We start from the raw sequence: 57,671 nt of genomic DNA, 5'->3' as shown, positions 1-57,671 counted from the left end.
TTCGCGGTTTAACCTGGACGGCAATTTCGTCCTCGGTGACAGCGTATCAGGCACCGGCACGCTCAACATTCATGGCAGCAGTGTGTTGCTGGTCGAACAGGGCAGCATCACTCCTTATGACTCTGGCCAGCTCGCCACTTTGAACAACAAAGGGCTGATCGACATGACCAGTGGCAACGCCCGTGCAGACAATCGACTTACCGTCGAGGGCAACTACATTGGCGACAAGGGCGAACTGCGGCTGCACAGCGTGTTGGCGGGTGATAACGCCGCCAGCGACAAACTGGTTGTGGAGCGAGGCACTTTGCAAGGTTCCACCGCACTGCACATCACCAACCTCACCGGCCCCGGAGACTTGACCCGGGAAAACGGCATCCTGGTGGTGGAAGCACTCAAGGGCGCCACAGGCAGTGACCGGGCATTCACTTACCCCGGGCCCATCTCCGCAGGTGCCTTTGAGTATTACCTGTACAAGGGAGGGGTCATCCCGGGCACTGCGCAGAACTGGTACTTGCGCTCCGCCGTGGTAGCACCTCCTCTGCCCGAACCGGAACACCCACCTGTGCCCTTGCCGGGGCCGGAACATCCACCGGTGCCCCTGCCCGAGCCCGAAAACCCGCCTGTGCCCCTGCCGGGGCCGGAAGATCCACACGTGCCTCTGCCCGAGCCGGAAAATCCGCCTGTACCATTGCCAGAGCCGGAACATCCACCCGTGCCCCTGCCAGGTATTATCGATAGCCCCGAAGACGAGCTTCCGCCGACTCGACCGGAGTTACCGGAAATCGAACCAGGCAAGCCGCCGATCCCGACCTATCGCCCTGAAGTCCCGGTGTATTCGGCGCTGTTACCTGCCATCAATCAGATGCTGCTCAATGCACTCGGTACTTTCCATGAACGCCAAGGCGACCAAAGCCAACAGCATCAGGCCGGCGCCTTCCCGGCAGGCTGGGGCCGGATGTATGCCAGTGACAGTCGCCAAGGTTTTGCCGGCACGGTCAGCCCACGTCTGGACGGCTCGATATCGGGTTACCAGGTCGGCAGTGATTTGTATGGATGGACCCGCGACGATGGACAGACGCAAAAGTTGGGTATCTTCGTCGGTCACAGCCAATCGCAAGGCGATATCGATGGATTCAATCGCGCAATCGAACATCGGGACGCCGGTACAAGCACACTGCGTGGCGATAGCGTGGGCCTGTACTGGACGCTCATCGACCCCTACGGCTGGTACGTCGACACTGTACTGATGTGGACGGGTGTGGATATCAACAGCGAATCCAACCGCGGGATCAAGCTCAACACCCATGGGCATGCCGTTACGTTGTCGCTTGAGGCCGGTTACCCGCTAAAGGTTTCCGGCGACTGGGTCCTGGAGCCGCAAGTACAACTTATCCACCAGCAACGCGCCCTGGATAGCCAGAACGACGGCATCTCCGATGTCACCTTCGATGCCGATAATAGCCTGACAGCCCGTTTCGGTGCCCGACTGCGCGGCACTTATCAGGTTGCCCATATGCCCCTGCAGCCCTACGTGCGCACCCATGTCTGGCATACATTGTCCGGCACCGACCGGGTGACATTCAATGACACCACAGCGATCGACACCCAGCAGAAATCCACGACACTGAACCTGAGCATGGGCATGACGCTGCAAGTGTCAGACGCCTTGAGCCTGTATGGCGAAGCAGGCTACGACACCCAGCTTGACAGTAATGAGTTGAATGGTCGCAAGACGACAATCGGGCTGAGGCTGGATTTTTGATGGGCGACATCCAGGCGGGCCCGCCTCCAGAGTGGATTGATGTCGTGATCAATACCCTGTAGAGGCGAGCCCGCTCTGGAGAGCGATTCGGAGATAGCGCAGGCTGCCTGACTTACCCCGCCGGCCGCAACATCAACACCGCCAGCGGCGGCAGGTTCAGCGCCAGCGACAGGGCCTGGCCATGGCTCGGCGTTTGCTCGGCGGTCACCCCGCCACTGTTGCCATAGTTGGACCCGGCATAGATCGACGAATCGCTGTTGAACATCTCGCTCCACTGCCCGGCAAACGGCACGCCCACCCGATAACCCTCGCGTGGCACCGGCGTGAAGTTGGCAACCACCAGGATCGGCTGGCCGTCCTTGCTCCAGCGCATCCAGGCGTAGACACTGTTGATCGCGTCGTCGCCGATCAGCCACTGGAAGCCTTGGGGCACGTCGTCCTGCTCATGCAGCGCCGGCTCCTCGCGATACAGCCGATTGAGGTCACTCACCAGCTTCTGCACGCCTTTGTGCTCGGAGTATTGCAACAGGTACCAATCGAGCTGCTGGTCGTGGTTCCACTCGCGCCATTGGCCGAACTCGCACCCCATGAACAACAGTTTCTTGCCCGGGTGGGTCCACATGAAACTCAGGTAGGCCCGCAGGTTGGCGAATTTCTGCCAGCGGTCGCCGGGCATCTTGTCGATCAGCGAGTGCTTGCCGTGCACCACTTCATCGTGGGAAATCGGCAGGATGAATCGCTCGGACCAGGCGTACACCAGGCCAAAACTGAGTTCGTTGTGGTGATGGGCGCGGTACACCGGGTCTTGCTGAATGTAGTGCAGCGAATCGTGCATCCAGCCCATGTTCCACTTATAGGCGAAACCCAGGCCACCCTGCTGTGTGCTCTGGCTGACGCCGGGCCAGGCCGTGGACTCTTCGGCGATCACCAGCGCCCCGGGAGCTTCCACTGCCACGACGTCATTGAGGTGACGTAGGAAGTCGATGGCCTCCAGGTTCTCGCGACCGCCATGGCGGTTGGGCACCCACTCGCCGGCCTTGCGCGAGTAATCGCGGTACAGCATCGACGCCACTGCATCGACCCGCAGGCCATCGACGTGGAAATGCTTGAGCCAGTGCAGCGCCGACGCCAGCATGTAGCCGTGCACTTCGGTGCGGCCCAGGTTGTAGATCAGGGTGTCCCAGTCCTGGTGAAAGCCTTCCTGAGGATTACCGTATTCGTACAGCGCAGTGCCGTCGAACTGGGCCAGGCCATGGGTGTCGGTGGGGAAATGCGCCGGCACCCAGTCGAGGATCACGCCGATTCCCGCCACGTGACAATCGTTGACGAAGGCAGCGAACTCGTCGCCCGTTCCGTAGCGGGCGCTGGTGGCGAACTGCGAAAGCAACTGATAGCCCCAGGAGCCGCCGAACGGGTGCTCCATGATCGGCATCAGCTCAATGTGGGTAAAACCCAGCTCCTTGACATACGGAATCAGCCGCTCGGCCAGTTCCGGCCAGGTGTATTGACGGGCCACTTCACCCAGGTCGTCCAGCTCGCACTGCCAGGAACCGGCGTGCAATTCGTAGATCGACAACGGCGCCGTCGGGCGCTGGCGCTCGCCACGCGACTGCATCCAGTCCTGATCCTGCCAGTCGATCCGTAAAGGTGGGGCGACTTTCGAGGCGGTGTCCGGTGGCAGGCTGGTGGCCAGCGCCATGGGGTCTGCCTTGAGCGGCAGGATTCCGTCCTTGCCGAGGATTTCGTATTTGTAGGCCTCCCCCGCTTGCAGGCGTGGAATGAACAGTTCCCAGACACCGGTGGGATGGCGCAGGCGCATGGGGTGGCGACGACCGTCCCAGACGTTGAAGTCACCTACCACCGACACCCGCCTGGCGTTCGGTGCCCATACGGCGAACCGCACGCCATCGACACCGTCCACGGTCTTCAACTGGGCACCCAGGGCGCTGCTCAAGTCGCGGTGATTGCCTTCGGCAAACAGGTACAAATCCATGTCACCCAGTAATGGACCAAAACTGTAGGGATCTTCGGAAATTTGTTCGCCACCGGCCCAGCGGGTTCGCAACAGATACGGCTGTGCCCGCGGGAAATGCCCGACGAACAACCCTGGGGTCTGGGTCGCTTCCAGGTTGCCCAGCTCCTCCCCGGATTCCTTGCCCACCACCTGCACGCTCAAGGCGCCCGGTAGATAAGCGCGGATGAATTGTCCGCCGGCACCATCGCCGTGGGGGCCGAGAATGGCAAAGGGATCGCGATGCTCGGCACGCACCAGCGCATCGATATCCCGCGCCCTGGGTAGCAGCGCTTCACTGTGATGATGACCCTGTTCCTTGTTCGAGAAACTCATGACTACTCTCCACCAAGATCGGAAAAGGGTTTAAGCCCACTCAATAATCCATATAAACCGTGCAACGGCACGGGCAGCCAGCCGGGGCGGTTTTCCGCCTCGTAGGCCACTTCATACGCCGCCTTCTCCAGGCCGAACAATGCCAAGGCGGCATCTTCGCCATCCGGATCTTGCCACGCATGGCCAAGCGTAGCTGCCGCCAGCCGATAAGCGTGGATAAATGCCTGCCTTGCCTCACTCAAATAGCGATCGCCGACCCGCCGGCGAGCGTCCTGGGCATGGGCTGTGTTATCAACGTTATGCACGTTGATGGTCATGGCCGCCGCATAGTCGAAAGAGCGCAGTACACCACTGACATCCTTGTACGGGCTGTGCTTGCCCCGACGCTCCGGCAAAGGCCGCGCCGGTTCGCCTTCGAAGTCGATCAGGTACGCGTCACCCTTGATCACCAGCACCTGGCCGAGGTGCAAATCACCGTGTACACGGATCCGCAGTCCACCCGCGGTCTTTTTGGCCAACTCCTGGACATGGCTGAGAATGGCCTTTTTATGCTCCAGTAAACGGCTGACCAGGGTTTTGTCCGCAGGGTTCAGTTCATGTTGATGCTGCTTGAGCAATTTCAATGCATGCTCGATTTGTGCCACGACATCCTTGCCCGTCGCGGACGCATCCTTTTGCGTAGTGATCTGCGGATCAAAGTCAGGATTTTCACTTGATGCCGCCAGCACTTGGTGCATTTCACCCAGGCGCTGGCCGAGCATGGCGGCGAAATCCTTCAACTCGCCAAGTGCGTTGTAATGCTGTTCCTGCTCGGACATGGCGTCCGCGAGTTCGTCGCGCAACGCTCGCTCCAGATTGTTCTGGGTCCATTCCCAGGCATCGCCCTGATTACTCAAGTAGCCTTGGGCGATCATCAGCAGGTTATCTTCGCCTGCCGCATCCCGACGCACTACCGCGCCCAGCAACGGCGAGATATTGCCGAAGCCGGCAGCGGTCAGATAGGCGCTCATTTCCAGTTCCGGGTGCACGCCCGACGCAACCTTGCGGATCAGTTTCAACACCAGGCTGTTGCCGACCACCACCGAACTGTTGGATTGCTCGGCGGACAGGTAACGCACATCCGACTCTGCCGTCAGGCCCAGTTTGGCGAGCTCGGCGGTGGGTTCGAAACGGATTTCACCGCCATCGGAAGGCAACACCGTGCTGTTCTGCATGCCCTGCAATACCGCGCGAATAAAGTTTTCCAGGCTGAAGGCATCAGTGATCAGGCCAACCTGCGGGCCACGGCGCACCCGTGACAAGGCCAGTTGCTGGGGCAATGCCGTGCCGACCTGGTCTTCGGCAATAAAGCCGAACGGCAGTTGGTAGCGACTGGTCTGGCCGCCACCGGTGACTTCGATTTCACTCAACAACACGGGGTGCTGCGCATCGCCAAATCGCACACCGTAGGCCAGATTGACCTTCTCGATGGCCGCGTCCTTGCCGGCGAACCAGCGGCGGTTCTGCAGCCAGTTCGGCAGGATGCCCTGCTCCAGCGTGGTGCGTGAAGGCGCTTCGAGCAACTCTTCCATGCGCTTTTTCAGCACCAGCGTGGTGAAGTCCGGTAGGCTTTGCGCCGGTTCCACATGCCAGCTCGGCATCTGGTTCTCCGCGGCGAGGCCGAACCAGTAGAACCCATAGGGCGCCAGGGTCAGGAGGAAGCTCAATTGGCCGATGGGTGGAAACGCATTACCGCCAAGCATCTCCACAGGCACCATGCCGACGTATGCCGACAGGTCCAGCTCCACGGCCTGGGCGCTGCGCGAAACGTTGGCCACGCACAGGATGATTTCATGCTTGCCGTCAGGCCCGGTGTATTCGCGGGTATAGGCCAGCACCCGGCGATTGGTCGGCGAGAGCATTTTCAAGGTGCCGCGCCCGAACGCCTTGGACTGCTTGCGCACCGTTAACATGCGCCGGGTCCAGTTCAACAGCGAATGCGGGTCGCCGGCCTGGGTTTCGACATTGACCGACAGGTAGCCATATTGCGGGTCCATGATCGGCGGCAGCACCAGGCTGGCCGGGTCGGCGCGGGAAAACCCGCCGTTGCGGTCGATCGACCACTGCATCGGCGTGCGCACACCGTCGCGATCGCCGAGGTAGATGTTGTCGCCCATGCCGATCTCGTCACCGTAGTACAAGGTCGGCGTGCCGGGCATCGACAGCAACAGGCTGTTGAGCAACTCTACGCGCCGGCGATCACGCTCCATCAACGGCGCCAGGCGCCGGCGAATCCCCAGGTTGATCCGCGCCCGTCGATCGGCCGCGTAGTAATTCCACAGGTAGTCACGCTCCTTGTCGGTGACCATCTCCAAGGTGAGCTCATCGTGGTTGCGCAGGAAAATCGCCCATTGGCAATTGGCCGGGATCTCCGGGGTCTGGCGCAAGATGTCGGTGATCGGAAAACGGTCTTCCTGGGCCAGCGCCATGTACATGCGCGGCATCAACGGGAAGTGAAACGCCATGTGGCATTCGTCGCCGTTCAGGCCCTTTTTATCGGTGTCGCCGAAATACAGCTGCGTGTCCTCCGGCCATTGGTTGGCCTCGGCCAGCAGCATGCGGTCGGGGTAATTGGCGTCGATTTCGGCACGGATCTTTTTGAGAACGTCGTGGGTTTCCGGCAGGTTCTCGTTGTTGGTGCCGTCGCGCTCGATCAGGTACGGGATCGCGTCGAGGCGCAACCCGTCGATGCCCATGTCCAGCCAGTAGCGCATGACCGACAGCACCGCTTTCATCACCTGCGGGTTATCGAAATTCAGATCGGGCTGGTGTGAATAGAAGCGGTGCCAAAAGTATTGGCCGGCCACCGGGTCCCAGGTCCAGTTGGATTTTTCAGTGTCGAGAAAGATGATGCGGGTGCCGTCGTACTTTTGATCGTCATCGGACCACACGTAGAAATCCCGCGCGGCCGAACCTTTCTTGGCCTTGCGTGCGCGCTGGAACCAGGCGTGCTGGTCCGAGGTGTGGTTGATGACCAGTTCGGTGATCACCCGCAGACCACGTTTATGCGCCTCGGCGATGAAGCGCTTGGCGTCGGCCATGGTGCCGTAGTCGCTGTGCACGCCACGATATTCGGCGATGTCATAACCATCGTCGCGACGCGGCGAAGGATAGAACGGCAACAGCCAGATAGTATTGACGCCCAGGTCGGCAATGTAGTCGAGCTTGGCGATCAGGCCCGGAAAATCGCCGATCCCGTCGTTATTGGAGTCGAAATAGGATTTGACGTGAACTTGATAGATGACCGCGTCCTTGTACCAGAGCGGGTCCTTGATAAAGGTGGCTGCCTTGGGTTTCTTCGCCATTTGAAACTCCTGTTGAATACGAAAGAACGCCCTGACGCGGATCGTTCCCACGCTCTGCGTGGGAATGCCTCAAGGGACGCTCTGCGTCCAGTGACGCGGAGCGTCACGGGCTGCATTCCCACGCAGAGCGTGGGAACGATCTTGGGCTAGGGGGTAATTCGCCAGATCCCGAACGGCTGATACGCCGGATCGATGCGCATGAACTGGTACTTGCCGTGCCAGGTCCAGCGATGGCCGTTCATCAAGTCTTCGCCCTGGGTGCTGGCATCGTCCGGCAAACCCATCTCCCACAGCGGCAACTCGAAATTCGCCTCCTGCACGTTGTGCGGATCGAGGTTGACCGCCACCAGGATGAAATTGCTGCCATCGGCGCTACGCTTGCCGAAGTAGAGGATGTTGTCGTTCCAGGCGTTGTAGACCTTCAGTCCCAGGTGCGTGTGCAGCGCCGGGTTTTGCCGGCGGATACGATTGAGCTGGGCGATCTCGGCAATGATGTTGCCGGGGGCGTTGAAGTCCCTGGGTCGGATCTCGTACTTCTCGGAGTCGAGGTATTCCTCCTTGCCTGGAATCGCCGCCGACTCACACAATTCAAAGCCGGAGTACATGCCCCACAACCCCGAACCCATGGTTGCCAGGGCGGCGCGAATCAGAAAACCGGGACGGCCGGAATCATGCAGGAACGCCGGGTTGATGTCCGGCGTATTGACGAAGAAATTCGGCCGGTAGCACTCGCGCCATGGCGACTCGTTGAGTTCGGTGAAATAGGTGGCCAGCTCCTGCTTGGTGTTGCGCCAGGTGAAGTAGGTGTAGCTCTGCGAATAACCGACCTTGCCCAGCCGCGCCATCATCGCCGGAGTGGTAAACGCTTCGGCAAGGAAGATCACGTCAGGGTACAGCGCCCGCACATCGGCGATCAGCCATTGCCAGAACGGCAACGGTTTGGTGTGCGGATTGTCCACGCGAAACAACTTCACGCCCTCCAGCACCCAACCCACGACGATATCGCGCAACTCGATCCAGAGGCTGGGAATCGCCTCGACGGCATAAAAATCGACATTGACGATGTCCTGGTATTTTTTCGGCGGGTTCTCCGCGTACTTGATCGTGCCGTCCGGCCGCCAATTGAACCAGCCCGGATGTTGCTGCAGCCATGGGTGGTCCTGGGAACATTGAATGGCAAAATCGAGGGCAATTTCCACACCATGCTCAGCCGCGGCTGCGACCAGGCGGCGGAAGTCTTCGCGGGTGCCCAACTGCGAGTGAATCGCCTCGTGCCCGCCCTCTTCACTGCCGATGGCATAGGGGCTGCCGGGATCGTCGGGACCGGCGGTCAGGGAGTTGTTCGGGCCTTTGCGATAACTGCGACCGATGGGGTGGATCGGCGGGAAGTACAACACGTTGAAGCCCATGTCCTGGATCATCGCCAGCCGCGAATGCACGTCATTGAAAGTACCGTGGCGCGCGGGATCGTCGGTGATCGAGCGCGGGAACAGTTCATACCAGCTGGCGAACTGCGCCAGCTCACGTTCCACATCGACCGGGTACTCCGGGCTCAGGCTCAGGTAGGCACGATGATTGGCCTGGGCCATCAAATCGGCGCTACGAGGGTGCAGAAACAGTGCAACCTGCTCGGTTTCGAGCAGCCCCGACAGTTCGTGATGCAAGGCTGCCAATTGCTCACTCAATTGACCTTCGGTGCGTTCGGCGGCTTGCTGAACGTGAAGGCGACCTTCTTGCAGTTCCAGGCTGACAGGCACGCCCGCAGTGTGCTTTTTCTCCAGTTCATAGCAAAAGCTGGCGAACTGATCGATCCAGGCCTCGATACAGAAAACATGACGCCCCTGCGCCTGCACGCGAAACTGCCCCTGCCAGCCATTATTACCCAGCTCGCTCATGACCTCGCTATGCCAGGCCTCATCGCCATCGGCCTGCCAGCGTATCCGCACGGCCAGTTTGTCGTGACCGTCGGCAAAAACCTTGCTGGTCACCACCACATCCTGGCCTTCCACGGCCTTGACGGCGAACTGCCCGCCATCCAGGGTCGGCATGGTGTTTTCGATTACGATTCGCGGCAATAACAACGCTTGTGACAGTGGAATGTGCGGGTTGTAGCTCAACTCACCAGATTTTTCAGCCGTCATCGAGCATCTCTCCTTACGCCCCAAGGACGCTCATGTCTGCAATTGTCATCCACATCGGTCAGTCCCTCACCGAATGAACTCACTTAGGTTCCGAGCGACGGGCGTCGGGAAAAGTTCATCGGCAATTGGCTGGAATCAAATCCTTTACACAGTGGTCAACCAACTTAAGCACGACTCACGCCATGTGCCACTGGAGGTATGAACAATGAACAATCCATTCCCGGCAGAAACACCCGATCCGAACATCGACAACCCGGTGATACCACCCAGCGATCCGCAGCCTGTGCCTGAGCAGGACCCTCCGGGGAGCAATCCGCCACCCAGGGAAGAGCCGCCTACGACAATGCCACCGGTGATTGTGACCCCTGAATGAAGACAGTTGATCGGTCCCCCTGCCGCGCTGGGGGACCGATCGAAGGAATAGTCCGAATGACGTTTCCGGCGAACGTGTAGTACCGGTCCTGAATTGGATTTTTTTGCCCAGGCGGCGCTTTACGGGAATTTGCCCAGGGCTTTACATAGCAACTACTTCACCCCCCTTGAGTACGGCCAGCCATGAACACCTTTTTCGACGGCAGCAGATTCACCGAAAGAGCAAGCGCACGGCAAAACACGCTTATTCGTGAACCCATCGTCGACGGCTGGCCTCACTTTGAAAATCTTCAATTACGAGTTTCTCTGCTTCCATATCGAACGCAGTCTTCAAGAGGACACTAGAAGCTCGATACTCAAGGAACTGGAGAATCAGCTAACCCATCGTGACTTCGACTATAGCCAGCATGAACTTCACGACTGTAGGAGCGAGCATGCTCGCGAAGATCGTGAACGATAATGCTGGTAGCCAGGCACCCCGAGGCGGTCTTGAGTTTTTCGCGAGCGTGCTCGCTCCTACAGTTGGTCTTTGTCTTTATCCAGCATCTTCACGATTATGGGCATCACGCCAAGAATCACCAACGCCAGCAACGTGCTCAACACCGCCGTGGCTTCCTTTCCCAATCCCGCAGACACCCCGATCGCGGCAGTCATCCACAAACCGGCGGCGGTGGTCAGGCCTTTAACGTGGCCTTCGTCGCCTTCCTGGTTTTTCAGGATGGTGCCGGCACCGAGGAAGCCGATCCCGGCGATCACCCCCTGGACGACCCGGCTCATGGCATCCGCCTGGGAGCCGGACATTTGTGGCACCAGTACGAACAACGCCGCGCCCAGCGCCACCAGCATGTGGGTGCGCACCCCCGCGGCCTTGCCCTTGTGCTCGCGCTCGAAACCGAGAATGCCGCCCAGTACCGCGGCCATCAACAGGCGCACGGTGATGCGGGTCAATTGCGAGGCATCGCCGATGTCGGCGAACTCGGCTTGCAGGGTTACCCAGACTTCGTGCCACCAGGCATTCATGGCGAATTCCCTTGTAGAGAGCTTTGCAAATGGGTCATGGAGGATGGACCGCGCCGACCATTAATCAGTTGCACAGAACGATGCTCGATGCCGAAAGCCTAATGTTTCATCCATCGTAAAAAACCAGGAATACGCCATGACCGTACGCATTGAGAACCAGACTTGCTTCTTTATCACCGCAAACGGCGAGGAAATTCGCCTGTGTCCCGATGTGACTATCATCACCGACGGGGAAAAAGCCATGTCGGCGGTCGATCTCGACGGCCAGCGCATCTACATCACCGAAGCAGAAGCGGACGCATTGACCGTAGCAGGTGCGGTGGATGGTCGCCGGCATTTGAAAGCGACCGACAGTGATTCGGTGATTTGACTGCCCTGGATCAATAAAGCCCGAAAACGTCTGGCATAGGTCCCCCGGCCCCGCAGCGCCAGCTGCTTCAACTTGTCGCAGGCGGGGGTAGCGAGCCCATCTGATCCGGTTTTTAAAGCAATACCTGAGTCTGTTATGCAAACAGATCGGCGCTCATAGTGCTCCTGCCTGATGGAGGCTGATGAGCGAAAGACCATGAGCGATAGAATCCCCGTCCGAACCCTGGAAAGCGCCCCCGTAGTCAAGACTTTCGAGCCCTCGCGTCCAAAGATGAAGGCCAAGTCCAGCGACAACCTGATCCACACCCGCAGTTTTACCGGCCTGTTCCGATCCCTGCGCATCAGCGGCGCGGGTTTTCTGTTCCTGCTGTTCTTCGGCACCGTATGGCTGAACTGGGGTGGCCGCCAGGCGGTGCTCTGGGACCTTTCCGAAAGTAAATTCCACATTTTTGGCGCGACGTTCTGGCCACAGGATTTCATCCTGCTCTCGGCGCTGCTGATCATTGCCGCGTTCGGCTTGTTCGCGATCACAGTGTTCGCCGGCCGCGTATGGTGCGGCTATACCTGCCCGCAGAGCTCCTGGACCTGGATTTTCATGTGGTGCGAGAAGATCACCGAAGGCGAACGCAACCAGCGGATCAAACTGCAAGCGGCGCCCTGGGGACTGAACAAACTGCTGCGCCGCTCGGCCAAACACACCCTGTGGCTGGCCATCAGCCTGTTGACCGGCCTGACCTTCGTTGGCTATTTCACGCCGATCCGCCCGCTGGCCGAAGAACTCCTGACCTGGCAAATGGGTGGCGTCAGCCTGTTCTGGGTGCTGTTCTTCACCGGTGCCACCTACATCAATGCCGGCTGGCTGCGTGAAGCGGTGTGCATGCACATGTGCCCGTATGCGCGATTCCAGAGCGTGATGTTCGACAAGGATACCCTGACCATTTCCTACGACGTGGCTCGTGGCGAGCACCGTGGCCCAAGAAAGCGCGAGGTCAAGCCGGCCGAGGTCGGCCTGGGTGACTGCATCGATTGCCAGCTCTGCGTGCAGGTCTGTCCGACCGGCATCGACATTCGCGACGGTTTGCAGATGGAATGCATCGGTTGCGCGGCATGCATCGACGCCTGTGATTCGATCATGGACAAAATGGGCTACGAGCGCGGGCTGATCAGCTATACCTCGGAGCACCAACTGCAAGGCGGCAAGACCCGCCTGTTGCGGCCACGATTGATTGGTTACACCGCCGTGTTGCTGGTGATGATCGGTGCGCTGGTCGTTGCGCTGATGGAACGGCCGATGGTGTCGCTGGACGTGAGCAAGGATCGTGGACTGTTCCGTGAGAACAGCCAGGGGCAGATCGAAAACATCTACAGCCTCAAGGTCATCAACAAGACCCAGCAACGCCAGGACTACCGCCTGACGCTGGTGGATGGCGATGGTTTCCAACTACAGGGCAAGACGGACTTGAGCCTGGCGCCGGGTGAGATTGTTGATGTGCCCGTGTCGGTGGCGATGACCACGGAGCGGCCGGGCAGCAGTTCGCAAAGCATCGCCTTCAAGATCGTCGACAGCGATGAGCCGGGCATCTTCAGCGAGGCCAAGAGCCGGTTTGTTGCACCCATGAACCGTTGATCCCTTAGACTGCAGTGCGCCATTCGCGAGCAGACGCCGCATCGTTCTTGTGGGAGCGAGCCTGCTCGCGAAGAAGTCACCTCGTCTTTTCTGAAAGACACCAATCCGGGCATACGATGAAACGCTACGAAAAATTCGCCGATGACATTGCTGAACTGATCCGCACCGGCGTTCTCGGGCCCGGCCAGCGTGTGCCGTCGGTGCGCTATGCCAGCCAGACCCATGGGGTAAGCCCGTCAACGGTGTTCCAGGCGTATTACTTGCTTGAGCGTCGCGGCCTGATTCGCGCCCGACCGCGCTCTGGATACTTCGTCAACGCCCATGCACCACGGCCATTTTCCGAGCCGGGGATCAGCAGCCAGGTCAATGAATCCACCGAAGTCGATGTCAGCGAACTGGTGTTCTCGGTCCTTGAATCGATCAAGGACCCGAACACCGTAGCCTTCGGCTCGGCATTCCCCAGCCCGACCCTGTTCCCGCTGCAGCGCCTGTCGCGCTCCCTGGCCAGCGCTGCCCGAGACATGGACCCGCGCATGGTGGTCACCGACATGTCGCCGGGCAACCCGCAATTGCGCCGACAAATTGCCCTGCGCTACATGGTGGGCGGCTTGATGCTGCCCATGGAAGAATTGCTGATCACCAACGGTGCGTTGGAAGCGCTGAACCTGTGCCTGCAAGCCGTGACACAACCCGGCGACCTGGTAGCCATCGAGGCCCCGGCGTTCTACGCCTGCCTGCAAGTGCTCGAACGCTTGAAACTCAAGGCCGTGGAAATCCCCGTGCACCCGCGCGACGGCATCGACCTCGGGGTGCTCGCGCAAACCCTGGAACGCCACCCGATCAAGGCCTGCTGGTGCATGACCAGTTTCCAGAACCCCATGGGCGCGACCATGCCCGAAGCGAAAAAGCGCGAACTGGTGGAATTGCTGCGCGTCCATCAAGTGCCGTTGATCGAGGACGATGTCTACGCCGAACTCTATTACGGTCAGCAGGCACCGAAACCGGCAAAGGCCTTTGATACCGAAGGACTGGTGATGCACTGTGGGTCTTTCGCCAAGAGCCTGGCCCCGGGTTACCGCATTGGCTGGGTCGCCGCCGGGCGGTATGCACAGAAGATCGAGCGGTTAAAACTCATGACCTCCCTTTGCGCTTCGATGCCTGCCCAGGCAGCCATTGCCGACTATCTGCAGCACGGGGGTTATGATCGGCATTTGCGCAGGTTGCGATATGCCCTGGAGGAACAGCAAAGCGCCATGCTGTCGGCCATCGCCCGCTATTTCCCGGCGCAGACCCGCGTCAGTCAACCCGCTGGCGGCTACTTCCTCTGGCTGGAATTACCCGAGCAGATGGATTCGCTGAAGTTGTTCCAGATGGCGTTGGCGCAAGGGATCAGCATTGCGCCGGGACCGATTTTTTCGCCAACGCAGCGCTTCAGGAATTGCATCCGGTTGAATTATGGGAGCCCGTGGGATGAGGCTTCGGAGAAGGCGATGGAGACGCTGGGGCGGATTGTAAGATCCTTCTAAAAGCAAAGATCGCAGCCTGCGGCAGCTCCTACAAGGAAATGCAATCCCATGTAGGAGCTGCCGCAGGCTGCGATCTTTTGATCTTGATGTTTACCGGCCGCCGCCAAGGTCGACAAAGGTCCCGGTTGCATAGGACGCTTTATCCGACAACAACCACACAATCGCCTCCGCCACTTCATCCGGGCGCCCGCCACGGGCCATTGGAATCGCCGACTCCAGCTTGCTGACCCGATCCGGATCGCCGCTCAGGGCGTGAAAATCGGTGTAGATATAGCCCGGACGCACGGCGTTGACCCGAATCCCCTCACCGGCCACTTCCTTGGACAGGCCAATGGTGAAGGTGTCGAGCGCACCCTTGGAGGCTGCGTAGTCGACGTATTCGTTGGGGGCGCCCAAACGCGCGGCGACCGAGGATACGTTGACAATGCTGCCGCCCTGCCCGCCGTGCTTGGGCGACATGCGCAAGATGGCGTGCTTGGCGCAGAGGACTGGCGCCAACACATTGGTCTTGAGAATCTTGAGGATGCGGAATTCGGACATTTCGTCGACCCGGGATTTTTGCCCCACGGTGCCGGCGTTATTCACCAGCGCGGTGACTCGACCCAGCTCGCTGTCCACCCGGTTGAACAAAGCGACGACTTCGTCTTCGATGCTGACGTCGGCGCGCACGGCGATGGCTTGGGCACCCAATGCGCGGACCTGGTCCAGCACCGTTTGCGCCGCCTGCTCATCGGACTGGTAGTTGATGCAGATCCGATAACCTTGCCTGGCGGCCAACAGCGCAGTGGCGGCACCGATACCGCGACTTCCACCGGTGATGACGATGACTTTGTCCATGCCCACTTCCCCCTTCAAACCTATGCAGTCGGGGGGAAGAATAACCGCCATTTGCGGATTTTGCATGGCACCGTCATCGGGCCCGCCAGATCAAGCCAGTTCCAATTGCTCGCTGCGGTGGATTTCCTTCATGAAGCGTTCCGCCGGCAGCGGGTGCCCCAGCAAATAACCCTGCAGCGAATCGCAACCGAGCTGAGTCAGGAAGTCCTGCTGCGAGCCTGTTTCGACGCCTTCGGCGACAATCCGCAAGCCCAGTGCCTGGCCGAGGGCGACAATGGCTGAAACGATGGCGGCGTCGTCGCTGTCACGCTCCAGGTCGCGGACGAAACCGCGGTCGATTTTCAGCTCGTTGGCCGGCAGGCGCTTGAGGTACATCAAGCTCGAATAGCCGGTACCAAAATCGTCGATGGACAAATCAACGCCCATATCCGACAGCTCCTGCAGCACCGTCATGCTGGCATCGGCGTCGCTCATGGCCGTGGTCTCAGTGATCTCCAGGGTCAGGCTGTTGGCCGGCAAATGGTGGGTGGCCAGCGCCTTGGCGACGCTCTGCACCAGGCCCGCGTGGCAAAACTGCAACGCCGAGAGGTTAACCGCGATGCGCCAGTGGGTGTAGCCGAGCACATACCATTCGCGCATCTGGCGACAGGCTTCGTTGAGGACCCATTCGCCGATGGGAATGATCAGCCCGGTTTTCTCCGCCAGCTCGATGAATTTGTCCGGCAGCAGCATGCCCTGGGTCGGATGCTCCCAGCGCAGTAACGCTTCAGCGCCCACCGGACGGCCGTTGTGAGCGTCGAATTTGGGCTGGTAGTGCAGGCTGAACTCGTTCTGGTCCACGGCATTGCGCAGGTCTTGCAGCAATTGCAGCTGCTTGCGCGCGTTGCTGTTCATCGAGACATCGAAAAAACTGTAGCCGTTCTTTCCCGTCCCCTTGGCGTGATACATCGCCGCATCGGCATTCATCAGCAATTCATGAGCCGTCTGGCCATTGCCCGGATACAGGGCGATGCCGACACTGGCGGATATCTGCAGATCATGCTCGGCCACCCGGAATGCCCGGGCGATCAAGCTCACTTGCCGGGCTGCGAGGTTCATCGCGTCATCCGGTTCGCTCAATTGAACGAGCAGCACGAACTCATCGCCGCCGATGCGTGCCAGGGTGTCCTGGCCACGCAGGTCTTCGCGCAGGCGCAAGCTGACTTCACGCAGCAACTGGTCGCCCATATGGTGACCGAAGGCGTCATTGACCGGCTTGAAGCCATCGAGATCGATGAACATCAGCGCCAGGCAACCACCGTCGTTGTCGACCCTGGAGATCCCCTGATCGATGCGGTCGGCCAGCAACATCCGATTCGGCAGACCGGTCAGGGTGTCGTGCAAGGCCAGTTGGGTCAGTTCGCGGTTGGCTTCGGTCAGCGACTGGGCAAGACTGGCGGTACGGGCTTCCAGGCGCGCATCGAGGATCGAAGTCAGCAAGGCGATGCTCAATACCGCCAGGGTGGTGATCAGCACCAGGTTGTCGAGGCCGTTGCCGCTCAGGCCATTGGCGGCTGCGCCGCAGAAGCTGCCTGCGGGGAACTGCGCGGCGGCCATACCGGTGTAGTGCATGCCGACAATGGCAATGCCCATCAGCACCGCCGCGCCACCGCGGATCAGGCGCACATAAGGCGCGTGCTGGCGCAGGCGGAACGCAATCCATAGTGCTGCGCCGGAGGCGACTACGGCTATGAGCAAGGATGCGCCGAACAGCGTCGGGTCGTAGTCGATTCCCGGCTGCATGCGCATCGCCGCCATGCCGGTGTAGTGCATGGCACTGATCCCGGCGCCCATGACCAGCGCACCGAACGCCAGCTGCCAGGCCGGTAACTGCGCCTGGCTGACCAGCCACAGGGCGAAGCCGCAGGACAGGATGCCGATCAACAGCGACAGCAAGGTAATAGAGAGGTCGTACCCCAGGTCGATGGGTAGCTTGAAGGCGAGCATGCCGATGAAATGCATCGACCATACGCCGATGCCCATGGCGAACGCACCGCCGGCCGTCCAGCAATGCACCGCCCGGCCCTTGGCCGTGGCAATGCGCCCGGTCAGGTCGAGTGCAGTGTATGACGCGAGAATTGCCACACAGAGCGAAATGATGACCAGCGTTGGGGAAAAGCTACCGATGAGCATGGAGATGACTCGCAATCACCTCCGTACTGCTTCCATTCTCGAAGGTGTAAATCCGAGGGATTGTACTGATTCCAAATGAGAACGCACTCACAAAATGAGCAAAAGGCCAGCAAGGCGATGAAACGCTTGTTTTAAGGTTTTACATTAACTCCATCGGCACATGTTAATCCCTGTAGGAGCTGCCGCAGGCTGCGATCTTTTGATCTTGTTTTTGAAAAGCAACGTCAAAAGATCGCAGCCTGCGGCAGCTCCTACAGTGAGGGGTGGCGTCAGGGGTTATCAGTCACCTGAAGTTGCCCGTCCCAGCCGCCACCCAGGGCCGCAATCAACTGCACGCTGGCGATCAGGCGGCTCTGCAACAGGTCCAGGTTACTGCGTTCATTGCTCAAAGCCGCGGCCTGGACCACCACTACATCCAGATAAGCGATCACCCCCGCCTTGTACTGGTTCTCGGTCAGTCGCAACGACTCACGGGCTGCGTCCAACGCCTGTTGTCGCACCACGGCTTCGTCCTTCAGCACCTTGAGCTGGACCAGATAGTTTTCCACCTCCCGGAAACCGTCGAGTACAGTCTGGCGATATTTGGCCACGGTTTCGTCATAGGCTGCTTCGCTACGGTCCACTTCCGCCGAACGCTGCCCACCGTCGAACAGGGTCATTGCCAGTTGCGGGCCGACCGACCAGAAACGGTTCGGCAGGCTGAACAGGTCTTTCGACGTGCTGCTGCTGTAGCCACCGTTCAAACTCAGGGTCAGGTCCGGGTAATAGGCGGCCTTGGCCACGCCGATGTTGGCGTTGGCGGCGATGACCGAGCGTTCAGCCGAAGCAATGTCAGGCCGGCGTTCCAGCAGTTGCGAAGGCAGGCTCAGCGGCACCTCGGGCAAGGCTGGGATCGTTTGTGTTTCCGCCAGGCTGAATTCGGCCGGTGGTAAGCCGATCAGCACCGCGATGGCGTTTTCCAACTGCGCGCGTTGCCAGATCAGATCGACCATGTCTGCCTCGGTGCCCTTGAGTTGCGTCTGGGCCTGGGCCACCGCGTCCTTGCCGGATACCCCGGCACGGTACTGGTTTTCGGTCATTTTCAGCGAACGCTGGTAGGCCGCGACAGTCGCTTCAAGCAAGCGTTTCTGCTCGTCGATCACCCGCAACTGCAGGTAGTTCTGCACCAGCTCCGACTGCTGGCTCAGGCGCATCGCCGCCAGGTCGGCAAAACTCGCTTGGGCATTGGCGGTGTCGGCTTCAAGACCACGGCGCAACTTGCCCCAGACATCGGCCTCCCAACTGACCCCGGCCTGGGCGGTGTAGGTGTCTCGAATACCGCTGGACGAACTGGTCAGGCTGGAACTGCTACTGCCGGTACCCTGGCTGGAGCGGTTTTTCCCCAGTGTCAGGTCCACCGTCGGAAAAAACGCGCCACGGGCGCTACGTACCAAGGCCTGGGCCTGGCGGTACTGGGCTTCGGACTGGGCAACGGTCTGGTTGGCGCTGTTGAGCTTCTCGATCAAGCCATTGAGTTGCCGGTCGCCGTACAGCTCCCACCACGCACCGCGAGCCAGGGAATCGCTCGGGTTGGCCTGGCGCCAGCCGGCTGCTTCCTTGTACTGCGCAGGTTCTGCGGTTTGCGGGCGCTGGTAATCCGGGCCGATGGCGCAGGCACTGAGCATCGCGACGCACAGCGACAAGCTCAGCAACCGCGACCCTCGAGCGCTGATCAGCGGTGCAGCCAGGTTGAATAGCGAACGGTCAGTCATAGCGGAGTTTCCAAAGCAGCATCGGTACGCACCCCACGCCAGTGGTTGAAGCGATGGCGCAGTTTGTCGAGATAGAGATAGACCACCGGGGTGGTGTAAAGGGTCAGCACCTGGCTGAAGATCAGTCCGCCGATGATGGTCAGGCCAAGCGGTTGGCGCATTTCCGCACCTTCCGCGCGGCTCAGCAACAGCGGCAAGGCGCCGAGGATCGCGGCAAGGGTCGTCATCAAAATCGGCCGCAAACGTTGCAGGCACGCGTTGCGAATCGACTCCAGCGGCGCCATGCCCTGATGCCGCTCAAGCTGCAACGCCAGGTCGATCATCAGGATGGCGTTCTTCTTCACCACGCCGATCAACAGGAACAGGCCGAGCAACGAGATCAGGCTGAACTCACCGCCCAGGGCGTAGATCGACAGCAACGCGCCGACACCCGCCGAAGGCAAGGTGGACAGAATGGTCAGCGGATGAATGTAGCTCTCATATAGCACGCCCAGCACCAGGTACACCGCCACCAGCGCGCCAAGGATCATCCACGGCTGGCTTTTCTGGGTCGCGGCGAAGGCATCGGCGGTGCCGGCCATTTTCGCGATGACGTCTTCCGGCAGGCCCACCAAAGCAATCGCTCGCTCGATGGCGGCACTGCCCTGCTCCACGGTCACGCCTTCGGCCATGTCAAAGGCGATGCTTTCCGAGGCAAACTGGCCTTCATGGCTAACCCGATCGTCTGCCAGGCTGTTCTCGTAATGGGCGATGGTCGACAGCGGAATCCGCGCGCCGTCCGCGGTGATCACCTGCACCTGTTTGAGCGTGATCGGGTCCTGGGCGTACTTGGGATTGACCTCCATCACCACCTGATACTGGTTGAGGCTGTCGTAGATGGTCGAAATCTGCCGCTGGGCATAGGCGTTGTTGAGCACCGCCGTGACCATCGCCATGTCCACGCCCAGGCGCTTGGCCTGGTCGCGATCGACGATCAACTTCACCTGCTGGGCGCCCCGGCCTTCGCGGGCATCGATCGCGGTCAGTTCCGGTAGCGCCTTGAGCGCCGTCAGCACTTTTGGATACCACTCGCGCAGCGCCCCCAGGTCACCGCTTTGCAGGATGTAGGAATATTGCGACGAGGTCTGTTCGCGGCCACCGCCGAACTGCAGGTCCTGGTCGGCCATCAGCATCAGTTGCGCACCGGCAACCTTGGGCATTTCCTTGCGCAGGCGTTCAATGACCTTCTGCGCGGAAAGGTTGCGTTCCTTGATGGGTTTGAGGCGCACCAGCATGAACGCGTTGTTGGTGCCGTTGCTGCCACCAATGAAACCGGCGACGCTTTCAACGGCTTCGTCCTTGAGCACGGCGCGGCGGAAGGTCTCCATTTTCGGTTGCATCACACTGAACGACAAACCGTCATCGCCACGCACGAAACCGATCAGTTGGCCAGTGTCTTGCTGAGGAAGAAATATTTTAGGAACAACAACATACAGCGCAATATTAACGCCAATTGTCACGAATAAACTGAGCAAGGTCAGGCGACGGTGGCGCAACACCCAGTCAAGGCTGGTGGCGTATTTGCCGACCATCCATTCGTTGGCCCGCTGACTCCAGCGTTGCAGGCGGTTTTCCTGGCCTGGCGTGTGCGGCTTGAGCCAACGGGCGCAGAGCATCGGCGTCAAGGTCAGCGAGACCACCAGCGACACCACGATAGCCGCCGCCAGGGTGATGGAGAACTCGCGGAACAGGCTCTCGATGATCCCGCCCATGAACAGGATCGACAGGAACACCGCCACCAGCGACACGTTCATCGATAGCAGGGTAAAGCCGACTTCCTGGGCGCCGAGGTACGCCGCCTTCATCGGTCGTACACCCGCGTCGATGTGCCGAGAGATGTTCTCCAGCACCACGATGGCATCGTCCACCACCAGCCCGGTGGCCAGGATCAACGCCATCAGCGACAGGTTGTTCAGCGAGAAGCCATAGAGGTACATCACGGCAAAGGTGCCGACCAGCGATACCGGCACCGCCAGGGTCGGGATCAGCGAGGCGCGAAAGTTGCCGAGAAACAGGAACACCACCAGGATCACCAGCGCCACGGCGATCAGCAGGGTCATCTCCGCCTCGTGCAGCGTGGCCTTGATCACCGGCGAGCGGTCCATGGCCAGGTTCAGTTTGACGCTGGCCGGTAGCACGGCCTGCAACGCCGGCAACTGGGCCTTGATCTCGTTGACCGTCTCGATGATGTTGGCACCGGCCTGGCGGTTGATCACCAACAGTACCGCCGAATCGTTATTGAAGAAGCCGCTGTTGTAGCGATCCTCGACGCCGTCGCTGACCTTGGCCACATCCTTCAGGCGCAGGGCTGCGCCGTCCGCGTAGTGGATGATCAGCGACTCGTAGTCCTTGGCTTTTTCCAGCTGATCGTTGGCCTGTACCTGCCACAAGCGTTGATCGTCTTCGACCGAACCCTTGGGCCGGCGCACGTTGGCATTGGCGATGGTGTTGCGCACATCGTCCAGGGCCACGCCGTACTGGTTGAGCGCCTGGGGCTCAAGTTCGATGCGCACCGCCGGCAGGGAGCTGCCGCCGATCTGCACTTCGCCAACGCCCTGCACCTGCGACAGGCTCTGGGACAGGATCGTCGAGGCCAGGTCATAGAGCTGGCCTTTTTCCAGCACGTCCGAGGTCAGCGACAGCACCATGATCGGTGCCTGGGACGGGTTGATCTTCTTGTAGGTCGGCATGCTGCGCATCCCGCTGGGCAGCAGGTTGCGCGAGGCGTTGATCGCCGCCTGCACTTCCCGCGCCGCGCCGTTGATGTCGCGGTCGAGGTCAAATTGCAGGATGACCCGGGTCGAACCCTGGCTGGAGCGGCTGCTCATGGTGTTGACCCCGGCGATGGCGCCGAAGGAACGTTCCAGCGGGGTCGCCACCGTCGAGGCCATGACCTCGGGGCTGGCGCCCGGCAGGCTGGCCTGCACCACGATCACCGGGAAGTCCATTTGCGGCAGCGGTGAGACCGGCAACAGGCCGAAACTTACACCGCCCAGGAGCATAATGGCCAAGCTCAGCAGCATGGTTGCGACCGGGCGCTTGATGAAAGGTCCCGAGAGGTTCATTGACCCACCTCTGTGGGAGCGAGCCTGCTCGCGAAGAGGCCTGCACGTTCAACATCGATGCTCACCGACCCACCGCTTTCGCGAGCAGGCTCGCTCCCACAGGTTGTGCATGCCGTCATACCGCCGTCTCCTGAACGTCGGTTTTGCCAAAACGTCGACCGAGGCGGTCGAAGTACAGGTAGATCACTGGTGTGGTGAACAAGGTCAGCACCTGGCTCAACAGCAAGCCGCCGACCATCACCAGGCCCAGCGGCTGGCGCAGTTCCGCGCCGGAGCCAGTGGCCAGCATCAACGGTACCGCGCCGAACAAGGCCGCCAGGGTGGTCATCAGGATCGGCCGGAAACGCAGGAGGGCCGCCTGGTAGATCGCCGTTTGCGGGTCCATGCCCTGATTGCGTTCAGCGTCGAGGGCGAAGTCGATCATCATGATCGCGTTTTTCTTCACGATACCGATCAGCAGGATAATGCCGATGATCGCGATCATCCCCAGGTCATTGCCACTGAGGATCAGCGCCAACAACGCGCCGACGGCCGCCGAGGGCAAGGTCGACAGAATGGTGATCGGGTGGATATAGCTCTCGTAGAGCACGCCCAGCACGATGTACATGGTCACCACCGCCGCCAGGATCAGCAGCAAGGTGCTCGACAGCGACGCCTGGAACGCTTCAGCCGCGCCCTGGAACTGGGTCTGCACGCCGATCGGCATGCCGATGTCCTGCTGCACCTGTTCGATGATCTCTACCGCATGCCCCAGCGCCACGCCGGGGGCCAGGTTGAACGACATCATCACCGCCGGGAACTGGCCGATGTGAGTAATCGCCAGTTGCGCCTGGCGCTCTTCGACGTGCGCCAGGCTGGACAGGCGCACCTGCCCGCCATCGCCGGTCTTGACGTGGATCTGGTCCAGCGCCTGTGGGCCGATCTTCTCGCCGGACTGCGATTGCAACACCACGCGATACTGGCTGGCCTGGGTGTAGATGGTGGAAATCTGCCGCTGGCCGAAGGCGTCGTACAGCGCGTCGGTGATGTCCGACACCGATACCCCGACCCGCGACGCGGCGTCGCGATCAATCACCAGGTAGACCTGCAAGCCCTTGTCCTGCAAGTCGCTTGCGACATCGGTCAGTTCTGGCCGCTGGGCCAACGCTTCGACCAGGCGCCCGCTCCACAGGGTGAGAAGTTCGGAATCCGGCGACGACATGCTGAACTGGTACTGCGTTCGGCTGACCCGATCCTCGATGGTGAGGTCCTGCACCGGTTGCATGAACAGGCGAATACCGACCAGTTTGTCCAGTTCCGGTTGCAAGCGAGCGATCACTTGCATCGCGCTCAGGTCTCGGTCGCTGTGGGACTTGAGGTTGATCAGCAGACGGCCGCTGTTGAGCGTCGAGTTGTCACCGTCGACGCCGATGTAGGACGAAAGGCTCTCCACCGCCGGGTCAGCCAGGATCACCTTGGCCAGTTCCTGCTGACGTTCGCTCATCGCCGCGAAGGAAATCGACTGCGGTGCCTCGGAAATGCCCTGGATCACCCCAGTGTCCTGCACCGGAAAGAACCCCTTGGGCACCACCATGTACAGGAACACGGTCAACGCCAGGGTGGCGACGGCCACCAGCAACGTCAGCGGCTGATGCTTGAGAACCCACGTTAACTTTCGCCCGTAAGCTGCGATCATCCAATCAATTGCCGCGCCACTGGCTCGATAGAAACGCCCCTGCTCCGCTTCCTTGGGTTCACGCTTGAGCAGCCGCGCGCACATCATCGGCGTCAGGGTCAGGGACACCACCAGGGAAATCAGGATAGCCACCGCCAGGGTGATGGCGAATTCGCGGAACAGCCGCCCCACCACGTCGGCCATGAACAGCAGCGGGATCAGCACGGCTATCAGCGACAGGGTCAGGGAGATCAGGGTGAAACCGATCTGCTTGGCGCCCTTGAGCGCCGCGTTCATCGGACTGTCGCCCTCTTCGATGAACCGGGAAATGTTTTCCAGCATCACGATCGCATCGTCCACCACAAAACCGGTGGCGATGGTCAGGGCCATCAGGGTCAGGTTATTGACCGAGAAGCCGGCGAGGTACATCACGCCGAAGGTGCCGATCAACGACAGCGGCACGGCCACCGACGGAATGATCGTGGCACTGGCCCGACGCAGGAACAGGAAGGTCACCATCACCACCAGGGCGATGGCGATCAGCAGTTCGTGCTGTACGTCCGTGACCGAAGCGCGAATGGTCTGGGTGCGGTCGGTGAGCACCGTGACGTCAAGGCCAGCCGGCAGGTTGTCGGTAATGCTCGGCAGCAAGGCCTTGATTCGGTCAACTACCTCGATGACGTTGGCCCCGGGCTGACGCTGGATGTTCAGCAATACGGCCTGGTTTTCGTTGGCCCAGGCTGCAAGACGTTCGTTCTCGGCACCGTCGACGATCTCCGCCACGTCCTTGAGCCGCAGCGGCGCGCCGTTGGCGTAGGCCAGGATCAGGTTGGCGTAGTCTTTGGGCGAGGTCAGTTGATCGTTTGCATCGAGCATCGAGACCCGGGTCGGGCCGTCGAAGTTGCCCTTGGGCTGGTTGACGTTGGATGCGCCGATCAGGGTGCGCACGTCCGCCAGGTTCAGGCCGTTGGCCGCCAGGGCCTCGGGATTGACCTTGATCCGCACGGCCTGGCGCTGGCCGCCCGCAATGCTGACCATGCCGACGCCGCTGATCTGGGCGATTTTCTGCGCCATGCGGGTGTCGACCAGATCATTAAGCTTGGGCAACAGCATGGTCTTGGAGGTGATGGCCAGGGTCAGTACGGGGGTGTCGGCCGGGTTGACCTTGTTGTACACCGGCGGTGCCGGTAGATCCTTGGGCAGCAAATTGGTCGCGGCATTGATGGCCGCCTGCACCTGCTGTTCAGCGACGTCCATGTTGATGTCGAGGCTGAAACGCAGGGTCAGCACCGAAGCGCCACCGGAGCTGGTGGACGCCATCTGGGTCAGGCCGGGCATCTGCCCGAATTGTCGCTCAAGCGGCGCGGTCACGGCGCTGGTCATGACATCCGGGCTCGCGCCGGGATACAGGGTCATGACGCGGATGGTCGGGTAATCGACCTGAGGCAAGGCCGACACCGGCAACAAGCGATAGGCAATTACGCCAGCCAGGATAATGGCCAGCATGCTCAGGGTGGTCGCTACCGGGCGAAGGATGAACAGCCGCGAGAGATTCATGCGCCGCCCTTTTTCGCCTTGTCCGCAACAGCCGGCTCAGGCGCGTTGGCCGCCGATTTACCCTGCAGGTGGCCTGCGGGACTGGTCGGGACTTGCTGCGGCTCATTGACCACTTCCACGTCGCTGCCGTCCTTGAGGCGGTCGGTGCCTTCCAGCACCACACGATCACCGGCGGCAAGGCCTTCGGTGACCACGGTGTTTTCGCCGTCACTGGCGCCGATCTTCAGTTGGCGGATCTTGACCTTCTTGTCGCCGTCCAGGGCATAGACGAACGTGCCGTTGGTGCCGAACTGGATCGCCGCCGATGGCGCAAGCACCACGCCTTTGAGGGTGTCCGCCAGCAGGCGCACATTGACGAACTGGTTGGGGAACAACGATTGGTCGCGGTTCTCGTATCGTGCCTTGAATTTCAGGGTACCGGTGGTGACGTCGATCTGGTTGTCCAGGCTCTGCAGTACGCCGGTGGCTTGCAGCTTGGTATCACCGCGATCCCAGGCTTCGGCAGGCAGTTTGGCACCGCTGCGATAGCGTGCCAGCACCACATCGAGACTGTTTTCCGGCAAGGTGAAGACCACGCTGATCGGTTGGGTCTGGGTGATGATCGCCAGCGCCGTGGTGTCGTTGGCCGCTACCAGGTTGCCAACATCGAGCTGGCGCAGGCCAACGCGTCCGGTGATGGGTGCGCGGATCTTGGTGAATTCGAGGTTGAGCTTGGCGTCGTTGACCGCCGCCTGATTGGTCTTGACCGTGCCCTGGAACTGACCGACCAGCGCTACGGCGGTGTCCAGGGTCTGCTTCGCGATGCTGTCCTCGCGGTACAGGCCGGTATAACGCTCGACATCCACCTGGGCATTCTTCAACTGCGCCTGGTTCTGCAGCAAGGTACCTTCAGCCTGGAGCAAGGCGTTCTGGTAGGGGCGCGGGTCGATCTCTGCCAGCAAATCGCCAGCCTTGACCATCTGCCCTTCCTCGAAATAGATCTTCATCAGCTCACCGCCGACACGGCTGCGCACGTTGATGGTGTTCAGCGCCGTCACCGTACCCAGCGCCTTGTAATACAGCGGGAAATCCCCTGTGACCGCTGGCGCAACGCGCACCGGAACCGGCCCTGCCGCGCCACCGAATCCTGGTCGCATCCCGCCTGACCTGCCAGTGTGGCCGGCCACGGCTTTTGGCTGCGCACCCTCTTTCGGCGCAGCGCTGCCTGGCCAGAACTTCCAGCACAGGGCAGCGATGACCAACAGGACAAGCAGGCCAAACAGCCAGCGACGGGGACTACGGGAAGCAGAGGATTGCATTGAGTGATCAACCATTGGGCGCGTGGGCTTGTTTTACATGAGGCTGAACGATAAGCACTGGCGGGTCTGAAGCAAAGCGCCTTTACCGGCAATTTACCTTCGGCTTACGTAACAGGAGATATATCCAAGACACTGAAACACAAATGAAAACGGCCTGGACAGGGCCAGGCCGTTAACAATTGTAAAACCGTACTTATTTCAAGACAGCGAGTGCAGCCTCGTAGTTCGGCTCTTCAGCGATTTCCTTGACCAGCTCGCTGTGCAGCACGTTGTCGTTCTCGTCCAGGACCACCACGGCACGGGCGGTCAGGCCCTTGAGCGGACCGTCGGCAATGGCAACGCCGTAGTTCTCGATGAACTCGGCACCGCGCAGGGTCGACAGGTTCTGCACGTTTTCCAGGCCTTCGGCACCGCAGAAACGGGCCTGGGCGAACGGCAGGTCAGCGGAGATGCACAGCACAACGGTGTTGTCGACGCTGCTCGCCTTGGCGTTGAACTGGCGCACGGAAGTGGCGCAGGTCGGGGTATCGATGCTTGGGAAGATGTTCAGCACTTTGCGCTTGCCGGCAAAGTCTTTCAGGGTGACGTCGGACAGATTGCCGGCAACCAGGGAAAAGGCTGGCGCCTTGGAACCGGCTTGAGGCAGTTGGCCGTTGACTTGAACCGGGTTGCCTTTAAGAGTGACTTGAGCCATGAACGGAGTCCTTCTGAACGTTGGTGTAGAGAATCTTGAAGAGGCAGAAGTTAACCACGAAATGCTCCGGCGACCTATGGGGTGGATACAAATTGTCATGTGTCGGTGCACAAACCCGGCGCACGCCGCACTTCCCCGTAGGAGCTGCCGCAGGCTGCGATCTTTTGATCTTGATCTTCGATGCACCTTTCAAAAGCAACATCAAAAGATCGCAGCCTGCGGCAGCTCCTACAGGGTTCGGTGGGGTATCCAGGAATATGTTGACCCATCGCTGTCGATTCAGCCGGTGATCCTTCGACTATAAGTGAACAATTCCACTCCAGCGGAGACTACACCATGCGTTTCATGATCATCATCAAGGCAAGCAAAGACTCCGAAGCCGGCATCATGCCCAGCACCGAACTGCTGACGGCCATGGGCAACTACAATGAAGAACTGGCCAAGGCCGGCATCCTCCTCGCCGGCGAAGGCCTGCAGCCGAGCTGCAAAGGTGCCCGTGTACGTTTCGAAGGCGACAAGCGCACGGTGATAGACGGCCCCTTCGCCGAAACCAAGGAACTGATCGCCGGCTACTGGCTGTGGCAAGTGAAATCCAAAGAAGAAGCCATCGAATGGGTCAAGCGCTGCCCCAACCCGATGCCAGGCACCGAAGCCGAAATCGAGATTCGCCAGGTGTTCGAGCTGGAGGATTTCGGCGAGGAATTAACGCCCGAGTTGCGCGAGCAGGAAGAGCGGGCATTTGGGCTGGGGAAGAAATGCTGAGATTTCACTATCGATCCTCATGATGACAGCTGGGTAGCGGAGTCTGGATAACCTTGATCCTCCTTCGCCACCTCTACCGACTTCCTACAAAAAAACCACAAGCCCGCCATTGGCTCATACCGATGACGGGCTTGGTGTTTTCCAACCCATTGATTGGCATTAACTTTTCAGTACAAGAAACCAAAGAATTAATCCCTTGGACTGGCTAACCCCCATTTTGCTGCTAGTTTCAAGAGACGTGTCCTACAGACTTCATGGCAAAGAGACTACGTCGTAACGGCCACCAAGTGCCGGGTTGTCCAAATGAGCCACCATGGAATTGGGGAATCATGACAAACAAAATGGGGATCCACGCCTGTCTTTTGGTGGCTTCGCTTGCGCCTGTTGTGTGCGCCCAGGCGGACAATGCCGAGACCGCCAACAAAAGCAACAACCCGCTGAACTTCGCGCCAGGCATGAGCGCTCAGGACTACTACACGCCCAGGTACTACGACTCCAATATCCATACCAATGACCTGCTGATACGCGGCACGCTGCCGATTGCGCCCAACGATTACATCGGCGTGCCGCAATTGATCCGCGCCACGGCGCCAATCAGTACCCACCCGGACCCGAACAGTGGCTACAGCACCGGCGAAGGTGACCTGAACCTGTTCGATATTTTCCTGGTGAAGACTGAAGGCGTGCAGTTGGGCATCGGCCCGATGATAACCGCCCCCACTGCCGATCAGGACGAGCTCGGCACGGGCAAATGGCAAGGCGGCCTCGCTGCAATCGCCATCGACTCTTCGCCACGGGGGCTGCTGGGCGCGCTGGTGCAATACCAGAGTTCGTTCGCCGGTGACAACGACCGGCCCCACGTCGAAAGCGCAACGATGCAACCCTTCATCATCCATAACCTGGAAAAGGGCTGGTACCTGCGCTCCACCGGCATCTGGACGTTCGACCTGAAGAACGACACCCACTACATCCCACTCGGCTTGGGTGGTGGCAAAGTGTGGAAAGACGGGTCCAATATCCTCAACGCCTTCATCGAACCGCAATGGACCGTCGAGAAGAAAGGCGATGGCATGCCGCAATTCACGCTGTTTGTCGGCCTCAACGCCACCTTCGGCAAATAAGGAACTCCCCCTATGCATGGAGCCATTCGCGCAGCCGGTTTCAGCCTGATGACGATGTTCGTCAGTTGCGGGGTCGGAGCCCAGGACCCGGATACCCGAATCGGCCAGATCGTCATGGAAGGTGAACTGCCGGCCCATGAATCCATCGCCAAACTCTATGCCGAACTGGATTTCCAGCAAGCCACGCAGAGTTATCTGTGGGCGTTGCCGCTGGTGTCGTACGCGCAATGGCAGGAGGAGTTCCGCGACAAGCTGGGTGCCCGCAGTGGCGACCTGATGATGCTCGACAGTTACGAAGACAAGCTCGGCGTCATTACCGCCAACGCTACCACGCCCTACATCCTTGGTTTCGTCGATCTCAATGAAACCGGTCCGCTGGTGATCGAGTTGCCCGCCGGACCGACCGCGGGCGGTGTTGGCGATTTCTGGCAACGGGCGATCATCGACATGGGCCAGACCGGCCCGGACAAAGGCAAGGGCGGCAAGTACCTGGTGCTGCCACCGGGCGCCGAGCCACCGGCCGATGCTGGCAAGTATTACCTGGCCAAGTCGCAAACCATGAACGTGCTGGTCGGATTTCGCTTGCTCGATCCCGACCCCGCCAAAGGCAAGGCGCTGATCGAGCAACTCAGGATGTACCCCTACGCCAAGCGAGCCGAGCCTGGCCAGACCAGACTGCTCTCCCCCGGCGGCAAAGCCTGGTCCGGTACCCAGCCACGGGCAATGGCGTACTGGGAGCGCTTGCACCAGATCCTACAGAAGGAGCCGGTCAATGAACGTGATCGTTTCTACATGGCCATGCTTGCCAGCCTGGGCATCGAGAAGGACAAGCCCTTCAACCCTGATGACCATCAACGCAAGGCACTTGAACAAGGTGCACAAGCCGGCGAGCTGATCGCCAAGGCCAATACCTTCGCCAAGCGTTTCCCCGGCGCCCAATACTGGCCGGATCGCCAGTGGGACAAGGTGTTGAACGTCACCGATCCGTCCCAGCGCTTGGCCTATTACGACCAGTTGTGGGAACGCAGCGCCTGGTTCTACGAGGCGGTAGGCAACTCCAAAGGCATGGTGTCGAAAACCCCGGGGCTGGGCCAGACCTACCTGGGGGCCTATACCGACGCCAAGGGCAACTGGCTCGACGGCGCCAAGAACTATCGGCTGCACGTCGGCGCCAACCCGCCGGCCAAGCAGTTCTGGTCGATGACCGTGTACGACATCGACAGCCGCTGCCTGATCGACAACCCACAGCGCAAGGCCGACCTGTCGTCGCGCCAGGATCTGAAAATGAACGCTGATGGCTCGGTGGACCTGTATTTCGGCCCCACCGCACCCAAAGATTTTGAAGCTAACTGGGTGCAAACCCTGCCGGGCAAACACTGGTTCAGCTATTTCCGCCTGTATGCCCCGACCCTGCCCTATTTCGACAAGAGCTGGAAACTCGACGACATCACGGCCGTGGAATAACGCCGTGGGTTGATTCAAACAAAACAAGCAAGTGGAGTTGTTGATGGTCAGGGCTTTGCCTCGTGCCTGCGTGCCGTGGCTTGAACTTCGATGAACTGCGCCGGGGGCTGCGTTTCACCCAGAACATCGGCACTGCTCCAACTCAGGCAATCCTTGGCTACGCTGCATAGTCAGGCCGAAAACAATCAAGAATCAGTTGCTAGCGCACTACGACCACTCAACCCCGTACACGAGAAGGATTTCCCATGACGAGCCTGAAAGCACACCGCCAGTTCCACGGGTTAAAGCTGCTGCTGGCATTGGCCCTGAGCCTGCCAATGCTGGTCCAGGCCGCTGAACCATTGCCGTCATGGAATGACGGCCCGTCGAAAAAGAACATCATCGAATTCGTCGAGGCGGTGACCGATCAAGGCAGCAAGGACTTCGTCAAACCCGAGGACCGTATCGCCGTGTTCGATAACGACGGCACCTTGTGGAGCGAGCAGCCGATGTACTTCGAATTGCTGTTTGCCCTGGAGGAGGTCAAGCGTACGGCGGCGGCGCATCCGGAATGGAAAACCACCCAGCCATTCCAGGCTGTGCTGGAAAACGATCACCAGGCCCTGGCCGCCAGCGGCCTTGAAGGCATGATGAAAATCTTCGGTGCAACCCACACCGGCATGACCACCGAAGCCTTCGACGATTACGCCAAGACGTGGCTGAGCCAGGCCCGCCACCCAAAAACCGGCAAGCCGTACACTGAAATGATCTTTCAGCCGATGCTGGAAATGCTCGACTACCTGCGCAGCCAGGACTTCAAGACCTACATCGTTTCCGGTGGCGACACCGGCTTCATGCGCGCCTTCGCCGAAAAGGTCTACGGCATCCCCCCCGAGCAGGTGATCGGCACCACATTCGTCACCTCGTTTGAGTACAAGGATGGCCAAGCGTCGATCCTGCGCACCCCGAAACTGGCGCATAACGACGACGGGCCGGGCAAGCCGGTGAGCATCGACGCCGTGATCGGGCGTCGACCGATTCTCGCGTTCGGCAACTCCGACGGCGACCTGCAAATGCTGCAGTGGACTGCGGCCGGCACCGGCAAACGTTTCATGGGGCTGGTGCATCACACCGACGCCAAGCGTGAATGGGCCTACGACCGCCAATCGCAGTTCGGCCGTCTGGACAAGGCTCTGGACGAAGCAAAAACCCGTGGCTGGACCGTTGTCGACATGGCTGCCGAATGGCGCCGGATCTATCCGTTCGATGCCGCCACACCCGAGCAAGTGCAATAAAAAAGTGTGACGCAGGACCGCAATGAACGTTTGTCGCAGTGGTCCTGGCCGGATGCGGCGACCATGCGCCGCGTGGGAACGATAAGCACCGGGATCAGTGTATTTTTGCCGACCTGACTTTGGGTGATGCGCGGGGATGGCGGGAATCCGTATTTCCGCTGGTTTGTCGGGGAATAATGTATCGCCTGTCAGGCCGCCTTCGCGAGCAAGCCCGCTCCCACCTTTGATCTTTGTCCAACACAGGATTTGTGTGCAGACACAATCCACTGTGGGAGCGAGCCTGCTCGCGAAGAGGACATCAGCCCCGACGCAACCATTTGACAGACGCCGGCCATCCAGCAAAGCTGCATCAAGCTTGTACGCGCGCCTTGCGGCAAACGCACCTGGACTACGGAAGTCGTAATGCCGAAACATAAAAATAAAGCAGCAAACCCAAACCCTGATGCGCAACCGACCCTGATTCACCGATACCTGTTCCCCGTCACCATCGGCGTCTTGTTGCTGGCGGTCGCGGGCATCGGCTGGTTTCTGCTGCACAGCCAACCCGCTCCGCTGACCTATGCGCCGGTCAACACGCCTGTCGCGCAACCCGTCAAGCCGCCGTCGCAACCCGTCGCCGTGGCGCCGGCAACGATGGTTGACGAACAGCAATGCCAAGGCTGCCACAGTGCAAAGGTCAAGGACTGGCAAGGTTCCCATCACCAATTGGCGATGCAGGAGGCCAACGCCCAGACCATGCTCGGCGACTTCAACAACGTCACCTTCAAGGCCGAAAACGAAACCACCCGGTTTTCGCGCAAGGAAGACGGATTCTGGGTCAACACGCCGGGTATCGACGGCAAGAATGCCGACTTCAAGGTCGCCTACACCTTTGGCATCGCCCCTTTGCAGCAATACCTGATCGAGGTCGGTGAAGGTCGTTTGCAAGCCCTCGGCATCGCCTGGGATACCGAGAAGCACCGCTGGTTTCATCTCTATCCAGGCCAGGGCGTGACCTTCAAGGACCCGCTGCATTGGAGCAAGCCGAGCCAGAACGCCAATTTCATGTGCGTCGAGTGCCATACCACCGGATACAAGCGCAATTTCGATGCCGCGAAAAACACCTTCGACAGCCAGTGGAACAGCCTTGGCGTCGGCTGCCAGGCCTGCCACGGCCCGGCCTCCAATCATCTGCAATGGACGGCGAAAAAAGGCGATCTGATCCACTCGGGTTTCGCCGTCGACCTCAAGGACAAGAACGCGACCGTCGAGATTGAAACCTGTGCCCGCTGTCACTCGCGTCGTGCGCCACTGGGCGACGGTTTTACCGTTGGCAAGCGCCTGATGGACGACTACCTGCCAAGCGCCCTGACCCGTGAACTGTATGCCCTTGACGGCAAAATCAAGGATGAAGTGTTCGAACACGGCTCGTTCGCCCAGAGCAAAATGTTCGACAAGGGCGTGCGCTGCAGCAACTGCCACAACCCCCACAGCACCGAACTCAAGGCGCCGGGCAATGGCGTTTGCCTGCAATGCCACAACACGGCTGGCAAGACCTCCGTCGAAGGTGTCGATGGCAAAGGCCTGCAAGCGAAGAACTACGACTCCATCGAACACACCCGTCACACCATGGGCCAACCAGGTTCGCAGTGCATCGATTGCCATATGCCCGGCAAGTTTTATATGGGCAATGACTTTCGGCACGACCACAGTTTCAGCATCCCCAACCCCGAGCGGGCGAAAAAACTCGGTACGCCGGACGCCTGCCTGACTTGTCACCAGGGCAAGGCCGGTGACAAGGTCACCGAGCAGTTCAAACTCTGGAACACCTCCACCGCCGCGCAGGCTCCGCGTTACGACGAAAGCCTGTGGCTGATCCGCAATGGCCAGCCTGGCGCCGCAGAAGCCCTGTACGAGCAGCTGCAACGCAGCAACCTGCCGGCGATTCAACGGGCGACACTGCTCGCCGAATTACCGCTGTACCCCAGCGAACAGGCGCTGAAACTGGCCACCCGGGACTTGAGCAACCCGGCGCCGCAAGTGCGTGAAAGCGCCGTACGGGCGATCAGCGCGTTCTTGCCACCGCCGGAGCGTGCGCCGCTGTTGATACCGTTGCTGAGCGATCCGGTGAAGGCTGTACGCATTGCCGCGGCCCGGGATTTGCTCAGCGTGGCACGCAATGGCCTGGGCGCGGCCCAAGACAACTGGAACGCGGCCATCACCGAATATGAGAACGTGCAAAAAAGCCTGGCCGAACGCGCCGAAGCCAACCTCAACCTGGCCATGCTGTATCAGGCCAGCGGTCGCAGTGGCGAAGTCGAAGGCTTGCTGCGCACATCACTCAAGCGCGACCCGGACTTTTATCCGGCGCTGGTGACACTGGTGCAATGGCTGGAAGCCAATGGTCGCGGCCAGGAAGCCCAAGCGCTGCTGGCGCAAAGCCTCAAGGCACACCCCGACGCCGCTCTGCTGCAACACACCCAGGGCCTGGCGCTGGTGCGTGCCGGCCAACCCGCACAGGCCATGCCCTTCCTGCGCAGGGCCGCGCAACTGGAACCGCAGAGCGGACAATACGGCTATGTGCTGGCGGTGGCCCTGCATGACAGCGGCGAGATCGATGCCGCGTGCGAAGAACTGGAAAGGCTGTTGAAAGTGCAGCCAGCCGACCGAAATGCGCGGTTGTCGCTGATCCAGTACTACCTCGATAACGGCCAGGAACCGAAGGCCCAGGTGCTGTTGCAGGGCTGGAAGAAAATAAACATCGGGGATCCGGCGTTGAAGTGATCGGGGGCTGATCCAATGGCCCCTTCGCGAGCAAGCCCGCTCCCACATTGGATCTGTGTGGGTCACAGATTTTGTGAATGCCAAGGATCAAATGTGGGAGCGGGCTTGCTCGCGAAAGCGTCAGCCCTGCCAATGCGTAATTTACGTCAGCGCCGCCGAAACAACGGTCGCGGCTCAATCACCGAGCGCCCATACGACACGCTCATCCCCGCCAGCCCCTTGAGCGCATCCTCGGCGGATTTGTCTTCACGCACCGCAAAGCTGTCGAACCCACATTGGCGCATATGACTGAGCTGATCACGCAACACATCACCCACGGCGCGCAACTCACCGTTCCAGCCCAATCGCGTGCGCAGCAAATAGGCCTGGCTATAGGCCCGACCGTCGCGAAAACTCGGGAAATCCAGGGCAATCAACCGCAACTGGCCAAACCACAGCTCAAGGCCTTCCACCTCATCATCAGGTCCCAGCCAGATTGCGTTTTGCTGCGGATTTTCCAGCCAGCGGGCCAGCGGCAAAATCACCTGGCCCTCAGGCAACGGCGCCTCAAGATCCCGAACCAGCGTCCAGGGATCATCCTCGACAATCCGTGCCCCGCCCTCTTGCAAACACAACAGATTGTTCATGCCGACACCTCCAGCGCTGACGGATAAACCGCCTCTTTGAACGGCTCCAGGCCGATGCGCTGCAAGGTATCGACAAACAGCTCCTCGCTTTCGCGGTAACGCACGAACGTGTCGACGATCTGTTCGACTACCCCAGGCACTTGCGCAGCGCTGAACGACGGGCCGATGACCTTGCCCAACGCGCTGTTCTTGCCCTGGGCGCCACCGAGGGTGATCTGGTACCACTCGCTGCCGTTCTTATCGACACCCAGAATGCCGATGTTGCCGATGTGGTGATGACCGCAGGCGTTCATGCAGCCGGAGATGTTGAGGCTGATGTCGCCCAGGTCATGCAGGTAATCGAGGTCTTCGAAGCGCGCTTGAATGGCTTGGGCGATGGGGATCGACTTGGCGTTGGCCAGTGCACAGAAATCCCCCCCGGGGCAGGCGATGATGTCGGTGAGCAAACCGACGTTGGCGCAGCCGAGGTTGTGTTCGCACGCCAGGCGCCAGAGCGAGAACAAGTCGGCTTTTGGCACGTCCGGCAGCACGATGTTTTGCTCATGGGCGATGCGAATCTCGCCAAAACCGAAATGCTCGGACCACTGCGCCACCGCCTCCATTTGCGTGGCCGTGACATCCCCCGGCGGTGCGCTGCCGCCCGGCTTGGTCGACAGCACCACGCTGGCATACCCCGATACCTTGTGTGCCTGTACATTGCGCAGCACCCAGCGGGCGAACGCCGGGTCCTGGGCCAGCTGCGTGCCGAATTCAAGGCTGGTATCCGCCAGTTCGCGATATCGCGGCGAAACGAAGGCACTGGCCACGCGCTCAAACTCATCAAGGGTCAGTTGTGCCGGACCATCCTTGATATGCGTCCACTCTTCCTCGACTTCCCTGGCGAACGCTTCGATGCCCAGGGCTTTTACCAGAATCTTGATCCGCGCCTTGTACTTGTTGTCCCGCCGGCCATGGCGGTTATACACCCGTAAGACCGCCTCGACGTAGGACAGCAGGTGCTGCCACGGCAAGCCCTGGCGAATCTGCAAGCCAAGGATCGGCGTGCGCCCAAGGCCGCCGCCAACAATGACCCGCAGCAGCATTTGCCCGTCGTCACCGGGATAAAGATAGAGGCCGATGTCGTGCATCATGATTGCCGCGCGATCCTGCTCGGCCGAGCAGATGGCGATCTTGAACTTTCGTGGCAGGTAGAGGAATTCCGGGTTGATGGTCGACCATTGCCGCAGGATTTCCGCCAGCGGCCGCGGGTCGATCATTTCATCGGCCGCAACCCCGGCAAAGGCTTCGGTGGTGATGTTGCGCACGCAGTTGCCGGACGTCTGGATGGCGTGCATGTTGACCTGGGCCAGGCGTTCGAGGATGTCCGGCACCTGGGCCAGTTCGATCCAGTTGAACTGCATGTTCTGGCGCGTCGTGAAGTGGCCGTAGCCGCGATCGTAATCCCGGGCGATGCTCGCCAGCGTGCGCATCTGCCGGGCACTCAGGGTGCCGTAGGGGATGGCGACGCGCAGCATGTAGGCGTGTTTTTGCATGTACAGGCCGTTTTGCAGGCGCAACGGCAGGAACTCTTCCTCGCTCAGTTCGCCCGCCATGAAGCGTTCGACCTGATCGCGAAACTGCGCAACCCGCTCGAACACCAGTGCCCGGTCATAGTCGTCGTACTGATACATCTGGCTACCTCATCAGGAGTGATCGGGCTCTGTTGCCAATGCCTGGCGCGACCCTTGTGGGAGCGAGCCTGCTCGCGAAGGCGGAGTACCAGGCGACATCGATATTGAATGTGCCGGACGCTTCGCGAGCAGGCTCGCTCCCACAGGTTGGGCGGCATTAACTGCGGCTCGTTTCGAGGCAATGACTATGGACCCGTGCCGGTTTTCATTACAGATTCAGCTACCCATGAAAAAACCGTATCAGAATCAGAGGCGTCCAATTTGACTCGCTGCAGATCTGATCCGCATAAATCAGTTTTTCCTGAGTCTGTTTTGTTTTGGCCACGGTTTTTACAGTGCACGTCATTGCAACCGTGGAAGCATTGAGCATGAGCACAACAACTATCGGACAGGCTTATAACTACAAGGTCGTCCGCCAATTCATCGTGGCAACCGTGATCTGGGGCGTCGTGGGGATGGCGATGGGCGTCTGGATCGCGTCGCAACTGGTGTGGCCGCAGTTGAACCTGGACCTGCCGTGGACCACTTTCGGGCGCCTGCGCCCGCTGCACACCAGCCTGGTGATTTTCGGATTTGCCGGCAGCGCGCAGTTCGCCGCCAGTTATTACGCGGTGCAGCGTACCTGCCAGGTGCGACTGTTCTCGGACAAGCTCGCAGCCTTCACGTTCTGGGGCTGGCAATCGGTCATCGTCGTGATGCTCATCACGTTGCCGCTGGGCTACACCACCACCAAGGAATACGCCGAGATCGAGTTCTCCGGCGCGGTGTGGATGACCCTGGTATGGGTGGCCTACGCCATCGTGTTCTTCACCACTGTGGTGCAGCGCAAGACCCGGCACATCTATGTCGGCAACTGGTTCTTCGGCGCGTTCATCGTGGTGATTGCGATGCTGCACGTGGTCAACCACCTGGCGATTCCGGTGGACTGGTTCAAATCCTACCCGGTGTATTCGGGGGCAACCGACGCCATGGTCCAGTGGTGGTACGGGCACAACGCCGTGGGCTTTTTCCTGACCACGGGGTTCCTTGGGATGATGTACTACTTCGTGCCCAAGCAAGCGAACCGGCCGGTGTATTCCTATCGTTTGTCGATCGTGCACTTCTGGGCGCTGATCACTTTGTACATCTGGGCAGGTCCGCACCATTTGCACTACACCGCCTTGCCGGACTGGGCGCAGTCACTGGGCATGGCCATGTCGCTGATCCTGTTGGCACCGAGCTGGGGCGGGATGATCAACGGCATGATGACCCTTTCGGGCGCCTGGCATAAGTTGCGCACCGACCCGATCCTGCGTTTCCTGGTGCTGTCCCTGGCCTTCTACGGCATGTCGACCTTCGAAGGGCCGATGATGGCGATCAAGACGGTCAACGCCCTCTCCCACTACACCGACTGGACCATTGGCCACGTGCACGCCGGGGCCCTCGGCTGGGTGGCGATGATCACCTTCGGCGCGACTTACCACATGGTGCCGAAGGTCTTCGGTCGCGCGCAGATGTTCAGCACCCCGCTGATCAACCTGCACTTCTGGCTCGCCACTATCGGCACCGTGCTGTACATCGCCTCGATGTGGGTCAACGGCATCACCCAGGGCCTGATGTGGCGTGCGATCAACGATGACGGCACGCTGACCTACTCCTTCGTCGAAGCCTTGCAGGCCAGCCATCCGGGGTTCGTGGTGCGCTTTGCCGGTGGCGTGTTGTTCCTCACGGGCATGCTGGTGATGGCTTACAACGTGTGGCGTACCGTACGGGTGTCCGAAGTGGCGATGGCGGAAAGTGAGGCGCAGATAGCCTGATGACTGAAGTCCTGTTGAATATCCTGGGGGTGGTGTTCCTGTGGTGCACCATCGAATACTGCTTGCGCCATCAGACCGCCGAAAGCCTGGACGATGCCAGCCTGGTGCCGTTTGCCGATGACCCGGAAGTCGCCCGGCGAGTGGAGGCCGCTACCGGCAAGCGGATAAACGCGGTCGCGCCAGAAGAGCCAAAGCCGGGTTGGGGCAAAATCGAAATCTGACCTACAACCCATTCATTGTGGGAGCGAGCCCGCTCGCGAAGACGGGCTGACAGTCGACATCGATATTGACTGATTCATCGCTTTCGCGAGCAGGCTCGCTCCCACAGGGGGATTCACAGTGTCGCGAAAACTCAGCCGCGTTCGCGCGGAATCAGGCTCTGCAACTGCTGCGCCAGGAAATCCGCATCGAAGACAAAGGTATCCGGATCTTTAAGACCATTGGTCTTGCGCCACTGCCAGCCATTGGACGATGGCATGCACACCAGTGAAACACTGCCGTAGCGCGCAGCGGTAAAGCCCATCACTGCCAGGGAAATCTGCCCACCGGCACCCATCACATCCGGCACGAACTCCACCGGTTTGCCGGCGATCGTAATGCTCAGCTTTTCAGTCTTGAAGGTAGACGTCTCCACCGGAACACTCGGCCCGGACGCGACATACGCTTCGCGGCTCACCTCCAGCAGATTCGGTGCCAGAACCGGCTCCAGCCACTGCTGGATCTGATCGAACAACTCCCCAATGCGCCTGGCCCACTCGGCCGATTGTGTCTCGAACAGCTGTTTTTTGTGCGCTTCGCTGTCTGCGTAGTGACGAAGCATCTCGCCCAGTTGCCGTACGTCGTCCATTGCGGTGTTCCTTTGATTGAAGCGGTGCTGCGGACATTGAGCATGGCAGATGCGCGCCGCCGGCGTACGACTAAAAGCGCGAGTGGTATGGATCAATCGCACTTTGGCATGCGGCGCAAGCGCGCCATGCTCAAGGTATCGACGTAGACGCCATCGCGCACCGCATAGTCGCGAAACAGCCCTTCGGTCTCGAAACCGAACTTGCGGTACAAGCTGATGGCGGCTTCGTTGTCGGCATACACGCTGAGTTCGACCCGTCGCAGGTTCATCCAGTTGTCAGCAATATCCAGCACCGCCGCCAACAGTTTCGAACCCACGCCCTTGCCCTGCCATTGGGAAGCAACGCCCATGCCGAAGCTGCCTGCGTGGCTGCGGCGGATGCGTGGAAACTGTTCCAGGGTGATGCTACCGATAACCGTCCCTTGATGCAGGGCCACCAATTGCACGACCCGCTCATTGTCCGTCTCCACGCGTTTTTGCCAAGTCTCGGAGGATGGAAACGGCATTTGCAGCGTCTGACGGGCGACGACCGGTTCGTGGTAAAGCGCGGTGATGCCCGGGACGTGGGAATGATTGAGGCGTTCGAGGGTTATGACAGCGTCGGTGCCGGTCATGGGTGATTCATCCTTGATAGAGACATGGCCGTTCACTCTACAACGCATCCAACATGGAAAAACACCCTGTAGGAGCGAGCATGCTCGCGATGGTCGTCAACGATGACGCGGGATACCTGATGCCCCGCGGCGCTCCCAGGTTTTTCGTCGGAACGCCGCCCGGAGCATGCTCGCTCCTACAGGAACCATTCCCGCCGCTCTTCGAAGGTGCCGAGGATCAACTCGACAATCGTCTGCACCTGCGCATCGCCCTCGGCCTCGGCATTCACCGCCAGCCACACCTGGCGCTGCATCGGCTGGCTGAACAACCCCGGCAAACCGATCAAGCCACGGTCGAAATAGCTCATGTAGGCAGGCAACAGGCCGATGCAGGCGCTGCAACGGACCATCTCCAGCATCAGTGGATAGGAATGCGACTGCACGACCCCGGCCAGGCGCTGGTCGACCAGGTCGTTCCAGGACCGAAAACTGTCGATCTGTCGATCATGCTGCCATTGCACCAGCATGAAATCGGCCAGGTCATCGAGACCGGCCGGCCGCGCGGCGACTCGTGAATAGCGTTTGGCGATGTGCGGTAGATAGTCGAGCCGCGCCAGGCATCTGGGCTCGTCGACGGCAAAACTCGGTCCCGGCGTTGGCGAGCCGATGCCTGTCATCCATACCACGACATCGGCACTGACCGCCTGCAGGGACAATTCGCTGTCGAGGGTAATGATGTCCAGGCGCGTGCTGGCATTGCGTCGCAGCAACGCCACCAGATCGCGACCGAGGATGTCGTGCAGGATCGTCTCGGCCACCGCCAGGCGCACCACAGGTTGCTCGAGCACCGGCAGGTCGCGTTCATGCGCCAGGGCGGTCAGCTGCTTGTGCAGTTGCAGGCCGTCACGACTGAGTACCAGGCCATTCTCCGATGGGCTGAACAGCGAACACCGCAGCTGTTTTTCAAGCTGTGCCAAATGCTTGCGCAACCGGGTTGCCTTGATGTTGAGGCGCCGCGATGCCTGCATGAAGCAGCCGCACCGGGCGATCACGCTGAAGCACTGCGCGAGCAGCGGATCGATCTGCGCCGCGCGGGTGCGCCAGGAGGCGGTCGTATCGAGGTGTGTGGGATATTGCGCTACAGGCTGGTCGCCCCGGGTTTCCATGAATGACATTGATGACTCCCTGTCGATCTTTCACTGGGAGCACCATCCTGCGCAAGGTACATGAACGACGTGTGACAGCCGTTCAGGCGCTGGGGGTCTGGCGAAAACTCACGGCCAGTCGATTCCAGCTGTTGATGGTGGTGACAGCAATGGTCAGGTCCACCAGTTCACCTTCGCTGAACTGAGCCCTGGCTTGCTCGTAGACAGCGTCTGGCACGTGGTCCTGCGAAAGCAGCGTCACCGCTTCAGTCCAGGCCAGGGCGGCGCGCTCGCGCGGGTTGAAGAAGTTGCTGTCGCGCCAGACCACGATGGAGTACAGGCGGCGGTCGGTTTCGCCCAGGCGCCGTGCGTCCACCGAGTGCATATCGGTGCAGAACGCACAGCCATTGATCTGCGAAGCACGGATCTTGATCAGGTGCAGCAGCGCCGGCTCGATACTCAGGTTGCTGGTCAGGGCTTCCATGGCGATCAGCGCTTTCATCGCCTTGGGCGAGGCGCTGTAATAATCCAGGCGGAGGGTCATGGCGTGACCTCATATGGCGTCGATATGCCGCCAAGGTAGACGTTGTTAACGCTGCGTTACATATCCAATTGCGCGAAATTTCCGTGGACCACCTGGGCCCAGACCAATTGGCGGTTTTTACGCCACGCAACTACTGCATAAACGCCAGTTGAGGGTAATCTGGCGTAACGCACACGCGCCTCAATCGCCATGGAGCCTTGCCGGTATGGAACTACACGTTGTCATTAACGGACGCAAGGACCTGGCGGGCCAGTTGTACACGCAACTGCGCAGCGCTATCGAATCGGGTCGCCTGGCCGCCGGGACGCAACTGCCTCCCAGCCGCCTGCTGGCCGAACAACTGGGCATTTCGCGCAAGACCATTTCCGATACCTATGCCCAGCTGACCTATGAAAACTTCCTCACCGGGGTGATCGGCAAAGGCACCTACGTCAACGCCCGCGTATCCAAAATCGAGCGCAAACAAAGCCATAGGGAGCTGGCCGGCTTCGAGGTGATCGAATCCTGGCGTAGCCTGCCGGTGTTCCTGCGTCATCCGACGCTCGAAGGCTCGCTGCGCTACGACTTCATTGGCGGCGCCACCAGCAAGGGCCAGTTTCCCCAGGATGACTGGCGACGCTGCACGTCCCACGCCTTGCGCCAGATCGCCGCGTCGAAGGGCTTCTACAGCCTGCCCGAGGGCCTGCCGGCGCTGCGCAATGCCATCGCGCAGCACATAGCCTTTTCTCGCGGGGTCAATTGCCAGGACGAGGACGTGGTGGTGTGCAATGGCGCGCAACAGGCGCTGGATCTGATTGCCCGGGTGCTGATACGAGCGGGCAGCATCGTCGCCATGGAAGATCCCGGTTATCCGCCGGCGCGCCTGTTGTTCGGCACCCATGGCGCCACGGTGATTGGCGTGCCGGTGGACGCCGAAGGGATTGTCGTGGAGAAAATCCCCCTCGGTACGCGGCTGATCTACGTCACCCCGTCGCACCAGTTCCCGCTGGGCATGCCCATGAGCCAGGAGCGCCGCGTTGCACTGCTGGCTCGCGCCCATGAACTGGGAGCGATCATCATCGAAGACGACTACGACAGCGAGTTCCGCTACGAAGGCCGCCCCACGGACTCGCTGCAAAGCATGGACGAGCGCGGGATCGTCGCCTATGTGGGGACCTTCTCGAAAACACTTTTGCCAGAACTGCGCCTGGGTTACGCGATCCTGCCGCCGGCGATTCTCGAGGCGGTGGTGCGCGCCAAGCAACTCACCGACCTGCACACCTCCACCCTGCCCCAGTGGGCGCTGGCCAAATTCATCGCCGAAGGCTGCCTGCTCAAGCACATTCGTCGCTGCCATACGATCTACGCGGGCAGGCGTGAGCGGATCCTGGCGCGCATGGCCGGTGATCTCGCACCCTGGCTTGAAGCGGTGCCGACCGCAGCGGGCTTTCACATGGTGGTGCTGTGCAAGGTAGCGATCGACGTGCCACTGGTGATCGAGCTGGCGAAAAAGGTTGAAGTCGGGCTCTATGCCATTGACAGTTTTTTCTACCAGCAGGCGCCCCAGGCGGGGTTTTTCCTGGGTTTTGGCGCTATCGAGACCCTGGACATCGACATCGCCCTGGACCGTCTCAGGGACATTTTGCAGCAGGTTGCCTGATGGATTGGTCTGCGTTTTTATCCCGCGATTGGCTATTGGTGGTCCGGAGGTGCAGGCCTATCCTGCATAGGCGTTATCCCTCAATGAGGAGTGTGAGCCAATGTCCTACAAAGTGATCAATACCGTACAGGTGCAGGCCGTTGCCGGTCGCTCGGAAGAACTGGGTCAGAAATTGCAAAAGATTGTCGATACCCTGCGCGAACTACCGGGCTGTGAATCCTATATGGTCGACCGCTGCCCTGAGGACAGTAATCGCTGGACTGTCAGCGCCCACTGGCAATCGGAATCGGCAATGCAATCGCATTTCAACAACCCCCAGGTGCAAGGCTTCATTGACCTGATCGATTGTCAGCTGGCCAACGCCGTCGACTTCAACAGCTTTCCGATCAGATAAGACACGGTTAAAGATCGCAGTCCTTGGCCGCGTTTGCAGAGTATGGGTACCTCTGCAAACGTTCCGGGGACTGCGATCTTTTTCATTCCAGCGCCGCACATTGGTCCCCTGGCCTTCGGTAAAATTGGCTGTTTGTTTATCGCCCCTGGCGCAATAGATTGGTCCCTGACAACCAACCACTGCAGGTGATGAACCATGAACCTTTTGCGCAGCTCTCTCGCTGCCCTTGCCTTGACCGTTTGCGCTTCGGCGTTTGCCCATGAAGCCGGTGACCCATCGGAAAAGGTCACGGTATTGCAAGACCAAATGCTGAAAAACGCCCCAGGGAAAAAGGCCTTGATGATTGAGGTCGACTACAAGCCAGGCCAAGCGTCCATCGCCCACAAACACGACGGTACCGCCATGGCCTATGTGCTTTCGGGATCGATCACTTCCCAGGTGAAGGGCGAAAAAGAGGTCACTTACAAGGCTGGCGAGTATTGGTACGAACCTGCCGGTTCGGAACATCTGGTCTCGAAAAATGCCAGCAAAACCAAACCTGCGAAGCTGTTGGTGTTCATGGTGTTGTCACCTGACGAGAAAGTGTTGATCCCCTTGCAAAACTGATCGTCGAACCTGTAGCCATAAATAAAAATGCCCAAACTCTTGATTTGGGCGTCTTTATATCTTCAGGCAATTAACCGCGCTCCGTTAAACCAAACAAAACTATTGTCTATTGGATAAGTGCATAGATTGGCTATTTCAATCAGCAACACACGGTTTAGTCTGGAGTGACTGCCGTCCTCATACGGCAACTGTAACTTTCCGACCGAAGTTGTTTCACTGGAGAAACACCATGAAACTTGCGTTCGTCAGTACATTGACCATGGCCGTCCTGATAACCGGTTGCTCAATTCCCACGGCACCTTCAGCGGTGACTCCGCTGGAGGGTATCTTTACGCAACCGGTGGGTCGCAGCAGTGCAACGCGCATACCCAACGGCAGCGATGTCACACTTGGCATTGTCTATAGCCGCAATACCCAGGCCAACCGCGCCTACCTGCAGGACTACCAGGCCAATGCCGGCACCGGTTTCGGCCAGAGCCTGCTGGTGCAGTCGATCCATGATGCCTATGTGGCCACGTCAAAACCCGATTTGGCGGTGGACTGGGTCAAGGCCTCCCTGCAACGGCAATTTGGATCGGTCACGGTGTACCCGGACATGCAAAGCCTGCAGGCGGCGAAACCGGATGTGGTGGCCGTCGTCGACAGCCGCAGCCAGTTGATCACCTCGCGCAGTTCGGACATCGAGGCCAATGTCAGCGTGGACTTCTACGATAAGAACCTGAGTTATATCGGCACTGCAAAAGGGTATGATGCGAAGGCTCTAAGTCCTGTATGGGCAGACTTTAAACGCAGCGAAGAGATTGTCGCCGACATTAACGAACAACAGAATGTGCAAGTAAGGGCATTGCAGAAGTTTGACCAGTCGCTCAATAATTTGTTGACCAGGCCGACAGATAAAGTGTCGATGCTTGATGATAACAAGGTTCAGAAGTTGTATTGACCCCGAAGGCCTCTTCGCGGGCAAGCCCGCTCCCACATTAGTTTTGTGTTCGCCGCAAACCCATGTGGGAGCGAGCCTGCTCGCGAAGGGGCCCGAACAGACACGACAAAAACATCGGCCGAAAAAAAGCCCCGCATCTCTCAATGCGGGGCTTTTTCATTCAACGCCTGATCAGGCCGCCGGTTCCAGCTCGGCGCTGACAGCGGCAGTGACAGGCACTACCGCTTGCCCGCTCAGAGCCAGGTCCAGCAGCTCACGGTTGGCCACCGCGTACATGGCGTAGTCCGTACCGCTGGCGGCACGGATTTCCACCAGCATCGCGCGCCAGCGTTCGATCATGCTTTCGTGCTGCGCCATCCACAGGGAAAGCCGTGTTTCCACGTCCTGGGTGCCGTCGCCCTGTTGCAGGACCGAGATGGTGATAGCACGTTGCTGCCAGTCCACGTCATCGCGGAACGCTTCACGGGCCAGGGCCTGCCAGTTGTTTTCCACCGGCAAGGCGCTGATCTGTTGGAGGTACCAGGTGATGTCCAGTGCGCTGCCCACGGCGAAGTAGGCCTTGGCCACGTCCGCAGGGTTCTGGCCGGTCACGTCGGAGGCCTCGATGATCGGCAGCAGGGTGTACAGGTGCGAGGTGCCAGCCACCATGCGCGCCAACAACTCCGGGACACCGGCTGCAACGTACGCCTGATAACGCGACTGCCAGTTCTCGCGGATCTCGCCGCTGAGCAGTTCGTCGAGCTTGAGACCCAGCTCCTTGAGGTGCGGACCGAAGTGCGCGACGTCACGGGCAGCGTTCTGCTCGTTGCGACGGGCGCGCAGGAACCAGCGCGTGGCGCGACGGCCCAGGCGCATCAGCTCGTCCATCAACTCCAGCTGAACGTCGGCGGACACCTGGTAATCCAGGGCTTCGATCTGACGGAACCAGTGCGGGAGGTGGAAAATGTCACGCACGATCACATAGGCGCCGGCCACGTTCGCCGGGCTCATGCCGGTCGACTCCTTGAGTCGTTGCACGAAGGTGATGCCCATGTGGTTGACCAGATCGTTGGCGATCTGGGTGCTGACGATCTCGCGCTTCAGGCGGTGACGGCGCATGGCTTCGGAGAACTTGCTCACCAGGGTCGGCGGGAAAGCGGTTTCCATGTCGCGGGTCAGGTAGTCGTCATCCGGCACCAGGGAGCCCAGCAGCTGCTCCTTGAGGTCGATCTTGCTGTAGGAGATCAGCACCGACAGCTCGGCACGGGTCAGGCCATGGCCCGCCGCGACGCGCTCGTTGATCGCTTCTTCAGCCGGGAGGAACTCGATGGCGCGATCCAGTTTGCCGCGACCTTCCAGATCGTTCATCAGGCGCTTGTATTCGGCAATCCGCGGCAAGGCACGACGGGCTGCCAGGGACAGTGCCTGGGTCTGCTTGTAGTTGTTGCCCAACACCAGGCCACCGACTTCGTCGGTCATGCTCGCCAGCAACTGGTTGCGCTGCTTGTCGGTCATGTCGCCGGCCTGAACCACTTCGTTCAGCAGGATCTTGATGTTCACTTCGTGGTCGGAGCAGTCCACGCCACCGGCGTTGTCGATGAAGTCGGTGTTGGAGCCGCCGCCGTTGAGGCCGAACTCCACGCGACCCAGCTGGGTCATGCCGAGGTTACCGCCCTCGCCCACCACTTTGCAGCGCAGTTCGTTACCGTTCACGCGCAATGCATCGTTGGCCTTGTCGCCGACATCGGCGTGGCTTTCGCTGCTGGCCTTGACGTACGTACCGATACCGCCGTTCCACAACAGGTCCACCGGTGCCTTGAGCAAGGCGTTCAGCAATTCGGTCGGGGTCAGCTTGTCGGCCTGGATGTCGAAGCGTTCCTGCATCTGCGGGGAAATCGCGATGCTCTTCGCGCTACGGGAGAAGATGCCGCCACCTTCGGACATGATGCTGGTGTCGTAGTCCGACCAGGCCGAACGTGGCAGGTCGAACAGGCGCTGACGCTCGGCGAAACTGGTCGCCGGGTTCGGGTTCGGATCGATGAAGATGTGCAGGTGGTTGAACGCTGCGACCAGTTGCAGCTTGTCCGACATCAACAAGCCGTTACCGAACACGTCACCGGCCATATCGCCGACGCCGACCACGGTGATGCTGTCTTCCTGGACATTGATGCCGCGCTCGCGGAAGTGGCGTTGTACGCCCACCCACGCGCCCTTGGCGGTGATGCCCATTTTCTTGTGGTCGTAACCGGCCGAACCACCGGATGCAAACGCGTCACCCAGCCAGAAGCCGTAGTCGATGGCGATGCCGTTGGCGATGTCGGAGAACGTCGCGGTGCCCTTGTCCGCGGCCACCACCAGGTACGGGTCATCGTCGTCATGGCGCACGACGTTGGTCGGTGGTACCAGCGCGCCGTCCTTCAGGTTGTCGGTGATGTCCAACAGGCCGGAAATGAAGATGCGGTAGCAGGCGATGCCCTCGGCCGCGATCTCGTCACGGCTGCCGCCCAGTGGCAGGCGACGCGGCAGGAAGCCGCCCTTCGCACCGACTGGCACGATGACCGAGTTCTTCACTTGCTGGGCTTTTACCAGGCCCAGGACTTCGGTACGGAAGTCTTCTTCACGGTCAGACCAGCGCAAGCCACCACGGGCAACGTTGCCGAAGCGCAGGTGTACGCCTTCGACGCGCGGCGAGTAGACGAAAATTTCGAACTTCGGCACCGGCTTGGGCAGTTCAGGAATCAAGTGCGGATTGAACTTGAAGCTGAAGTACGGCTTGTTATGGCCGTTGGCGTCGGTCTGGTAGAAGTTGGTGCGCAGGGTGGCCTTGATCAGGTCCAGGTAGCGACGCAGGATACGGTCTTCGTTCAACACCTGGACGTCGTCCAGCGCGGTGAGGATCGCGTGTTCCAGGCGCTGCTCCAGATCGTCGCTGCTGAGCTTGCGCGCCAGGTAGAAGCGGGTCTTGAACAACCGGGTCAATTCGCGAGCGATGTCGGTGTGGTTGTTCAGGGTGCTGGCGATGTAGCCCAGGTCGAAGCCCAGGCGGATCTGCTTCAGGTAACGGGCGTAGGCACGCAGCAGCGCCACGTCACGCCACGGCAGGCCGGCGGTCAGTACCAAGCGGTTGAACGCATCGTTCTCGGCATCGCCGCGCACGATGTGGACAAACGCGTCCTGCAGGGTGTCGTTGAGTTGCTGGATGTCCAGGTCCAGGCCTTCGGCTGCAGTGAAGGCGAAGTCGTGGATCCAGAACTCGCGGCCGTTGTTGTGACGCAGGTGGTACGGGAACTCACCCAGCACGCGCAGCCCGAGGTTTTCCAGGATCGGCAACACGTCGGACAGCGCCAGTGGCGTGTCGGCGTGGTACAGCTTGCAGTGCAGCTCACGCTGGCCCACTTGGCCCAGTGGCTGGTAGAAGCTCATCACCAGCGGATTTTTTTCGCTGAGGTTCAGCAGGTGCTGCATGTCGACCACAGCCGAATGGGCGGCGAATCGCTCGCGGTAACCGGCCGGGAAGCCTTTCGGGAAGTCGGCCAACACGTTGGTGCCGTGGGCTTCACCGAAGGTTTCGACGGTCAGGGCCGAGTAATCGTCCTGCCAGCTGCGGCACGCCTGGATCACTTCGTTTTCCAGTTGCTGCGGGTCGATGTCGATGCGGTTTTTCGGGTCGACGCGCAAAATCAGTTGCACGCGGGCCAGCACGGACTCGGAGAAGAAGGTCCAGAACTCGCAATCCGAGGCCTTGAGGCGATCCATCAGCACTTGCTGGATCTTCTGCCGCACTTCGGTGGAGTAGATATCACGCGGCACGTAGGCCAGGCAGTAGCAGAAGCGACCGTACGGGTCCTTGCGCAGGAACACGCGTATCTTGTTGCGTTCCTGGATCTGCACGATCGACATCACGGTGCTGAACAGCTCGTCCACCGGGGTCTGGAACAGGTCGTCGCGTGGCAGGACTTCGAGCACCTGCGCCAGTTCCTTGCCCAGGTGAGCCTTGGCCTGGAAACCCGAACGGCGTTCGATTTCCGCGACCTTGCGGCGGATATACGGGATGACCCGCACGCTCTCGCCATACACCGAGGAGGTGTACAGGCCCATGAAACGGCATTCCTTGATGACCTTGCCGTTGGCGTCGATTTCACGGATCGACACGTAGTCCGGGTAAGCCGGACGGTGTACACGGCTTGGATGTGCGGCCTTGGCGAACGACAGCAGGGTCGGTTCGCGCAGGTAGTTCACGGCGTAGTCTTCGATGCGCAGGTCATCGTAGCTCAGGCCGGCGCGCAGCAGTTTGGTCAGGCCGAGGAAGGAGTCCTTGTCATAGACGATGTGGCCGCCATCGGCTTCATCGCTGACCACGAACTCTTCGTAGCCGAGGAAGGTAAAGTGGTTGCCCACCAGCCATTCCAGGAAACTCTTGATTTCGCTCTTTTCGTCGGCATCGACGGCGAACTGGCTGTTGTCCAGGTTGGTGAGGATTTCCTGGACCTTGGCCTTCATCGGTTCGAAATCGCCGACCGCGACACGCACTTCTGCCAGCACCTGCTCCAGCTCTTTGCTCAGCACGTTCAGTTCGGCCGGATTGGCGCACCGGTCGATTTCCAGGTACATCAGCGACTCGTGCAACACGTCGTCGCCCTGGGTGCCTTTGGGCAGGATTTCGAGCAACTCGCCCTTGCTGCCACGACGCACGCTCAGCACGGTGGTTTGCAGGGTGTGGATGCTGTAGCCGCGGCGGTTCAGCTCGGTACGCACCGAGTCCACCAGGAACGGCAGGTCATGGTGTAGCACTTCAACCGCGGTGTGGGTCGACTGCCAGCCGTGACGTTCGTAATCGGGGTTGTAGACGCGCACTTGCGGTTGCGCGTGATCGAAGCGCTCAAGCAGGCGCCACGCAGAAAGAGTACAGCCAGCGAGGTCAGACAACCGACGTTGGGTCAGTTCATCCAGGGAAATGATGCCGAAGAATTGTTCAGCGAACAGCGCCACTTGTGGCAGTGCCTGTTCACTGATGTGCTGCGCCAGTGCCGCTTGCAGTTGGTGCTGGAAGTCGGCTTTGCTGGCTGCGGTGAAGAACGCCATCTGTGGTACTCCGCTTGGGCTTGTTATTGATGGAAGCGTCGCGTGCTATTCCCCTGTCAGGGGCTACCCGTCACCCTGTTCCTGATTCTCGGGCAGAGGAAACAGGGTGACAGGTGGGTGAAGCTAAACGAGACACTCGGGTCACATTCACCTTCCGTGAATGGGCATCTGCAAAAGCGACTGGGCTGCGGGCAACGCAATGCCTTTACGGGTGCTCATCCGTTGCGCAGCTTAACGAGTGCGGCAAGGCCCATGCTTGCGATGCTGCGACATATTCGGTCAACGGTACGCTGCTCTTTGCATGCGCATCGAACAACACTAGCAGTCGCAGAGGAAAATGACGGTTTTACGGGACTTCCGTACCAGAAATGACCGGTAACACCTTCCTCACCCACAGCAGACTCTGACACTCGAACGAGCAGAAATTCGCGTGGGCTGGCAGAATTACCACCTAATCGCCTTCACAACGCTCGTCGAGCCAGGAAATACCCATGCAAATGACCACCGCCCTCTTGATCGTCAACCCGTGCGATGACGAAGAAGACAACATGGCCATGCTCTGCTGTCACAGCGACAAGGGCGAAATGTTCCTGATGAGCCGTTACCCGGATGAGGACGAGCTGGAAATCACCCTCGATGGTGAGCCTTCGACCCTCGACGGCGTGAAAGTCACCCTCAGCCCTACGCTGCTTAAGGTCGAAATTGCTGCCGCGGATGCCGATGCGTTGGATGGGGATGATGTGCTGGAGATCACCTTTAACCCGGACATGGTGGACCTGGCTGAAGTGGAAGAAACTTTGCAGAACATTCTAAAAGGGACCGGAACCTATATCAGCGAACTGCGCTGATTCTTCCCTTGCGCCACTGATCGTTCCCATGCTCTGCGTGGGAATGCAGCCCGGGACGCTCTGCGTCCCATGGGAACGCGGAGCGTCCCTTGAGGCGTTCCCACGCAGAGCGTGGGAACGATCTGTACAGTTTTGCCAGTCATTTCCCACTCTTTGCACAAAATGCCGTTAGTCGCCGCCCCCCGCGATGGATTAAAGTAACGCCCCCAGCCCTGGCGTTATATGAACGTCTTCGGTCACCCTTTCCAGGAACAGTCATCGATGGAACATCGTGAAGCGCTGCTCGCGCTGCGAACCTTTCTTTCAACGCAGATTCTCGGCCAGGAAAAACTCATCGAGCGCTTGCTCATCGCCCTGCTTGCCGACGGCCACATGCTGGTAGAGGGTGCTCCCGGCCTGGCCAAGACCAAGGCCATCAAGGAATTGGCAGAAGGCATCGAAGCGCAGTTCCATCGCATCCAGTTCACCCCCGACCTGTTGCCAGCCGACATCACCGGCACCGAGATCTACCGTCCTGAAACCGGCAGCTTCGTGTTCCAGCAAGGCCCGATCTTCCATAACCTGGTGCTGGCGGACGAAATCAACCGCGCCCCGGCCAAGGTTCAATCGGCCTTGCTCGAAGCCATGGCCGAGCGCCAGGTCAGCGTCGGACGCAGTACCTATGAGTTGTCGCCGCTGTTCCTGGTGATGGCCACGCAAAACCCCATCGAGCAGGAAGGCACCTACCCGCTGCCGGAAGCCCAGCTCGATCGTTTCCTGATGCACGTGAAAATCGGCTTTCCCGATGCCGCCGTCGAACGACGAATCCTGCAGCAGGCCCGCGGCGAAGCCCTCAATGGCGAAACCAAGCCTGAACGCCGGGTCAGCCAGCAGGCGATCTTCGCCGCGCGCAAGGAAATTCTCGGCCTGTACATGGCCGATGCCGTGGAGGAATACCTGGTGCAACTGGTCATGGCCACCCGCACCCCGGGCAAGTTCGACCCGGAAATGGCCGAGTGGATTGCCTACGGCGCCAGTCCTCGCGGCTCGATTGCCCTGGACCGCTGCGCCCGGGCACACGCCTGGCTGGCCGGGCGCGACTTTGTCAGCCCGGAAGACATTCAGGCAGTGTTGTTCGATGTGCTGCGCCATCGCATCATCCTGTCGTTTGAAGCCGAGGCTGCCGGGATCGACCAGGATCGGGTGGTCCAGCGCATTCTCGACGTCGTTGCTGTCGCTTGAGTCCGATGAACGCCCTCCTGCCGCCCCAGCCGGGCATCCGCGTCACGCTCGCCGAGCTGATCGAGATGCGCCACCGCGTGCGCGAAGTGCAGCTGTTCTCCACGCCGAGCCAGCGCAGCCCGCTGATCGGCCTGCACCACTCCAAGCTGCGGGGCCGTGGGGTGGATTTCGATCAGGTGCGGGTTTACCAGGCCGGCGACGACGTGCGCACCATCGACTGGCGCGTGACGGCGCGCACCCAGGAACCCCACACCAAGCTGTTTCATGAAGAACGCGAGCGGCCGATCTTCATCATGGTCGAGCAAAGTCGGCGCTTGTTCTTCGGCTCGGGGCTGATGTTCAAGTCGGTGCTGGCCGCCCAGGCCGCGAGCCTGATTGGCTGGGCCGCGCTGGGGCATAACGACCGGGTCGGCGGCCTGGTGTTCGGCGACAACGAGCATTACGAAATCAAGCCAAGGCGAAGCAAACAGAGCCTGCTGCAGTTGCTCAACCGCCTGGTACGGGTCAATCAGTCGCTGCACACCGAAAGCGAGCCTGATCGCGATGCGTTTGGCATTGCCTTGCGCCGTGCGCGCGAAGTATTGCGTCCTGGCAGCCTGGTGATTGTGATCTGCGATGAGCGTGCCTTGTCCGGCAACGCCGAACAGCAGCTGAGCCTGCTGTCGCGCCATTGCGACCTGTTGCTGCTGCCAGTATCCGATCCGCTGGACCATGCCCTGCCCGCCGCCGGGCTGTTGCGCTTCGCCGAGCGTGGCGCACAACTGGAACTCGACACGCTCAACTTCGACCTGCGCCAAACGTACCGTGCCCAGGCCGAAGACCGCATCGCCCGCTGGGAGTTACTGGCGCAGAAGCTGCGGGTGTTGCTGATGCCGTTGAGCACGCAAAGTGAAATGGTCGAGCAATTGCGTGAGTACCTCAACCCACAGAAGCCGGGAAAAGGTCGATGAACGGTCTCGAGCAACTGCAGCCACTGATTTTCCCGCCCCCCGTGGACTTCTGGCCACCGGCCCCGGGCTGGTGGTTACTGCTGCTGTTGCTGCCGGCCATCGGTTTCGGCCTGTGGAAACTGCGGCACCTGTGGCCAGGCAAGCCGCCGGTCGCGCCCGTCGAACAACCCCTGGACCCGGTGCGCGTGGCCGCACTGGCGGAACTGGCGCGCATGCCCAAGCCTTACGACGGTGCGCCCGCCGGTGCCTGGCTGCAGCAGCTCAATGGCCTGCTCAAGCGCCTGTGCCGCAACCATTATCCCTACAGCCAGAGCCATACCCTCAATGGTCGCAAATGGCTGGCTTTTCTCGATAACCGCTGCCCCGCTGCCGGCCTGACCCGTTGGATGGTGCTGGTCGAAGGCGCCTACAAGCCCGAATGCAAGCTCGACGACAAGGCCATCGCCGGCTTGACCCAGGCAGTCGACACCTGGATTCGCAAACATGTTTGAGTTCGCCTGGCCGTGGATCTTCGCCCTGCTGCCGTTGCCCTGGCTGATGCGGGTGCTGTTGCCGGTAGCCGACAGTGGCGAACCGGCGCTCAAGGTCAGCTTTCTCAGCGACCTCGAAGGCCTCGCTCGCCGCCGGGCCCGCGCCAACCTGCCCGCCTGGCGCCAACAGGCACCGTTCCTGCTGCTCTGGTTGCTATTGCTGAGCGCCGCTGCGCGTCCGCAATGGCTCGGCGAACCACTACCGATTGCTGCCAGTGGGCGCGATCTGCTGGTGGCGGTGGATGTGTCCGGCTCGATGGACTTTCCCGATATGCAGTGGCAGGGCGATGAGGTCAGCCGCCTCACGCTGGTCCAGCATTTACTTGGCGATTTCCTCGAAAGTCGCGACGGCGACCGGGTCGGCCTGATTCTCTTTGGCAGCCGGGCGTACGTGCAGGCACCCCTGACATTTGACCGGCATACCGTGCGCGTCTGGCTCGACGAAGCGCGCATCGGCATCGCTGGCAAGAACACCGCCATCGGCGACGCCATCGGCCTGGCCGTCAAGCGCCTGCGGCAACGTCCGGCGCAAAGTCGCGTGCTGATCCTGGTGACCGATGGCGCCAACAACGCTGGCGAAATCGACCCGCTCACCGCCGCACGCCTGGCGGCCAGGGAAGGCGTGAAAATCTACCCGATCGGCATCGGCGCCGACCCGGAACAAAGTGGCACACCGGGTTTCCTGGGGATCAATCCGAGCCTGGATCTTGACGAACCCACCTTGAAAGCGATCGCCGATGCCACCGGCGGCCAGTACTTCCGCGCTCAAGATGGCAAGCAATTGCAATCGATCAAGGCCACCCTCGACCAACTCGAGCCTGTGACCCAGCAACCGACCCAGGCCCGCCCGGCCCAGGCGTTGTATCACTGGCCACTGGCGCTGGCGTTGTTGCTGAGCATGCTGCTGGTGGCTCGCGTGCTGTGGCCGGACAACCCGCTGCAACGACTGTTTACCAAGGATTTGTTCTTGCAAACGCAATTGCCTGACTGGCGCCAGCGCCTCAATCGGCTGCGCCTGCGGAGGCGCCGATGAGCGCACTCTGGCCGTACTGGTTCCGCCCGTGGTGGCTGCTGTTGCTGCCACTGCTTGGCTGGTTGCTCTGGCAACTGTGGCATCGGCAGAAGCGCGCCGGGCGCTGGCAGATGATCCTGCCACCGGCGTTCCATGCGGCGTTGCTCAGTGGCGGCAGCGGCCGCGAAAGCAAACTGCCGTGGGTTGCGTTGGGCGTGGCGTGGTTGATCGCTGTCCTCGCATTGCTCGGGCCGAGCTTTGCCCGCGTCGAGCAGATCAGCCAGAAACCCGCCGATCCGTTGGTAGTGATCCTTGAGCTGACGCCGCAGATGCTCGCCACCGACGTTCAGCCAAACCGCCTGGAACAGGCCCGGCGCAAACTCTTCGACCTGCTGCAGAGCCGCAACGATGCACAGACGGCGATCGTCGTCTTCGCCGGCAGCGCCCACACCCTGGTGCCGCTGTCGGACGACCTGTCCACCAGCCGCAACCTGCTCGATGCACTCAAGCCGTCGTTGATGCCCGAAGCCGGACACCGTGCCGACCTGGCGGTGCTCAAGGCACTGGCACTGTTGGAACAGGCAGCACTGGGCGACGGCCGGATCCTGTTGATCGGCACCAGCCTGAGTGAACAGGAGCGCCTGGGCATCAGTCGCGCCTTGAGCGGCAAATCGACGCAATTGCTGATGCTCGGCATCGGTACCACAGAAGGTGCGCCCATTACCCAGGAAGATGGCAGTTTCCTCAAGGATGAACAGGGGGCGATTCTCGTGTCGCGCCTGGATGAACCCGGCTTGAAAGCCTTCCTCAATGACCTGGACGGACACTACCGCCACGCACGCCTGAGCGACGCTGACCTGCGCGCCCTCGGCCTGCTCGACGGTCCGCGCAACTTGCGCAACGACGGCCAGACACTGCGTCTCGATACCTGGGCCGACCAGGGCTACTGGTTGCTCTTGCCACTGCTGTTGCTGGCGGCCTGCGCCGGTCGTCGCGGCTGGTTGCTCTGCCTGCCGCTGTTGCTGATGCTGCCGCAACCGGGCTATGCGTTCGACTTTCAGGACCTGTGGTTGCGCCCCGACCAGCAGGGCTTGCACTTGCTCAAGCAGAAACGCCCGGCCGAGGCTGCCCGGCACTTCGAAGATCATCAGTGGCAAGGCGTTGCCCTCTACGAAGCCGGCGACTACAGTGGCGCCGCCCAGCGGTTCGCCGAAGGCAACGACGCCCATGCTCACTACAATCGTGGCAACGCCCTGGCCAGGAGTGGCGAGCTGGAAGCGGCACTGGATGCTTACGAGCAAGCCCTTGAACGCCAACCGGACCTGCGTCCGGCGCTGACCAACAAGGCCTTGGTGGAGAGCCTGCTCAAGCAGAAGGCCGCAACGCCACCCCCTGACAAAGCCGCCGATGAGGCGACCAGCGATCTCGAGCAGCAAGCACCACCCAGTGACGCTGCGCAACCGTCGAAAGCCGGTGAGCCCGAAACGGCTGGCGAACCAACGCAGGCAACCACCGAGCCCTCCGCCACCACGCCCCCGCGCCCTGGCACCAATGAGGTTCCGGGAAGCGAACTGGGAGACGAACAGCACACCGTTGCGCCCATGCGCCCGGCCAGCGACAGCATCGACGGCGAGCAGCAGCAGGCACTGGAGCAATGGCTAAGGCAAATTCCGGATGATCCGGGAGAATTGCTCCGGCGCAAATTCTGGTACGAACAGCAACAACATCAGGATCAGGGAAAAACTCGATGACCCGCTTCACCGCCTTCATGCTTGTGCCGCTGCCCGCCTTGCTACTCTGCGTCGTGCAGACCCAGGCCGCCGAGCTGGTTGCCAGTGTCGACCGGGCTCGACTGAATTCCGGCGAGACGGTCGAGCTGACCCTGGAATCCAACGACGTGACCCAGTTCGGCAAGCCCGACCTCACATCACTTGAGCCACTGTTCGAAGTGCGTGGCACCCGCCAGGTCAACCAGCTGAATACGCTCAATGGCGACAACCAGGCCACCACCCGCTGGATCATCACCCTGCTGCCCTTGCAAAATGGCACCGTGGTGATCCCTGCGCTCAAGCTGGGCGACGTGCAGAGCCAGCCGATCACCGTGCAAGTGATCGAGAGCGTCCCACAGGCGAACCCGGACAAACAGGCGCCGGTGTTCATCGACGCCAGCCTCGATCAAACCAGCGTGTATGTGCAGGCCCAGGCCATCCTGACCTTGCGCATCTACCATTCGGTGTCTCTGTACGACGACAGCAGCCTGCCGCCCTTGCAAATTCCTGACGCCCGCATC

The 57,671-nt window shown here is 60.5% G+C and carries 41 protein-coding genes (2 of these 41 only partly in view); 23 read left to right on the top strand and 18 right to left on the bottom strand.

What is annotated here, in order from left to right; genetic code table 11:
* Nucleotides 1-1,762, top strand: the 3' portion of a protein-coding gene (locus HGP31_RS14765; RefSeq protein WP_168758049.1) for an autotransporter outer membrane beta-barrel domain-containing protein. It extends 986 nt beyond the left edge of the window; 1,762 of the gene's 2,748 nt are visible here — the last part of the coding sequence; the start codon falls outside the window, past its left edge; it ends in the stop codon at nucleotides 1,760-1,762.
* Nucleotides 1,763-1,874: 112 nt separating this feature from the next.
* On the opposite strand, the gene glgB is transcribed toward HGP31_RS14765, so the two are convergent.
* The 3 genes from glgB to HGP31_RS14750 all read right to left on the bottom strand — a co-directional run bounded on the left by glgB (nucleotide 1,875) and on the right by HGP31_RS14750 (nucleotide 9,594).
* Entirely contained in the window at nucleotides 1,875-4,109 is a 2,235-nt protein-coding gene (gene glgB, locus HGP31_RS14760) for a 1,4-alpha-glucan branching protein GlgB (RefSeq protein WP_020800627.1), read from the bottom strand.
* Nucleotides 4,110-4,111: 2 nt separating this feature from the next.
* Nucleotides 4,112-7,453: a maltose alpha-D-glucosyltransferase gene (treS, locus tag HGP31_RS14755; RefSeq protein ID WP_083349005.1), complete on the bottom strand. Its 3,342-nt coding sequence runs from the start codon at nucleotides 7,451-7,453 to the stop codon at nucleotides 4,112-4,114.
* A 146-nt stretch (nucleotides 7,454-7,599) separates the two neighbouring features.
* Nucleotides 7,600-9,594 carry an alpha-1,4-glucan--maltose-1-phosphate maltosyltransferase gene (locus HGP31_RS14750; protein ID WP_168758048.1) on the bottom strand — a complete coding sequence of 665 codons (1,995 nt, stop codon included), beginning with the start codon at nucleotides 9,592-9,594 and terminating at the stop codon, nucleotides 7,600-7,602.
* A gap of 205 nt (nucleotides 9,595-9,799) precedes the next feature.
* Here HGP31_RS14750 and HGP31_RS14745 point away from each other — a divergent pair, with 205 nt between their 5' ends.
* Nucleotides 9,800-9,967, top strand: coding sequence for a hypothetical protein (locus HGP31_RS14745; protein ID WP_020800108.1), 168 nt, complete (start codon nucleotides 9,800-9,802; stop codon nucleotides 9,965-9,967).
* Nucleotides 9,968-10,482: 515 nt separating this feature from the next.
* Here HGP31_RS14745 and HGP31_RS14740 read toward each other — a convergent pair.
* Nucleotides 10,483-10,986, bottom strand: a complete 504-nt coding sequence (locus HGP31_RS14740) for an MgtC/SapB family protein (RefSeq protein ID WP_168758047.1) — start codon at nucleotides 10,984-10,986, stop codon at nucleotides 10,483-10,485.
* A gap of 136 nt (nucleotides 10,987-11,122) precedes the next feature.
* Here HGP31_RS14740 and HGP31_RS14735 point away from each other — a divergent pair, with 136 nt between their 5' ends.
* The 3 genes from HGP31_RS14735 (at nucleotide 11,123) to mapR (ending at nucleotide 14,508) form a co-directional block, all read left to right on the top strand.
* On the top strand, nucleotides 11,123-11,356 hold the full coding sequence (locus HGP31_RS14735; protein ID WP_020800105.1) for a DUF3203 family protein: 234 nt from the start codon (nucleotides 11,123-11,125) through the stop codon (nucleotides 11,354-11,356).
* A 195-nt stretch (nucleotides 11,357-11,551) separates the two neighbouring features.
* The gene (gene ccoG, locus HGP31_RS14730) at nucleotides 11,552-12,982 is read left to right on the top strand and encodes a cytochrome c oxidase accessory protein CcoG (protein WP_033042692.1); all 1,431 of its coding nucleotides are present in this window, start codon (nucleotides 11,552-11,554) and stop codon (nucleotides 12,980-12,982) included.
* Nucleotides 12,983-13,098: 116 nt separating this feature from the next.
* On the top strand, nucleotides 13,099-14,508 hold the full coding sequence (gene mapR / locus HGP31_RS14725) for a GntR family transcriptional regulator MpaR (RefSeq protein WP_020800103.1): 1,410 nt from the start codon (nucleotides 13,099-13,101) through the stop codon (nucleotides 14,506-14,508).
* A gap of 90 nt (nucleotides 14,509-14,598) precedes the next feature.
* On the opposite strand, the gene HGP31_RS14720 is transcribed toward mapR, so the two are convergent.
* The 7 genes from HGP31_RS14720 to tpx all read right to left on the bottom strand — a co-directional run bounded on the left by HGP31_RS14720 (nucleotide 14,599) and on the right by tpx (nucleotide 27,575).
* On the bottom strand, nucleotides 14,599-15,345 hold the full coding sequence (locus HGP31_RS14720) for an SDR family oxidoreductase (RefSeq protein ID WP_020800101.1): 747 nt from the start codon (nucleotides 15,343-15,345) through the stop codon (nucleotides 14,599-14,601).
* Between the two features lie 90 nt (nucleotides 15,346-15,435).
* The gene (locus HGP31_RS14715) at nucleotides 15,436-17,517 is read right to left on the bottom strand and encodes a putative bifunctional diguanylate cyclase/phosphodiesterase (RefSeq protein ID WP_033042689.1); all 2,082 of its coding nucleotides are present in this window, start codon (nucleotides 17,515-17,517) and stop codon (nucleotides 15,436-15,438) included.
* A gap of 269 nt (nucleotides 17,518-17,786) precedes the next feature.
* The gene (locus HGP31_RS14710; protein ID WP_020800099.1) at nucleotides 17,787-19,268 is read right to left on the bottom strand and encodes an efflux transporter outer membrane subunit; all 1,482 of its coding nucleotides are present in this window, start codon (nucleotides 19,266-19,268) and stop codon (nucleotides 17,787-17,789) included.
* Nucleotides 19,265-22,372 (bottom strand): efflux RND transporter permease subunit, encoded by a 3,108-nt coding sequence (locus tag HGP31_RS14705; protein ID WP_168758046.1) that lies wholly within the window; start codon nucleotides 22,370-22,372, stop codon nucleotides 19,265-19,267. The genes HGP31_RS14710 and HGP31_RS14705 overlap by 4 nt, the downstream gene beginning before the upstream one ends.
* Before the next feature lie 115 nt (nucleotides 22,373-22,487).
* The gene (locus HGP31_RS14700; protein ID WP_033039776.1) at nucleotides 22,488-25,583 is read right to left on the bottom strand and encodes an MdtB/MuxB family multidrug efflux RND transporter permease subunit; all 3,096 of its coding nucleotides are present in this window, start codon (nucleotides 25,581-25,583) and stop codon (nucleotides 22,488-22,490) included.
* Nucleotides 25,580-26,896: an MdtA/MuxA family multidrug efflux RND transporter periplasmic adaptor subunit gene (locus HGP31_RS14695; RefSeq protein ID WP_033039774.1), complete on the bottom strand. Its 1,317-nt coding sequence runs from the start codon at nucleotides 26,894-26,896 to the stop codon at nucleotides 25,580-25,582. Before HGP31_RS14695 ends, HGP31_RS14700 begins: the two co-directional genes overlap by 4 nt.
* A 178-nt stretch (nucleotides 26,897-27,074) precedes the next feature.
* A complete protein-coding gene (tpx, locus tag HGP31_RS14690; RefSeq protein WP_110752204.1) occupies nucleotides 27,075-27,575 on the bottom strand; it encodes a thiol peroxidase in 501 nt (166 codons plus the stop codon).
* A 336-nt stretch (nucleotides 27,576-27,911) separates the two neighbouring features.
* On the opposite strand from tpx, the gene HGP31_RS14685 reads away from it, so the two are divergent.
* From HGP31_RS14685 to HGP31_RS14665, 5 genes are all read left to right on the top strand, one after another.
* The gene (locus HGP31_RS14685; protein ID WP_168758045.1) at nucleotides 27,912-28,337 is read left to right on the top strand and encodes a YciI family protein; all 426 of its coding nucleotides are present in this window, start codon (nucleotides 27,912-27,914) and stop codon (nucleotides 28,335-28,337) included.
* A gap of 329 nt (nucleotides 28,338-28,666) precedes the next feature.
* A complete protein-coding gene (locus tag HGP31_RS14680) occupies nucleotides 28,667-29,458 on the top strand; it encodes a hypothetical protein (RefSeq protein ID WP_020800093.1) in 792 nt (263 codons plus the stop codon).
* Between the two features lie 12 nt (nucleotides 29,459-29,470).
* Nucleotides 29,471-30,922 carry a DUF1254 domain-containing protein gene (locus HGP31_RS14675; RefSeq protein WP_168758044.1) on the top strand — a complete coding sequence of 484 codons (1,452 nt, stop codon included), beginning with the start codon at nucleotides 29,471-29,473 and terminating at the stop codon, nucleotides 30,920-30,922.
* A 245-nt stretch (nucleotides 30,923-31,167) separates the two neighbouring features.
* On the top strand, nucleotides 31,168-32,196 hold the full coding sequence (locus HGP31_RS14670; protein ID WP_168758043.1) for an HAD family hydrolase: 1,029 nt from the start codon (nucleotides 31,168-31,170) through the stop codon (nucleotides 32,194-32,196).
* Between the two features lie 402 nt (nucleotides 32,197-32,598).
* Nucleotides 32,599-34,959, top strand: a complete 2,361-nt coding sequence (locus tag HGP31_RS14665; RefSeq protein ID WP_168758042.1) for a tetratricopeptide repeat protein — start codon at nucleotides 32,599-32,601, stop codon at nucleotides 34,957-34,959.
* A gap of 146 nt (nucleotides 34,960-35,105) precedes the next feature.
* On the opposite strand, the gene HGP31_RS14660 is transcribed toward HGP31_RS14665, so the two are convergent.
* Both HGP31_RS14660 and HGP31_RS14655 read right to left on the bottom strand, forming a co-directional pair.
* Entirely contained in the window at nucleotides 35,106-35,585 is a 480-nt protein-coding gene (locus HGP31_RS14660) for a DUF934 domain-containing protein (RefSeq protein ID WP_033042880.1), read from the bottom strand.
* Entirely contained in the window at nucleotides 35,582-37,255 is a 1,674-nt protein-coding gene (locus tag HGP31_RS14655) for a nitrite/sulfite reductase (RefSeq protein ID WP_168758041.1), read from the bottom strand. Before HGP31_RS14655 ends, HGP31_RS14660 begins: the two co-directional genes overlap by 4 nt.
* A gap of 368 nt (nucleotides 37,256-37,623) precedes the next feature.
* Here HGP31_RS14655 and ccoN point away from each other — a divergent pair, with 368 nt between their 5' ends.
* Both ccoN and HGP31_RS14645 read left to right on the top strand, forming a co-directional pair.
* Nucleotides 37,624-39,051, top strand: coding sequence for a cytochrome-c oxidase, cbb3-type subunit I (gene ccoN / locus HGP31_RS14650; RefSeq protein WP_020800757.1), 1,428 nt, complete (start codon nucleotides 37,624-37,626; stop codon nucleotides 39,049-39,051).
* Nucleotides 39,051-39,272, top strand: a complete 222-nt coding sequence (locus tag HGP31_RS14645; RefSeq protein ID WP_020800755.1) for a hypothetical protein — start codon at nucleotides 39,051-39,053, stop codon at nucleotides 39,270-39,272. Before ccoN ends, HGP31_RS14645 begins: the two co-directional genes overlap by 1 nt.
* Before the next feature lie 131 nt (nucleotides 39,273-39,403).
* Here HGP31_RS14645 and HGP31_RS14640 read toward each other — a convergent pair whose 3' ends face one another.
* From HGP31_RS14640 to HGP31_RS14625, 4 genes are all read right to left on the bottom strand, one after another.
* Nucleotides 39,404-39,898: a hypothetical protein gene (locus HGP31_RS14640; RefSeq protein ID WP_168758040.1), complete on the bottom strand. Its 495-nt coding sequence runs from the start codon at nucleotides 39,896-39,898 to the stop codon at nucleotides 39,404-39,406.
* Between the two features lie 92 nt (nucleotides 39,899-39,990).
* Entirely contained in the window at nucleotides 39,991-40,512 is a 522-nt protein-coding gene (locus tag HGP31_RS14635) for a GNAT family N-acetyltransferase (RefSeq protein ID WP_020800753.1), read from the bottom strand.
* A 176-nt stretch (nucleotides 40,513-40,688) separates the two neighbouring features.
* A complete protein-coding gene (locus HGP31_RS14630) occupies nucleotides 40,689-41,666 on the bottom strand; it encodes a LysR family transcriptional regulator (protein ID WP_168758039.1) in 978 nt (325 codons plus the stop codon).
* Between the two features lie 73 nt (nucleotides 41,667-41,739).
* On the bottom strand, nucleotides 41,740-42,180 hold the full coding sequence (locus HGP31_RS14625; protein WP_168758038.1) for a carboxymuconolactone decarboxylase family protein: 441 nt from the start codon (nucleotides 42,178-42,180) through the stop codon (nucleotides 41,740-41,742).
* A gap of 205 nt (nucleotides 42,181-42,385) precedes the next feature.
* Here HGP31_RS14625 and pdxR point away from each other — a divergent pair, with 205 nt between their 5' ends.
* The 4 genes from pdxR to HGP31_RS14605 all read left to right on the top strand — a co-directional run bounded on the left by pdxR (nucleotide 42,386) and on the right by HGP31_RS14605 (nucleotide 45,759).
* On the top strand, nucleotides 42,386-43,819 hold the full coding sequence (gene pdxR, locus HGP31_RS14620) for a MocR-like pyridoxine biosynthesis transcription factor PdxR (protein WP_168758037.1): 1,434 nt from the start codon (nucleotides 42,386-42,388) through the stop codon (nucleotides 43,817-43,819).
* Between the two features lie 100 nt (nucleotides 43,820-43,919).
* Nucleotides 43,920-44,213 (top strand): antibiotic biosynthesis monooxygenase family protein, encoded by a 294-nt coding sequence (locus tag HGP31_RS14615; RefSeq protein ID WP_020800790.1) that lies wholly within the window; start codon nucleotides 43,920-43,922, stop codon nucleotides 44,211-44,213.
* Nucleotides 44,214-44,408: 195 nt separating this feature from the next.
* A complete protein-coding gene (locus HGP31_RS14610) occupies nucleotides 44,409-44,819 on the top strand; it encodes a cupin domain-containing protein (protein ID WP_168758036.1) in 411 nt (136 codons plus the stop codon).
* A gap of 229 nt (nucleotides 44,820-45,048) precedes the next feature.
* Nucleotides 45,049-45,759: an ATPase gene (locus tag HGP31_RS14605; RefSeq protein ID WP_168758035.1), complete on the top strand. Its 711-nt coding sequence runs from the start codon at nucleotides 45,049-45,051 to the stop codon at nucleotides 45,757-45,759.
* Between the two features lie 171 nt (nucleotides 45,760-45,930).
* Here HGP31_RS14605 and HGP31_RS14600 read toward each other — a convergent pair whose 3' ends face one another.
* On the bottom strand, nucleotides 45,931-50,820 hold the full coding sequence (locus tag HGP31_RS14600) for an NAD-glutamate dehydrogenase (protein ID WP_168758034.1): 4,890 nt from the start codon (nucleotides 50,818-50,820) through the stop codon (nucleotides 45,931-45,933).
* Nucleotides 50,821-51,311: 491 nt separating this feature from the next.
* Between HGP31_RS14600 and HGP31_RS14595 the strand changes: the two genes are divergently transcribed.
* The 7 genes from HGP31_RS14595 to HGP31_RS14565 form a co-directional block, all read left to right on the top strand.
* A complete protein-coding gene (locus HGP31_RS14595) occupies nucleotides 51,312-51,668 on the top strand; it encodes a hypothetical protein (RefSeq protein ID WP_168758033.1) in 357 nt (118 codons plus the stop codon).
* A gap of 261 nt (nucleotides 51,669-51,929) precedes the next feature.
* A complete protein-coding gene (locus HGP31_RS14590) occupies nucleotides 51,930-52,889 on the top strand; it encodes an AAA family ATPase (RefSeq protein WP_020800601.1) in 960 nt (319 codons plus the stop codon).
* Between the two features lie 5 nt (nucleotides 52,890-52,894).
* Nucleotides 52,895-53,839: a DUF58 domain-containing protein gene (locus tag HGP31_RS14585; protein WP_020800600.1), complete on the top strand. Its 945-nt coding sequence runs from the start codon at nucleotides 52,895-52,897 to the stop codon at nucleotides 53,837-53,839.
* On the top strand, nucleotides 53,836-54,330 hold the full coding sequence (locus HGP31_RS14580) for a DUF4381 domain-containing protein (protein WP_020800599.1): 495 nt from the start codon (nucleotides 53,836-53,838) through the stop codon (nucleotides 54,328-54,330). The genes HGP31_RS14585 and HGP31_RS14580 overlap by 4 nt, the downstream gene beginning before the upstream one ends.
* Nucleotides 54,323-55,402 (top strand): vWA domain-containing protein, encoded by a 1,080-nt coding sequence (locus HGP31_RS14575; protein ID WP_168758032.1) that lies wholly within the window; start codon nucleotides 54,323-54,325, stop codon nucleotides 55,400-55,402. Before HGP31_RS14580 ends, HGP31_RS14575 begins: the two co-directional genes overlap by 8 nt.
* Nucleotides 55,399-57,132, top strand: coding sequence for a vWA domain-containing protein (locus tag HGP31_RS14570; protein ID WP_151142371.1), 1,734 nt, complete (start codon nucleotides 55,399-55,401; stop codon nucleotides 57,130-57,132). Before HGP31_RS14575 ends, HGP31_RS14570 begins: the two co-directional genes overlap by 4 nt.
* Nucleotides 57,129-57,671 carry the 5' portion of a BatD family protein gene (locus tag HGP31_RS14565; RefSeq protein WP_168758031.1) on the top strand. It continues 1,110 nt past the right edge of the window, so the window shows 543 of its 1,653 coding nt (coding positions 1-543); its start codon is at nucleotides 57,129-57,131; its stop codon lies beyond the right edge, outside the window. Before HGP31_RS14570 ends, HGP31_RS14565 begins: the two co-directional genes overlap by 4 nt.

It is taken from the genome of Pseudomonas umsongensis, assembly GCF_012647205.1.
Lineage (GTDB): Bacteria > Pseudomonadota > Gammaproteobacteria > Pseudomonadales > Pseudomonadaceae > Aquipseudomonas > Aquipseudomonas umsongensis.
The sequence above is the reverse complement of the archived record's forward strand: the minus strand, read 5'-3'. Positions and strand labels throughout refer to the sequence as shown.

Coding starts and splice junctions, on each gene's coding strand:
- glgB (WP_020800627.1), bottom strand. CDS start 4,109: ATGAGTTTCTCGAACAAGGAACAGGGTCATCATCACAGTGAAGCGCTG.
- treS (WP_083349005.1), bottom strand. CDS start 7,453: ATGGCGAAGAAACCCAAGGCAGCCACCTTTATCAAGGACCCGCTCTGG.
- HGP31_RS14750 (WP_168758048.1), bottom strand. CDS start 9,594: ATGACGGCTGAAAAATCTGGTGAGTTGAGCTACAACCCGCACATTCCA.
- HGP31_RS14745 (WP_020800108.1), top strand. CDS start 9,800: ATGAACAATCCATTCCCGGCAGAAACACCCGATCCGAACATCGACAAC.
- HGP31_RS14740 (WP_168758047.1), bottom strand. CDS start 10,986: ATGAATGCCTGGTGGCACGAAGTCTGGGTAACCCTGCAAGCCGAGTTC.
- HGP31_RS14735 (WP_020800105.1), top strand. CDS start 11,123: ATGACCGTACGCATTGAGAACCAGACTTGCTTCTTTATCACCGCAAAC.
- ccoG (WP_033042692.1), top strand. CDS start 11,552: ATGAGCGATAGAATCCCCGTCCGAACCCTGGAAAGCGCCCCCGTAGTC.
- mapR (WP_020800103.1), top strand. CDS start 13,099: ATGAAACGCTACGAAAAATTCGCCGATGACATTGCTGAACTGATCCGC.
- HGP31_RS14720 (WP_020800101.1), bottom strand. CDS start 15,345: ATGGACAAAGTCATCGTCATCACCGGTGGAAGTCGCGGTATCGGTGCC.
- HGP31_RS14715 (WP_033042689.1), bottom strand. CDS start 17,517: ATGCTCATCGGTAGCTTTTCCCCAACGCTGGTCATCATTTCGCTCTGT.
- HGP31_RS14710 (WP_020800099.1), bottom strand. CDS start 19,268: ATGACTGACCGTTCGCTATTCAACCTGGCTGCACCGCTGATCAGCGCT.
- HGP31_RS14705 (WP_168758046.1), bottom strand. CDS start 22,372: ATGAACCTCTCGGGACCTTTCATCAAGCGCCCGGTCGCAACCATGCTG.
- HGP31_RS14700 (WP_033039776.1), bottom strand. CDS start 25,583: ATGAATCTCTCGCGGCTGTTCATCCTTCGCCCGGTAGCGACCACCCTG.
- HGP31_RS14695 (WP_033039774.1), bottom strand. CDS start 26,896: ATGGTTGATCACTCAATGCAATCCTCTGCTTCCCGTAGTCCCCGTCGC.
- tpx (WP_110752204.1), bottom strand. CDS start 27,575: ATGGCTCAAGTCACTCTTAAAGGCAACCCGGTTCAAGTCAACGGCCAA.
- HGP31_RS14685 (WP_168758045.1), top strand. CDS start 27,912: ATGCGTTTCATGATCATCATCAAGGCAAGCAAAGACTCCGAAGCCGGC.
- HGP31_RS14680 (WP_020800093.1), top strand. CDS start 28,667: ATGACAAACAAAATGGGGATCCACGCCTGTCTTTTGGTGGCTTCGCTT.
- HGP31_RS14675 (WP_168758044.1), top strand. CDS start 29,471: ATGCATGGAGCCATTCGCGCAGCCGGTTTCAGCCTGATGACGATGTTC.
- HGP31_RS14670 (WP_168758043.1), top strand. CDS start 31,168: ATGACGAGCCTGAAAGCACACCGCCAGTTCCACGGGTTAAAGCTGCTG.
- HGP31_RS14665 (WP_168758042.1), top strand. CDS start 32,599: ATGCCGAAACATAAAAATAAAGCAGCAAACCCAAACCCTGATGCGCAA.
- HGP31_RS14660 (WP_033042880.1), bottom strand. CDS start 35,585: ATGAACAATCTGTTGTGTTTGCAAGAGGGCGGGGCACGGATTGTCGAG.
- HGP31_RS14655 (WP_168758041.1), bottom strand. CDS start 37,255: ATGTATCAGTACGACGACTATGACCGGGCACTGGTGTTCGAGCGGGTT.
- ccoN (WP_020800757.1), top strand. CDS start 37,624: ATGAGCACAACAACTATCGGACAGGCTTATAACTACAAGGTCGTCCGC.
- HGP31_RS14645 (WP_020800755.1), top strand. CDS start 39,051: ATGACTGAAGTCCTGTTGAATATCCTGGGGGTGGTGTTCCTGTGGTGC.
- HGP31_RS14640 (WP_168758040.1), bottom strand. CDS start 39,898: ATGGACGACGTACGGCAACTGGGCGAGATGCTTCGTCACTACGCAGAC.
- HGP31_RS14635 (WP_020800753.1), bottom strand. CDS start 40,512: ATGACCGGCACCGACGCTGTCATAACCCTCGAACGCCTCAATCATTCC.
- HGP31_RS14630 (WP_168758039.1), bottom strand. CDS start 41,666: ATGTCATTCATGGAAACCCGGGGCGACCAGCCTGTAGCGCAATATCCC.
- HGP31_RS14625 (WP_168758038.1), bottom strand. CDS start 42,180: ATGACCCTCCGCCTGGATTATTACAGCGCCTCGCCCAAGGCGATGAAA.
- pdxR (WP_168758037.1), top strand. CDS start 42,386: ATGGAACTACACGTTGTCATTAACGGACGCAAGGACCTGGCGGGCCAG.
- HGP31_RS14615 (WP_020800790.1), top strand. CDS start 43,920: ATGTCCTACAAAGTGATCAATACCGTACAGGTGCAGGCCGTTGCCGGT.
- HGP31_RS14610 (WP_168758036.1), top strand. CDS start 44,409: ATGAACCTTTTGCGCAGCTCTCTCGCTGCCCTTGCCTTGACCGTTTGC.
- HGP31_RS14605 (WP_168758035.1), top strand. CDS start 45,049: ATGAAACTTGCGTTCGTCAGTACATTGACCATGGCCGTCCTGATAACC.
- HGP31_RS14600 (WP_168758034.1), bottom strand. CDS start 50,820: ATGGCGTTCTTCACCGCAGCCAGCAAAGCCGACTTCCAGCACCAACTG.
- HGP31_RS14595 (WP_168758033.1), top strand. CDS start 51,312: ATGCAAATGACCACCGCCCTCTTGATCGTCAACCCGTGCGATGACGAA.
- HGP31_RS14590 (WP_020800601.1), top strand. CDS start 51,930: ATGGAACATCGTGAAGCGCTGCTCGCGCTGCGAACCTTTCTTTCAACG.
- HGP31_RS14585 (WP_020800600.1), top strand. CDS start 52,895: ATGAACGCCCTCCTGCCGCCCCAGCCGGGCATCCGCGTCACGCTCGCC.
- HGP31_RS14580 (WP_020800599.1), top strand. CDS start 53,836: ATGAACGGTCTCGAGCAACTGCAGCCACTGATTTTCCCGCCCCCCGTG.
- HGP31_RS14575 (WP_168758032.1), top strand. CDS start 54,323: ATGTTTGAGTTCGCCTGGCCGTGGATCTTCGCCCTGCTGCCGTTGCCC.
- HGP31_RS14570 (WP_151142371.1), top strand. CDS start 55,399: ATGAGCGCACTCTGGCCGTACTGGTTCCGCCCGTGGTGGCTGCTGTTG.